Origin of the sequence: Streptomyces sp. NPDC059256 (genome assembly GCF_042753785.1) — a bacterium.
Taxonomy (GTDB): domain Bacteria; phylum Actinomycetota; class Actinomycetes; order Streptomycetales; family Streptomycetaceae; genus Streptomyces.
Window position 1 is genome coordinate 1 of sequence record NZ_JBHYZO010000003.1, and the last position, 57,671, is coordinate 57,671.

Annotated in this window: 43 protein-coding genes, 1 rRNA gene and 1 other RNA gene (1 of these 45 running past the window's edge); 26 read left to right on the forward strand and 19 right to left on the reverse strand. The window is 68.4% G+C overall.

Annotated features, from left to right (window positions below):
- The first annotated feature begins 133 nt into the window (after positions 1–133).
- Positions 134–250, forward strand: a 5S ribosomal RNA gene (gene rrf, locus ACFXJL_RS08070).
- A 153-nt stretch (positions 251–403) separates the two neighbouring features.
- On the opposite strand, the gene ACFXJL_RS08075 is transcribed toward rrf, so the two are convergent.
- From ACFXJL_RS08075 to ACFXJL_RS08095, 5 genes are read right to left on the reverse strand one after another with little or no spacing between them, the layout of a single operon-like run.
- Positions 404–1,714, reverse strand: coding sequence for a DUF58 domain-containing protein (locus ACFXJL_RS08075; protein WP_358877339.1), 1,311 nt, complete (start codon positions 1,712–1,714; stop codon positions 404–406).
- Between the two features lie 11 nt (positions 1,715–1,725).
- Entirely contained in the window at positions 1,726–2,709 is a 984-nt protein-coding gene (locus ACFXJL_RS08080) for an AAA family ATPase (protein ID WP_384690354.1), read from the reverse strand.
- A complete protein-coding gene (locus tag ACFXJL_RS08085) occupies positions 2,706–3,899 on the reverse strand; it encodes a DUF4350 domain-containing protein (protein ID WP_384690357.1) in 1,194 nt (397 codons plus the stop codon). The genes ACFXJL_RS08080 and ACFXJL_RS08085 overlap by 4 nt, the downstream gene beginning before the upstream one ends.
- A complete protein-coding gene (locus ACFXJL_RS08090) occupies positions 3,896–4,561 on the reverse strand; it encodes a DUF4129 domain-containing protein (RefSeq protein ID WP_384690360.1) in 666 nt (221 codons plus the stop codon). Before ACFXJL_RS08090 ends, ACFXJL_RS08085 begins: the two co-directional genes overlap by 4 nt.
- 22 nt (positions 4,562–4,583) lie before the next feature.
- Positions 4,584–5,789 carry a hypothetical protein gene (locus ACFXJL_RS08095; protein WP_384690363.1) on the reverse strand — a complete coding sequence of 402 codons (1,206 nt, stop codon included), beginning with the start codon at positions 5,787–5,789 and terminating at the stop codon, positions 4,584–4,586.
- 182 nt (positions 5,790–5,971) lie between these two features.
- Here ACFXJL_RS08095 and mtnA point away from each other — a divergent pair, with 182 nt between their 5' ends.
- From mtnA to ACFXJL_RS08125, 6 genes are all read left to right on the forward strand, one after another.
- Positions 5,972–7,114 (forward strand): S-methyl-5-thioribose-1-phosphate isomerase, encoded by a 1,143-nt coding sequence (mtnA, locus tag ACFXJL_RS08100; RefSeq protein ID WP_384690366.1) that lies wholly within the window; start codon positions 5,972–5,974, stop codon positions 7,112–7,114.
- A gap of 4 nt (positions 7,115–7,118) precedes the next feature.
- Positions 7,119–7,808, forward strand: a complete 690-nt coding sequence (gene mtrA / locus ACFXJL_RS08105) for a two-component system response regulator MtrA (RefSeq protein WP_329019759.1) — start codon at positions 7,119–7,121, stop codon at positions 7,806–7,808.
- A gap of 1 nt (position 7,809) precedes the next feature.
- Entirely contained in the window at positions 7,810–9,852 is a 2,043-nt protein-coding gene (mtrB, locus tag ACFXJL_RS08110; RefSeq protein WP_384690369.1) for an MtrAB system histidine kinase MtrB, read from the forward strand.
- A gap of 61 nt (positions 9,853–9,913) precedes the next feature.
- On the forward strand, positions 9,914–11,689 hold the full coding sequence (locus ACFXJL_RS08115; RefSeq protein WP_384690372.1) for an LpqB family beta-propeller domain-containing protein: 1,776 nt from the start codon (positions 9,914–9,916) through the stop codon (positions 11,687–11,689).
- A 1,406-nt stretch (positions 11,690–13,095) separates the two neighbouring features.
- Entirely contained in the window at positions 13,096–13,788 is a 693-nt protein-coding gene (gene hpf, locus ACFXJL_RS08120; protein WP_358877559.1) for a ribosome hibernation-promoting factor, HPF/YfiA family, read from the forward strand.
- 205 nt (positions 13,789–13,993) lie between these two features.
- A complete protein-coding gene (locus tag ACFXJL_RS08125; RefSeq protein ID WP_329019754.1) occupies positions 13,994–14,749 on the forward strand; it encodes a response regulator transcription factor in 756 nt (251 codons plus the stop codon).
- 213 nt (positions 14,750–14,962) lie between these two features.
- On the opposite strand, the gene ACFXJL_RS08130 is transcribed toward ACFXJL_RS08125, so the two are convergent.
- Both ACFXJL_RS08130 and ACFXJL_RS08135 read right to left on the reverse strand, forming a co-directional pair.
- A complete protein-coding gene (locus ACFXJL_RS08130; protein ID WP_358877347.1) occupies positions 14,963–16,126 on the reverse strand; it encodes a DNA glycosylase AlkZ-like family protein in 1,164 nt (387 codons plus the stop codon).
- A gap of 143 nt (positions 16,127–16,269) precedes the next feature.
- Positions 16,270–16,845 (reverse strand): GNAT family N-acetyltransferase, encoded by a 576-nt coding sequence (locus tag ACFXJL_RS08135; RefSeq protein WP_384641648.1) that lies wholly within the window; start codon positions 16,843–16,845, stop codon positions 16,270–16,272.
- 237 nt (positions 16,846–17,082) lie between these two features.
- Between ACFXJL_RS08135 and secA the strand changes: the two genes are divergently transcribed.
- Positions 17,083–19,890, forward strand: coding sequence for a preprotein translocase subunit SecA (gene secA / locus ACFXJL_RS08140; RefSeq protein WP_358877349.1), 2,808 nt, complete (start codon positions 17,083–17,085; stop codon positions 19,888–19,890).
- A 197-nt stretch (positions 19,891–20,087) separates the two neighbouring features.
- Here the strand turns inward: secA and ACFXJL_RS08145 are convergent, their stop codons facing one another.
- Positions 20,088–20,510, reverse strand: coding sequence for an Rv3235 family protein (locus ACFXJL_RS08145; protein WP_329019743.1), 423 nt, complete (start codon positions 20,508–20,510; stop codon positions 20,088–20,090).
- Positions 20,511–20,786: 276 nt separating this feature from the next.
- On the opposite strand from ACFXJL_RS08145, the gene ACFXJL_RS08150 reads away from it, so the two are divergent.
- A complete protein-coding gene (locus ACFXJL_RS08150; protein WP_358877350.1) occupies positions 20,787–21,293 on the forward strand; it encodes a DUF6912 family protein in 507 nt (168 codons plus the stop codon).
- A gap of 87 nt (positions 21,294–21,380) precedes the next feature.
- Positions 21,381–22,058, forward strand: coding sequence for an HAD family hydrolase (locus tag ACFXJL_RS08155; RefSeq protein WP_384690378.1), 678 nt, complete (start codon positions 21,381–21,383; stop codon positions 22,056–22,058).
- A gap of 160 nt (positions 22,059–22,218) precedes the next feature.
- Here ACFXJL_RS08155 and ACFXJL_RS08160 read toward each other — a convergent pair whose 3' ends face one another.
- Positions 22,219–23,202, reverse strand: a complete 984-nt coding sequence (locus ACFXJL_RS08160; RefSeq protein ID WP_384690381.1) for an IS481 family transposase — start codon at positions 23,200–23,202, stop codon at positions 22,219–22,221.
- A gap of 238 nt (positions 23,203–23,440) precedes the next feature.
- The gene (locus ACFXJL_RS08165; protein WP_358877352.1) at positions 23,441–24,004 is read right to left on the reverse strand and encodes a DJ-1/PfpI family protein; all 564 of its coding nucleotides are present in this window, start codon (positions 24,002–24,004) and stop codon (positions 23,441–23,443) included.
- Positions 24,005–24,473: 469 nt separating this feature from the next.
- Here ACFXJL_RS08165 and ACFXJL_RS08170 point away from each other — a divergent pair, with 469 nt between their 5' ends.
- Entirely contained in the window at positions 24,474–29,411 is a 4,938-nt protein-coding gene (locus ACFXJL_RS08170; protein ID WP_384690384.1) for an NAD-glutamate dehydrogenase, read from the forward strand.
- A 60-nt stretch (positions 29,412–29,471) separates the two neighbouring features.
- Here ACFXJL_RS08170 and ACFXJL_RS08175 read toward each other — a convergent pair whose 3' ends face one another.
- From ACFXJL_RS08175 to ACFXJL_RS08185, 3 genes are all read right to left on the reverse strand, one after another.
- Positions 29,472–30,698 (reverse strand): glycosyltransferase 87 family protein, encoded by a 1,227-nt coding sequence (locus tag ACFXJL_RS08175; protein WP_384690387.1) that lies wholly within the window; start codon positions 30,696–30,698, stop codon positions 29,472–29,474.
- A 540-nt stretch (positions 30,699–31,238) separates the two neighbouring features.
- Positions 31,239–31,763, reverse strand: coding sequence for a GNAT family N-acetyltransferase (locus tag ACFXJL_RS08180; RefSeq protein ID WP_329019726.1), 525 nt, complete (start codon positions 31,761–31,763; stop codon positions 31,239–31,241).
- The gene (locus tag ACFXJL_RS08185) at positions 31,748–32,986 is read right to left on the reverse strand and encodes an XRE family transcriptional regulator (protein ID WP_384641665.1); all 1,239 of its coding nucleotides are present in this window, start codon (positions 32,984–32,986) and stop codon (positions 31,748–31,750) included. The genes ACFXJL_RS08180 and ACFXJL_RS08185 overlap by 16 nt, the downstream gene beginning before the upstream one ends.
- Before the next feature lie 239 nt (positions 32,987–33,225).
- Between ACFXJL_RS08185 and ACFXJL_RS08190 the strand changes: the two genes are divergently transcribed.
- Positions 33,226–33,636, forward strand: a complete 411-nt coding sequence (locus ACFXJL_RS08190) for an ATP-binding protein (protein WP_329019720.1) — start codon at positions 33,226–33,228, stop codon at positions 33,634–33,636.
- Positions 33,637–33,809: 173 nt separating this feature from the next.
- Here the strand turns inward: ACFXJL_RS08190 and ACFXJL_RS08195 are convergent, their stop codons facing one another.
- The 4 genes from ACFXJL_RS08195 to ACFXJL_RS08210 all read right to left on the reverse strand — a co-directional run bounded on the left by ACFXJL_RS08195 (position 33,810) and on the right by ACFXJL_RS08210 (position 40,804).
- A complete protein-coding gene (locus ACFXJL_RS08195; protein ID WP_384690391.1) occupies positions 33,810–34,718 on the reverse strand; it encodes a carbohydrate ABC transporter permease in 909 nt (302 codons plus the stop codon).
- On the reverse strand, positions 34,715–36,067 hold the full coding sequence (locus tag ACFXJL_RS08200; RefSeq protein ID WP_384690393.1) for a carbohydrate ABC transporter permease: 1,353 nt from the start codon (positions 36,065–36,067) through the stop codon (positions 34,715–34,717). The genes ACFXJL_RS08195 and ACFXJL_RS08200 overlap by 4 nt, the downstream gene beginning before the upstream one ends.
- 3 nt (positions 36,068–36,070) lie before the next feature.
- Positions 36,071–37,438 (reverse strand): carbohydrate ABC transporter substrate-binding protein, encoded by a 1,368-nt coding sequence (locus tag ACFXJL_RS08205; RefSeq protein WP_384690395.1) that lies wholly within the window; start codon positions 37,436–37,438, stop codon positions 36,071–36,073.
- A gap of 147 nt (positions 37,439–37,585) precedes the next feature.
- Positions 37,586–40,804 (reverse strand): FtsK/SpoIIIE domain-containing protein, encoded by a 3,219-nt coding sequence (locus tag ACFXJL_RS08210; protein ID WP_384690398.1) that lies wholly within the window; start codon positions 40,802–40,804, stop codon positions 37,586–37,588.
- Between the two features lie 504 nt (positions 40,805–41,308).
- Here ACFXJL_RS08210 and ACFXJL_RS08215 point away from each other — a divergent pair.
- From ACFXJL_RS08215 to ACFXJL_RS08230, 4 genes are all read left to right on the forward strand, one after another.
- The gene (locus ACFXJL_RS08215) at positions 41,309–43,048 is read left to right on the forward strand and encodes a serine/threonine-protein kinase (protein ID WP_384690400.1); all 1,740 of its coding nucleotides are present in this window, start codon (positions 41,309–41,311) and stop codon (positions 43,046–43,048) included.
- A 152-nt stretch (positions 43,049–43,200) separates the two neighbouring features.
- Positions 43,201–44,457, forward strand: a complete 1,257-nt coding sequence (locus tag ACFXJL_RS08220) for a protein kinase (RefSeq protein ID WP_358877362.1) — start codon at positions 43,201–43,203, stop codon at positions 44,455–44,457.
- Between the two features lie 137 nt (positions 44,458–44,594).
- Complete coding sequence (gene prfB / locus ACFXJL_RS08225; RefSeq protein WP_358877363.1) at positions 44,595–45,701, forward strand: peptide chain release factor 2; 1,107 nt, start codon at positions 44,595–44,597, stop codon at positions 45,699–45,701.
- Between the two features lie 647 nt (positions 45,702–46,348).
- Positions 46,349–47,089: a hypothetical protein gene (locus ACFXJL_RS08230; RefSeq protein WP_358877364.1), complete on the forward strand. Its 741-nt coding sequence runs from the start codon at positions 46,349–46,351 to the stop codon at positions 47,087–47,089.
- A 217-nt stretch (positions 47,090–47,306) separates the two neighbouring features.
- Here the strand turns inward: ACFXJL_RS08230 and ACFXJL_RS08235 are convergent, their stop codons facing one another.
- Positions 47,307–47,498 carry a hypothetical protein gene (locus ACFXJL_RS08235; RefSeq protein WP_329019691.1) on the reverse strand — a complete coding sequence of 64 codons (192 nt, stop codon included), beginning with the start codon at positions 47,496–47,498 and terminating at the stop codon, positions 47,307–47,309.
- 327 nt (positions 47,499–47,825) lie between these two features.
- Between ACFXJL_RS08235 and ftsE the strand changes: the two genes are divergently transcribed.
- From ftsE to ACFXJL_RS08280, 9 genes are all read left to right on the forward strand, one after another.
- The gene (gene ftsE, locus ACFXJL_RS08240) at positions 47,826–48,515 is read left to right on the forward strand and encodes a cell division ATP-binding protein FtsE (RefSeq protein ID WP_329019689.1); all 690 of its coding nucleotides are present in this window, start codon (positions 47,826–47,828) and stop codon (positions 48,513–48,515) included.
- A gap of 67 nt (positions 48,516–48,582) precedes the next feature.
- A complete protein-coding gene (gene ftsX / locus ACFXJL_RS08245; protein ID WP_329019684.1) occupies positions 48,583–49,503 on the forward strand; it encodes a permease-like cell division protein FtsX in 921 nt (306 codons plus the stop codon).
- Positions 49,504–49,571: 68 nt separating this feature from the next.
- Positions 49,572–50,732, forward strand: a complete 1,161-nt coding sequence (locus tag ACFXJL_RS08250; RefSeq protein ID WP_358877365.1) for a S41 family peptidase — start codon at positions 49,572–49,574, stop codon at positions 50,730–50,732.
- A gap of 18 nt (positions 50,733–50,750) precedes the next feature.
- Positions 50,751–51,230 carry an SsrA-binding protein SmpB gene (gene smpB, locus ACFXJL_RS08255; RefSeq protein WP_329019679.1) on the forward strand — a complete coding sequence of 160 codons (480 nt, stop codon included), beginning with the start codon at positions 50,751–50,753 and terminating at the stop codon, positions 51,228–51,230.
- Between the two features lie 111 nt (positions 51,231–51,341).
- Positions 51,342–51,736: a transfer-messenger RNA gene (gene ssrA, locus ACFXJL_RS08260) on the forward strand.
- 285 nt (positions 51,737–52,021) lie between these two features.
- A complete protein-coding gene (locus tag ACFXJL_RS08265; RefSeq protein ID WP_384690409.1) occupies positions 52,022–53,260 on the forward strand; it encodes a serine hydrolase domain-containing protein in 1,239 nt (412 codons plus the stop codon).
- 143 nt (positions 53,261–53,403) lie between these two features.
- Positions 53,404–54,006, forward strand: coding sequence for an ABATE domain-containing protein (locus ACFXJL_RS08270; RefSeq protein WP_358877368.1), 603 nt, complete (start codon positions 53,404–53,406; stop codon positions 54,004–54,006).
- A 227-nt stretch (positions 54,007–54,233) separates the two neighbouring features.
- The gene (locus ACFXJL_RS08275) at positions 54,234–54,821 is read left to right on the forward strand and encodes a sigma-70 family RNA polymerase sigma factor (RefSeq protein WP_329019670.1); all 588 of its coding nucleotides are present in this window, start codon (positions 54,234–54,236) and stop codon (positions 54,819–54,821) included.
- On the forward strand, positions 54,818–55,747 hold the full coding sequence (locus ACFXJL_RS08280) for a zf-HC2 domain-containing protein (protein WP_384690412.1): 930 nt from the start codon (positions 54,818–54,820) through the stop codon (positions 55,745–55,747). The genes ACFXJL_RS08275 and ACFXJL_RS08280 overlap by 4 nt, the downstream gene beginning before the upstream one ends.
- 59 nt (positions 55,748–55,806) lie before the next feature.
- Here ACFXJL_RS08280 and ACFXJL_RS08285 read toward each other — a convergent pair whose 3' ends face one another.
- Positions 55,807–55,989, reverse strand: coding sequence for a hypothetical protein (locus tag ACFXJL_RS08285; protein ID WP_329019664.1), 183 nt, complete (start codon positions 55,987–55,989; stop codon positions 55,807–55,809).
- Positions 55,990–56,004: 15 nt separating this feature from the next.
- On the opposite strand from ACFXJL_RS08285, the gene ACFXJL_RS08290 reads away from it, so the two are divergent.
- Positions 56,005–57,671 carry the 5' portion of a UvrD-helicase domain-containing protein gene (locus tag ACFXJL_RS08290; RefSeq protein ID WP_358877370.1) on the forward strand. It continues 568 nt past the right edge of the window, so the window shows 1,667 of its 2,235 coding nt (coding positions 1–1,667); it begins with the start codon at positions 56,005–56,007; the stop codon falls past the right edge of the window.

The following is a 57,671-nucleotide window of genomic DNA, read 5'->3' on the forward strand; positions in this document are numbered from 1 at the left end:
GCCAGATCTGGAAGGCGGGTAACCGCTGGAGGTGACTGGTACTAATAAGCCGAGGGCTTGTCCATAGAGGCTCGCGTCCACTGTGTTGGTTCTGAAACCACGACCGTGTCATGTCCGGTTGGTTTTATAGTGTTTCGGTGGTTATTGCGTTAGGGAAACGCCCGGTTACATTCCGAACCCGGAAGCTAAGCCTTTCAGCGCCGATGGTACTGCAGGGGGGACCCTGTGGGAGAGTAGGACGCCGCCGAACAATTATTGTGATGAGGGCCCTGTACCGGCTAGGTACAGGGCCCTTTTCGCATTTCCCAAGACATTCCCCAGACACCCTTTTCGTTTCGATGGGTCTTTCCTGGTGGCTTTGCTGGTGCTGGTTGGGACAGACAAGCGGAAACCTCCAGGGCCGCTAGAGCCGGCCAGCTGCCTTCAAGGCGAGATAGGTGTCTGCGAGAGAGGGAGCAAGAAGCTCCGGTGGTGCGTCCACGACGGTTGCGGCGTAGCGCTCAAGCTGTTGTGCCGTTCGACGACGCTGATTCAGTGTCCGAAGTGCGGCAGCCGCCCCGTACACCGCTTGAATGTTGCCCCGCTCCAATGACATCTGCTGCACTTGTGGATCCATGACAGATGCGACGACCACGGTGTGGCGCTGTGCCAGTTGTGGGAGGACTGGGAGTAGTCCCTGCTCGATCGGGGCGGCATCCAGACCCGTGAGAAGCACGATCAGCGATCTCTGTGGCGCGCTTTTGAGGACGGCTGCAGCAAGTCCGCGGGTATCCGTCTCCACCAGTTCTGGTTCCAGCGGCGCCAGCGCGTCGACCATCGCAGGCAGGAGCTCATGTGCTGATCGCCTCAGCACCTGGGCCCGGATTCGACGGTCGTAGGCCAGCAGCCCAACCCGGTCGCCGGCACGGGACGCCAGTGCGGTGAGGAGCAGTGCGGCGTCCATCGCGGCGTCGAGCCGCGGCACGTCGCCGACCCGTCCTGCCGATGTTCGCCCGGTGTCGAGGACGATGAGGATGTGGCGGTCCCGTTCCGGCCGCCACGTCCTGACCGACAGCGTTGCCTGTCGGGCTGTTGCGCGCCAATCGATCGAGCGAGTGTCGTCGCCTGCCACGTACTCCCGCAGGCTGTCGAACTCGGTGCCCTGACCGCGCGACAGGACACTGGTGCGGCCGTCGAGTTCCCTCAGCCGAGCGAGACGTGAAGGCAAGTGCTTGCGGCTGGTGAAGGGCGGAAGGACACGGACCGTCCAAGGAACCCTGTGACTGCCTTGCCGCGCAGCGAGCCCCAGAGGGCCGTACGAGCGGACGGTGACGAGTTCCGCTCGACGGTCGCCACGGCGCGTGGGACGGAGCACAGTGCTCAAGCGACGTCGTTCACCCGCTGGGACGTTCAGCCGGTGCCGGGACGCTGCCTGTTCCGTACCCGGGGTCCAACTGCTCGGTGGCCAGGCGTCCCGCACCTGCCCACGGAGTGGTCTGGCGGACGGGTTGGAGACCGTGAGCTGTACATCCGCCTGCTCATTCAATCGAACAGTTGTGTCACCACTTCGGGTGAATCGAAGGGTTCGCACTGGCGCGGCAAGGAGGTAGTCGCACAAGATTGCTAGTGAGAGGGGGGCGTTGACGGCAAGCATCCCGGTCCAACTGGGCGCGAGGATGCCTACGGGGAGAGAGCCGAGAGCGGCGAGGAGTGCGGTTCGTCCGGTGAGGGTCATCTGCGCTCGTCTCAGCGGGGTACGGGGACATGGCTGAGGATTGCAGTGATGACGGAGTCCGGGGTCGTCCCTTCCATCTCCGCTTCGGGCCGCAGCTGGATCCGGTGTCGAAGTGTCGGCAGGGCCAGTGCCTTCACATCGTCGGGGATCACATAGTCCCGTCCCGTTAGCCACGCCCAAGCGCGTGAGGTGGACAGAAGGGCAGTTGCCCCGCGGGGAGACACTCCGAGGGCGAGTGAGGGGGATTGACGAGTGGCCCGACAAATATCGACGACGTATCCGGTGATCTCTGCCGAGACCGAGGTCTTGGCGACGGCGGCCCGGGCTTCTTCCAGATCCTTTGCACCGGCGACGGTCCGCAGGCCCGCGGCCTGAAGATCGCGTGGGTCGAACCCCTGGGAGTGACGGGTCAGGACCTGGATCTCGTCCTCACGTGAGGGCAGAGGGACCGTCAGTTTGAGCAGGAAGCGGTCGAGTTGGGCCTCGGGCAGGGGATACGTGCCTTCGTACTCGACGGGGTTCTGAGTCGCTGCGACGAGGAACGGATCAGGCAGGGGGCGAGGCGTGCCGTCGATGGTGACCTGGCGTTCTTCCATCGCTTCCAGCAGTGAGGACTGAGTCTTGGGCGGCGTTCGGTTGATCTCGTCCGCGAGGAGGAGGTTGGTGAACACCGGGCCGGGTTGGAAGGAGAAGTCGGCGGTGCGGGCGTCATAGACGAGTGAGCCGGTGACATCGCTGGGCATGAGGTCAGGCGTGAATTGAACGCGTTTGGTGTCGAGGTCCAGGGTTGCCGCCAGGGCGCGGACCAGAAGGGTCTTGGCGACTCCGGGCACGCCCTCTAGCAGGACGTGGCCGCGGCAGAGCAAGGCGACGACGAGCCCGGTGACAGCTGGGTCCTGGCCGACCACTGCCTTCGCGATCTCGGTGCGCAGGGCCTCTAGCGAGGCGCGGGCGCGGTCCGAATTCTCGGCTTCGGCTGGGTTCGGGGCGCTCATGAACGTCGTACCTCTCTTTCGAGGGCGTCGAGTTGGTCTGCCAGGAGGACGAGGCCGGCATCGTCGGGCGGTGCGGGGCCGAAGAGAAGGGGGGTGGGATCCGTCTCGGAGGGGATCCGGGCGGCTACAGCGGGGATTAGCACGGCGACGGAGTCCGCCTCGGCTGAGGGCACTCTGAGGAGCATGGCCAATCGGCTTCGGGCGGCGGCGCGTAGGACGGTTGCCGTGTGGTCGCGGGCGTTCGCCTGGTGGTAGAGCCGGGCGCGACCCTCCGTCGCCTCGGAGGCGCGAACGACGACCGGCAGTCGTTCGGTGATGAGTGGGCCGAGACGACGGCTTCTCCAGATGGCGGCCAGGACCGCGGCAAAGGTGAGTTGGAGCGTCGCCCAGAGCCAGCCCGATGGGATGAGTTCAAAGAATGTGTTCCCGCCGTCATCGCCGGGTGCCGTGGTGGAGCCGTCATGGAGCGAGGGGAGGTACCAAACGAGATGTTCGCGGGCGCCGAGGAGTTGGAGGGCGAGCGAGGCGTTGCCATGCTTCGCCAGTCGGTCGTTGTAGAGGATGTCGGCCGAGCCGAGCAGGATGGTGTCGCCTCGGTTGGGGGCGTCCAGACGGAGCAGGGTGGGGCGGCCGTCGCTGGGATAGCACCCGTCGGAGCCGGCGCCTGCCCCGGTCGTGTAGCTCCTCCCCCCGAGGTCGGCGGTGCCTGCCCTGTTCGCGGACGGGAAGGTGCACTGCGGGGCTCTGGGAGAAACGCGACCCGCAGAGCTGGTGTGGATGCCCGGTGCCAGGGTCGCGATGGACCCGGGTCCGGGGCCGAGCAGAACGGTGCGCCCTCCGGACGGGTCGATGGCGAAGTACAGGGCCTGCTGCTGTGCGTCGGTCAGCATGTCGGGATTCGTGACCAGCAGAGTCGTGTCCCTGCCCACGGAGGCGGTGGCTTCGTCGAGAGTTGTGACGACCCGGGTGGAGACGCCTCGTTCATCGAGGAGTTCGGCGATCGCGCGGCTGCCGAGGCGATCGGCGGAGCGAGGATCGAGGGTGCCGCGTGGTTCGTCAGAACGCAGCGCGGCCAGGGTGATGCCGCCGGCCACGATGATCAGGAGGGCGAGCAGCAGTCCGCGTGTGCGGTTCCACACCTGGCGGGTGGTGGGGGACATGGACGTCGTACCCGGAGCGGTCTCCGTCATCCGGCCTCATGGTGGGCACTGGCCAACTGGGGTCTGGCGCCTTCCAGGGCGGTGTCGAGTTCCAGCAGGCGTAGGTGGGCATCGCGGGTACCCGTACGGCCGCCGTACGTCACCTCGTCGAATGCCGTCGCGGCGGAGTGCAGCTCCGGGGAGTGCGCGGGAAGCGAGAGGCTGGCTTCTGCGGCTGCTTCGTCGGCAGTTCGTCCGGGGCGGGGTTCCAGCAGCGCACGTTCCTCCAGGGAGCGAACGATGGCCCGCATCCGTTCCTGGACAGCGGGAGTCCACTCCTTCTTGGCCGCATGGGAATCGGCTGCCGCGCGGTGCTCGGCGGCGCTGCGCGGGGAGTCGGCGAAGAGAGTGGCCGCCGTGCGACCGGCGCGGCGCGGTGGCCCGAGCCGCTTCCCGAGGGCGAAGAGCAGAGCGAGCACGATGAGGGCGATGACGACCACGCCGACCAGCCCGCCGGGTGTGGTCGTGGCGGCAGTGAACACGTCACCGATCCAGTCCCAGAAGCGGTCGACCGCGCGTTGGAGCAGATGGGGATCGTTCTCGTGGTACTCGGGCCGAGACAGTTCCCGTTCAGCAGCTTCGCGGGCGGGTGCGCGGGGGGTGTCAACCGGTACCTCGTCGCTGGCGCGGACGTGGTCCCGTGCTGTGTTCACACCCCCCGCGATGAGCACTCCATCAGCTCCTGTGTCCGCTGTCGGGGGACGGGGCCCCGTATCCGGGGACGCCTGCGGCCCGGGCGAGGTCGATGTCCAGGGCCTCCCTGCGGATCCGCTGGTCGATGTAGAGCAGCGCCGTCACTCCTGCGGAGATCGGATAGGTGATCGAGGAGGAGATGACGGCCCCGATGCCGGTGATGATCAGGAAGGGCCAGCCGAGGTCCGGGGCATCGTCGGTGAGGAGGCTGCTGAGGCCGTCGCCGTCCACTGCGAAGGCGGCCATGCTGAACGGGATCGCGATGATCATCGAGACGAGGAGCGTCAGCACCACGGTCAGGCTGAGGATGCCGAAGGTCCGCCACCAGGCGCCCTGGACGAGCTTGGCGGACCGGCGCATCGAGGCGATGATCCCTTGACGTTCCAGCATCAGCGCGGGCGATGCCAGAGCGAATCTGATCAGCAGCCAGACCATCGCGGGGAGTGCTAGGAGAGCTCCGAGCACCGCGAGGGCCACCCCCGCCTCACCGCCCACCACCAAGCCGGGGAGCATGGCCACGAAGATGATGGCACCGGCCATGAGCGGAAGCAGAAGGGTCAACCCGAGCAGTCTGGCCAGTCGGGGTCGGGCCTCGTGCCAGGACTCGGCGAGCGTCACCGGACGTCCCAGTACCGAACGGCTGATGACCACGGTGAGCAGGGCCGTCGTGAAGAGGGTGGCGATCAGGGTGATGCCCGCGGTGTAGCTCAGGGTGGCGGTGCTGGCGTCGAGGGCGGCTGCCAGGGTCTCGGTGTCGTCTGCGTTCTTGTCGATCGCGGGCGGCTCCGGGAGCAGATAGCGCTCGCCGAGGACGGTCGCGATCTGCGAGATCACGGAGACGCTGATGGTGATGCCCAGGACCGTGCGCCAGTGGGCGCGCAGGGTGGAGACGGCACCGTCGAGGATCTCACCGACGCCCAGGGGGCGCAGGGGGATGACGCCTGGCTTGGCGACGGACTGCGGTCCCCAGTTGCCGTGCGGTGGGCGGCCACCCCACCCGGGCGGGGGTGTGGCGCCGTGCTGGTTCTTCCCGGACGGGGCGGACCACTGCCCGGCCGGGGGTTGGTTGGTCGACCATTTGGAAGCGGGGCCGTTCTCGTCGGCGGGCCCGGCAGGCCGGGGCACTCCGGCATCCTGTTCACCGGAGTGAGCCGATCCGGGCGAAGCCCAGCCCGGAGTGTCGTTCACGGTCGTCCACCTCATGGCTTGGGTCGGGGACCGGCTCACGGAGCCGGCTTGTGCGCGGGGCCTGTCCGCGTATCAGTTCGGCAGGCAGGCAGCCATCGTGCCACGCGGGGCCGTTCGACGGTTGGGCCCCCGTATCTCCTTCTCTCCTTCAATGTCGGTGGCTCACCAGGCAGACTGGGCGGATGGCTGATCAGTACGCACAAAACCCGGCCCGCGGCGAACCGCCCAGGCTCTCCGTCCTTCGCTGGGACGAGTTGCCGGAAGGACCCGTGGTGGTGCTCCTCGACCAGACGCGGCTGCCCGCCGAGGAGACCGAGCTGGTCTGTACCGATGTACCCGCCTTGGTACAGGCGATCACGACGCTTGCCGTGCGGGGTGCGCCTCTCCTGGGCATCACCGGTGCCTACGGCGTGGCGCTCGCTGCTGCGCGGGGCTATGACGTGGAGGAAGCCGCGGCCCTGCTGGCGCACGCGCGGCCCACCGCGGTGAATCTGGCCCATGGAGTGCGGCGGGCTCTGGCCGCCCATCGTGCGGCGGCCGGAGGAGGCAGTGTCCAGGCGGCTCGGGCAGCGCTTGCGGAAGCCAGGGAGCTACATCGGCAGGACGCGGAGGCAAGTGCGAGCATGGCAGCCCACGGGCTCGCTCTGCTCGATGAGCTGCTGGCGGGAGGAAGTCACCGAATTCTCACTCACTGTAATACCGGGGCTTTGGTCTCGGGTGGCGAGGGCACTGCGTTCGCGGTGGCGCTCGCCGCCCATCGCGAGGGTCGATTGCGCCGGCTGTGGGTGGACGAGACACGACCGTTGCTGCAAGGTTCCCGATTGACCGCCTACGAGGCGGCGCGAAACGGTATGGCATACACCCTGCTCACCGACAACGCGGCGGGTTCGCTCTTCGCGGCGGGTCAGGTCGACGCCGTACTGATAGGCGCCGATCGGATCGCCGCGGACGGGTCGGTGGCCAACAAGGTGGGCAGCTACCCGCTCGCCGTCCTGGCCAGGTACCACCATGTGCCGTTCGTGGTGGTCGCCCCGACGACCACGATCGATCCGGACACACCGGACGGAGCCGGTATCGAGGTGGAACAGAGGTCTGGCCACGAGGTGACGGATGTGGCTGCCCCGCAGCTGCTGTCCGCCGGGCCGGGAGCGGTCGCGAGCACTTCGGTCGCGCCGCTGGGGACGCCGGCGTACAACCCGGCTTTTGATGTCACACCGCCCGAGCTGGTGACGGCGATCGTCACCGAGTCGGGGGTGTTGTCCCCTGTCACGGGGGGCGGAATTGCGGAGCTGTGTGCCAGGTCACGCCAGGTAACGATTAGCTAATGGGATGATGTCGTTTATGAAGGGACGAGTCCTTGTCGTCGATGACGACACCGCACTGGCCGAGATGCTCGGGATTGTGCTGCGTGGTGAAGGTTTCGAGCCGTCTTTTGTAGCGGACGGTGACAAGGCACTTGCCGCTTTCCGTGAAGCCAAGCCGGATCTTGTACTGCTGGACCTCATGCTCCCTGGCCGGGACGGCATCGAGGTCTGCCGTCTGATCAGGGCCGAGTCCGGCGTGCCCATCGTGATGCTCACCGCCAAGAGCGACACGGTGGACGTCGTCGTGGGCCTTGAGTCCGGTGCCGATGACTACATCATCAAACCGTTTAAACCGAAGGAGCTGGTGGCCAGGATCAGGGCGAGGCTGCGCAGGTCGGAGGAGCCCGCACCGGAACAGCTGGCCATCGGTGACCTCGTCATCGACGTGGCCGGCCATTCGGTGAAGCGGGAGGGCCAGTCGATCGCGCTCACCCCGCTTGAGTTCGATCTCCTCGTCGCACTCGCCCGCAAGCCGTGGCAGGTGTTCACCCGAGAGGTCCTGTTGGAACAGGTGTGGGGCTACCGTCACGCGGCTGACACCAGGCTGGTGAACGTCCACGTACAGCGGCTGCGCTCCAAGGTGGAGAAGGATCCCGAGCGCCCGGAGATCGTGGTGACCGTCCGTGGCGTCGGTTACAAGGCCGGGCCGAGCTGATATGCCTCACGGCAGTGTCGCTCCGCCGCCCGGGCAGCCGGGAGTCCGTACGGGGCGGACTGCCGGAAGTGAAACGTGGTCGTCGCGATTCGGTCGGTTGCTGCAAGGCGGCCGGTCGGATCGGGACGGTGAGCCAGGACGTCTTCTGCTGCGCCTCCTGATGCGCTGGGTACGTCGTCCGCTGCTGCCCGCAGTACGGCTCTGGCGTCGGAACATCCAGCTCCGGATCGTGGTCACCACCCTGTTGATGTCACTGGGCGTGGTCGTCGTGCTCGGATTCGTCGTGATCGGGCAGGTGCGCAACGGACTGCTCGACGCGAAGGGCAAGGCCGCCCAGAGTCAAGCCGCCGGCGGATTCGCCGTGGCCCGGGAGCGTGCCAATGCGCTGCTCGGGCCCGGCCCGGGCGGTGCGGACGGCGACGGTCAGGCCGCCACCAGTTCCTGGCGGTCCGATCTGGTGGAACAGCTCGCCAGCGGTGGCCAGGGCGCTTTCAACGTGGTCGCGCTGAGCCCTGAGCCCGTGGGTGAGGGCGGTCCCAACCACGGCCCGCGTACCTCTGGGGGCGTCGATGTCGCCTCCATCCCCGAGAAGCTCCGCACGACCGTGGGCCAGGGCACGGGGACGTACGAGACGTACATCCAGATCCAGTACAAGAACGACGAACGCGAACCGCAGGCCGGGCTGGTCGTCGGAACTCGACTCACCGATATCGAGAACAACCCGTACGAGCTGTACTACCTCTTCCCGCTCGCACAGGAGCAGCAGTCCCTGAAGGTCGTCAGGACGACACTGGCGACCGCAGGACTGTTCGTCGTGGTCCTGCTCGGCGCGATCGCCTGGTTGGTCGTCCGGCAGATCGTCACTCCCGTACGGATGGCCGCCGGAATCGCCGAACGGCTCTCCGCCGGGCGTCTCCAGGAACGGATGAAGGTGACGGGCGAGGACGACATCGCCCGACTCGGCGAAGCGTTCAACAAGATGGCCCAGAACCTTCAGCTCAAGATCCAGCAGCTGGAGGAGTTGTCACGGATGCAGCGTCGCTTCGTCTCCGACGTCTCCCATGAACTGCGCACCCCCTTGACCACGGTCCGTATGGCCGCGGACGTGATCCACGAGGCCCGTAGCGACTTCGATCCGGTGACCGCCCGCTCCGCCGAGCTGCTGGGTGATCAGTTGGACCGGTTCGAGTCGCTGCTCTCCGATCTGCTGGAGATCAGCCGCTTCGACGCGGGAGCGGCAGCGCTGGAGGCGGAAGCCATAGACCTGCGTGAGGTCGTGCGCCGGGTGATCGGCGGGGCGGAGCCTCTGGCCGAGCGCAAGGGCACCCGCATACGCGTGGTCGGTGACGAGCAACCCGTGGTGGCGGAGGCCGATGCCCGCCGGGTGGAGCGGGTGCTGCGGAATCTCGTGGTCAATGCCGTGGAGCACGGCGAAGGCCGTGACGTCGTGGTTCGGATGGCGGTCGCCGGCGGAGCCGTCGCGATCGCGGTGCGCGACTACGGCGTCGGACTCAAGCCGGGCGAGGCCACCCGGGTGTTCAACCGCTTCTGGCGGGCCGACCCGGCGAGGGCACGGACCACCGGGGGGACCGGGCTCGGACTGTCCATCGCCGTGGAGGACGCCCGGTTGCACGGCGGCTGGCTCCAGGCGTGGGGCGAGCCTGGCGGGGGTTCCCAGTTCCGGTTGACCCTGCCCCGTACCGCGGACGAGCCGCTGCGCGGATCACCGATACCGCTGGAACCGGAGGACTCACGCCAGAACCGCGAGCGGGCCGCGACCGCGCGGACCCCGGGTGCCGAGCCCAAGTCGAACGGGCGCTCGTTGACGTCGCTGCCCTCGCAGGCGGCGTCTTCCCACTCGCCGTTGTCCGTACCATCTCGGGTACCTCCACCGCCGAGGGCCGCCCCCGCGGGGGTGGATCCGGCTGCCCTGCCGGGAAGCGGTGCCCGTGTGGTGGCGCGCTCCACCGGCGGGCGCCAGGACGACACCGACACCGCCGTGGAAGCATTCGCGGACCAGGAGGACACGACTCGTGGGCGTTGAGCGTCAAGGTAGGAGTCGTCGCGGTACGTTGCGTCTCGGCGCGGTGCTGGGGGGTGGCGGCATGCTGCTCGCGGGGTGCGCCTCGATGCCCGAGAGCGGGGACGTCCGGGCCGTGAAGGCGTCGCCGCGGGCGGACTCCCAGGTCAGAGTGGATGCCGTACCGCCAAGGCCGGGTGCGACCCCCAGCGAGATAGTCGCCGGCTTCCTCGAAGCGATGACCAGCGACGACGCCAACTTTGCGACGGCTCGGACCTATCTCTCCGCGGAAATGGCCAAGGAGTGGCGGCCGGAGGCGGGGACGGTCGTACTGGCCTCCGCACCCAACCCGGGTGACGCGATCAAGGGTCGCCACGAGAACCCGGGGGTTGACTATCCGCTGCTCGGGCAGCAGATCGCGACGGTGGACGCGCAGCACGCGTACCAGGCGATCACTCCTACCGACTACCGGGCGACGATCCATCTCTCCACGCAGAACGGCCCGGAGGGGCCGGAGTGGCGCATCGACAACCTGCCTCCGGGGCTGGTCCTTGGTGCCTCCGACTTCCAGCGCAACTACCTGCCGGTGAACAAGTACTACTTCGCGGCCGGGCGCAACAACCGTGTCGCCGACCCGATCTTCATTCGCCAGCGGATGGACCCGGTGACGCTGATGGATCCGGTGACCCAGTCGGTTAAGGCCCTGCTCGACGGTCCGACGAACTGGTTGAAGCCCGTGGTCGAATCGTTCTTCCCGGCGGGCACGACGCTGAAGGAAGGCGTCAAGTCGCTGACCATCGACGACCGGAACGCGTTGAAGGTGCCGCTGAACAAGAAGGCGTCCAGCGTCGGCCGTCCGGAGTGCAACAAGATGGCGGCGCAGATCCTCTTCACCCTGAAGGACCTCTCGTCCACCCGGATCGGTCAGGTGGAACTCCAGCGCTCCGACGGCACTCAACTGTGCGTGCTCGACAGCGGTCAGCAGGACGGCTACGCACCGGAGCACTCGGCCGCGCGGGAGGGCAACCAGTACTTCGTCGACCAGAAGGGGCGCCTCGCCCTGTTGCCGCACGGTGCGAAGGAGACCTCCGACCCGGTACCGGGGGCGCTGGGGACCGGGCAGTTGCCGTTGGGGCCGATCGCCGTCGCCCGTGACGAGACCATCGCCGCCGCGGTCGCGCAGGATGGCCGTCAGCTGTTCGTCGCGCCGATCACCTCGACCGAGGCCCCGGCGACGACGCTCGTGCAGAGCAAGGGCAAGAGCCGCGACAACCGGCTGTCGGCGCCCAGTTGGGACGGCCGCGGCGACCTATGGGTGGCGGACCGGGACCCGGCCCAGCCGCGTCTGTTGATGTCGGTGGGCGGCGCCGCCGCTCCCCTCCCCGTCAACATAGCCCCGGAACTCGACGGTGCACGGATCGAATCCTTGAAGGTGTCCGTGGACGGTACGCGGATCGCCCTGCTGCTGGGAGAGCACGGTAAGACGACTCTGAAGATCGGCCGGGTGGAGCGCAAGGGGCCCAAGACCGCACCCGTGGTCACGGTCGCCGACCTCCGCCCCGCAGCCCCGCAGATGGAGACGGTGACCTCGGTCTCCTGGGCCGGCGCCAGCCGTCTGGTGGTGGTCGGCAAGGAGGCCGGTGGGGTGCAGCAGGTGCGCTACATCCAGACGAACGGCTTCAGCTCGCCTTCCGCGGAACTGCCGGGGCTGAACGGTGCGACTGCGGTCACCGCATCGGACGACGAGCAGCGACCCTTGGTGGCGCTCTCCGGGGACGGCATCGTGCGACTTCCGGCCGGCGCGGGCTGGCAGACGGTGGTCGTCAAGGGAGCCGGCTCGCACCCCGTCTATCCCGGCTGACCCCTCCACCGGGGACGTACGGCCCGGCGTGCTGCTCCTGGCGTACGGCCATGGGCACTCATAGCCCTGGGCACTGAGGAACAGAGCAGGTCAGCCCCTCTGTGGCGAGTTATCCACAGGAGTGGCGGGCGGGTCAGGACCTTGGCACAGTGGGTGCATGAGGGGGTGGTGGCAGGAGATCGCGGGCCTGGTGCTGCCAGCCGTCTGCGGTGGCTGTGGTGCTCTCCGCACGCCGCTGTGCGAAGAGTGCGCGCATGAGCTGTACGGCTCCGCTGCGCGTCGTGCGAGGCCGGCTCCAGAGCCCCGGGGCCTGCCTGTGGTGTACGCGGCTGCGCCGTACGCCGATGAGGTGCGTGCGCTCCTCATCGCGCACAAGGAGCGCGGGGTCCTGGGGCTGGCGCGCCCGCTCGGCTTGGCCCTGGCCGGGGCCGTGAGGGCCGTTGTCGCAGCGAGTCAGGAGGCAGCCGGGCCGCTGCTGCTCGTACCCATGCCGTCGGCCCGGCGAGCAGTGCGGGCCAGGGGGCACGATCCGGCCCGGCGGATCGCCTTGGCCGCTGCTTGCGAGCTGCGACGCGGGGGTCTGGAATCACGAGTGCTCCCGGTGTTGCGGCAACAGCGGGAGACCTTGGACCAGGCCGGCCTGACGGCGGCGCAGAGGGTGCAGAACCTCGCGGGGGCACTGGAGGTGGCCCCGGGCTCTCAGCGGCTACTGGAGGGGGGTAGGGCGGTGCTGGTGGACGATCTGATGACGACGGGTGCCTCTCTGACCGAAGCGGCGCGGGCCATCCGTGGGGCGACGGGTGGGGCGGGAGTGTCCGGGCCCCGGTCCCGGGGCGGGGGCTCGGTCGGATTCCCTGCCTCAGGGCCCCCTGCTTCTCCTACTGCACCAGTGGTGGCCCACGACGACTCACGGGCGGTGGGCGGAGCGTGGATCGGAAGAGCCTCGATGTCGAATGACGGGGACAGGATTGAGACGGGTGGTACAGGGGCACTTTCTGGATTCACACAGCTGTGCGCCGCGGTTGTCGCCGCGCCAGCGGTTTCCTTGGAAATAGAGCGGAACTGACTGGGTAGGCGCAACGTTGCAGGTAGTAAGAGATCAAAGTCCTCGGAATGGAGGTACGCGCTGGTAGCGGGTGCCGAGACCCAACCAATCGAGCTATGTTCGGTTGTGAGGACGTGCGAATAAGGAGGCCGTACCCCATCGAATGCACTGCCGGGCTTCTGGCCAGGGATTCGGGGCAACGAGAAACCTCGAAAGTCGATGGGGTGGGGATCTTGTCGACTGGGGAGGAGGAGGTGAAAGTCGCCTAGTCCGAGACTTCGGTACTCACCGAGGTCTGGTGCAAGAGGGAGACGCTCCGCAGCCGATGAGCGAGCGGAGCAATCCGGGAACGGAGTTCTGCGTGGACATCGTCGTCAAGGGCCGCAAGACCGAGGTACCCGAGCGGTTCCGCAAGCACGTGGCCGAGAAGCTGAAGCTGGACAAGATCCAGAAGCTCGACGCCAAGGTGATCAGCCTGGACGTTGAGGTGTCCAAGGAGCCCAACCCGCGGCAGGCCGAGCGGTCTGACCGTGTGGAGATCACCCTTCACTCCCGGGGTCCTGTGATCCGTGCGGAGGCCGCGGCCGGTGACCCGTATGCCGCTCTCGACCTCGCTACAGGCAAGTTGGAGGCGCGGCTGCGCAAGCAGCACGACAAGCGCCACACCCGCCGTGGCAACGGACGACTGTCGGCGGCCGAAGTGGTGGATGTGGTTCCCGGCGTCGCCGAACTGGATGCCCAAGGCCGCCCCCCGGCACCCGAGGTGCCGGAGACCATTCCCACCACCAAGATCGGCTCGCTCGAAGTGCAGGGCGAAGGACCGCTGGTGGTACGCGAGAAGGTCCATACGGCGGCACCCATGACGCTCGACCAGGCGCTCTACGAGATGGAGCTGGTCGGGCACGACTTCTATCTCTTCGTCGACTCGGAGACGAAGCAGCCCAGTGTCGTCTACCGACGACACGCTTACGACTACGGTGTCATCCACCTGGAGACCGACCCCCTGGCGGGCACTGACCAGGGCGGCGGCGGCGGAGGCGCGCTCGGCGGCTGACCCCGCCGTTCCCCTTTTGAACAGGAGTCGTGGTGCCCCTGAAGCGCCCTGTGCGCCGTCAGGGGCACCACTGTGCGACCCAAAGGATCACCGTTTCGCCGTCCGGGCATGAAAGCATGGCGGTGTAGTGCCAACCGGTGCGCCATGCACCGGTGTTGGTCAACCTGACATGCCCTTCAGGCCACTGCCTTCAGGGGGAGGAACGATGGCGCACAGCTTCGGGCCGGTGCACGACCACACGGCCGACGCCGGAGACAGAGTCGCCGGGGCCGACCCGGCTCCAGCGGGCAGCTCCCGCGGCGAGCCGATCCGGGTCCTCGTGGTGGACGACCACGCGCTCTTCCGGAGAGGGCTGGAGATCGTCCTCGCCCAGGAGGAGGACATCCAGGTCGTGGGCGAGGCGGGTGATGGTGCAGAAGCGGTGGACAAGGCCGCTGACCTGCTCCCCGACATCGTGCTGATGGATGTGAGGATGCCGCGTCGCGGTGGTATCGAAGCCTGTACCTCCATCAAGGAGGTGGCCCCCAGCGCGAAGATCATCATGCTGACGATCAGCGATGAGGAGGCGGATCTCTACGACGCCATCAAGGCGGGTGCCACCGGCTACCTCCTCAAGGAGATCTCCACCGACGAGGTGGCGACCGCCATCCGCGCTGTCGCCGACGGACAGTCCCAGATCAGTCCGTCGATGGCGTCCAAGCTCCTGACCGAGTTCAAGTCCATGATCCAGCGAACCGACGAGCGCCGTCTTGTGCCGGCGCCTCGGCTGACCGATCGCGAACTCGAAGTCCTCAAACTGGTCGCCACGGGGATGAACAACCGTGACATCGCCAAAGAGCTGTTCATCTCCGAGAACACGGTGAAGAACCACGTGCGCAACATCCTGGAGAAGCTCCAACTGCATTCACGGATGGAAGCCGTGGTCTATGCGATGCGCGAAAAGATCCTGGAGATTCGCTAGCGGCCGGCGCACCGCCGGCCGTTCTGGTTCGCTGCCGCCATGATCCGCTGTCACGACCAGCGTGTCGACGACGCGCCCGTGATTCCGATCAGGCCGTAGGGGCTCCTCAGACAACTCTGCCCTCCGAGTGGTTGACGGCCGTGGCCGTCAACGACGGTGGTTAGTCCTTTCCACCAGCCCCGCCGCTCAGAAAGCCGCGAGCGGCCGGGGGCGTCAGGCGAGGGCAGAGATGAGGGCGGGGGCGAGCTCCGCGTTGTCCACCCGCTCCACCCTCACGCTGTCGCAGCCCACCCACCCGGCCGCTTCCCGCAATGCCTGCGCCATGGGGGCCACTGCCTTCGGGGTGTCCAGCGACACCTGCCTGGCGACCAAGGTGGTGCCCTCGCGGGCGGGGTCCACCCGCCCCAACAGTCGTCCGCCGGACAGTAGAGGCATCGCGAAGTAGCCGTACACCCGCTTCGGTTTCGGTACGTATGCCTCAAGGCGATGGGTGAAGCCGAAGATGCGTTCCGTACGGGCGCGCTCCCAGATCAGTGAGTCGAACGGTGAGAGCAGAGTGGTGCGGTGGCGTCCTCGCGGCGTCGTGGCGAGGGCCCGGGGATCCGCCCATGCGGGCTTCGTCCAGCCCTCCACAGTGACCGGCACCAGACCGCTCTCGGCGATGACCGCGTCGAACTGCTCGCCCTTCAGACGGTGGTAGTCCGCGATGTCCGCTCTCGTCCCCACTCCCAGCGCTTCCCCGGCGAGCCGGACCAGGCGGCGCAGGCACTCCGAGTCGCTCAGCTCCACGTCGAGGAACTCAGCCGGGATCGCCCGCTCTGCCAGGTCGTACACGCGCTTCCAGCCGCGCCGCTCGGTGCAGACCACCTCACCGAACATCAGCGCCCGTTCCACGGCGACCTTGGAAGCCGACCAGTCCCACCACTCCCCGCCGTTCTTCGCGCCCCCCAACTCGGTCGCGGTCAAGGGGCCCTCCGTCTTCAGCTGCTTGATCACCGTCTCGTACGCGTCGTCCGGAAGGTCGTGGTGCCACTGTGGGCGGGCGCGATAGGCACGACGACGGAACGCGAAGTGAGGCCACTCCTCCACGGGCAGGATGCAGGCGGCGTGGGACCAGTATTCGAAGCTGTGACCGTCCGTCCAGTACGCGTCCTCGACGCTTCGGCGCTCCACCGCGCCCAGTCGTGCGTAGGGGATCAACTCATGCGAGCGCGCGAGCACCGAGATGGTGTCCAGCTGAACGGCGCCCAGGTGTCTCAGCACACCGCGCACCCCTGCCCGGCGGTCAGGCGCGCCGAGGAACCCTTGGGCGCGCAGCGCTATCCGGCGTGCCTCGTCGGCGGAGAGGTCGGCGGCTGGGGGCGGCAGCATGGTCATGCTCCGCACGATAGACGTGGGGACTGACAGTCGAGTACCCCGGTTCTCGTCATGAAGCCGTCAGGGCCGAGGTATCGGTGTTGCTCTGCTCGTCCGGTGTACTCGGTCCCGTTCGTTCGGTGCACCCGATCCCGTGCAGATGGTCACCGCTGAGCCGGCAGATAGGCGTACGGGCTGGTCAGGCCCAGGTCCGAGGGGAGCAGCGAGGCCACCCAGGTGTCCCGCAGCGTGTCCTTGTTCATCAGTGCGGCCCGCAGTGTGCCCTCGACGGTGAATCCGGCCTTCTCGGCGACAGCGCGCGATCCCGTGTTCCCCACCTCGGCCCGCCACTCCAGCCGGGTGGCGCCGAGCCGGGTGAAGGTCCAGTGGGCGAGGGCGGCGACGCTCTCCGCCATGATCCCGCGCCCGCGGTACTCCTTGGCCGTCCAGAAACCGATCTCCCACGTGCCCGAATAGGTGCGGAGCGTGACGGCGATCGACGCCATCAGGGGGCCGCCGGCTCGCGGGAGCACGGCGAAGGTGCACATGGTTCCGTTCGCCCAGCCCTCGGGCACGAGCTGTTCGGTGAATTCGGCGGCGTGTTCTCGGGCGTACGGGGAGGGCACGGTGGTCCAGCGTTGGATCTCAGGGTCCTGGCACGCCTGGTGGACCGCCTCCGTGTCGGCCGCGGTGAAGGTTCGCAGCAGGAGGTGCTCGGTGGTGAGTGTGATGGGGTCCATGGCCGGATTCTGGTGGGGACACCGGACGGATGCGAGCACTTTTCGCGCCTCACCGGCACCTTCCGCGCGTCCCGTGCGTTCTCCATGCGGGTAACGGCGACCCCTGCCGACCGCGGACCTCCCGGCCCGGTCCGTTCCTCGCTTACGATGGCCGTTGCGGTGGGGCCCGCCTGCCGTGCCCGTGCCAGTGTCCAATCACGACCTAGCCAGGCCCGATCGGCAAGGAGACCAGCCTCAGTGTCCGTCTTCAACAAGCTCATGCGTGCAGGCGAAGGCAAGATCCTGCGCAAACTGCACCGCATCGCGGACCAGGTCAACTCCATCGAAGAGGACTTCGTCAGCCTCTCCGACGCCGAGTTGCGGGCGCTTACGGAAGAGTACAAGCAGCGCTATGCCGACGGCGAAAGCCTCGACGACCTGCTTCCCGAGGCGTTCGCCACCGTCCGTGAGGCCGCCAAGCGCGTTCTCGGCCAGCGCCCCTACGACGTACAGCTGATGGGCGGCGCTGCGCTGCACCTCGGGTACGTCGCCGAGATGAAGACCGGTGAGGGCAAGACCCTCGCCGGCGCGCTGCCCACTTATCTGAACGCGCTCTCCGGCAAGGGCGTGCACCTGATCACGGTCAATGACTACCTGGCCGAGCGTGACTCCGAGGTGATGGGCAGGATCCACAAGTTCCTGGGCCTTGAGGTCGGCTGCATCCTCGCGAACATGACGCCCGCGCAGCGTCGCGAGCAGTACGCGTGTGACATCACCTACGGCACGAACAACGAGTTCGGCTTCGACTACCTCCGCGACAACATGGCCTGGTCGCAGGACGAGCTGGTCCAGCGCGGCCACAACTTCGCCGTGGTCGACGAGGTCGACTCGATCCTCGTCGACGAAGCCCGTACGCCGTTGATCATTTCCGGACCCGCGGACCAGGCCACCAAGTGGTACGGGGACTTCGCCAAGCTCGTCAAGCGACTGACCAAGGGCGAGCCGGGCAACCCCCTCAAGGGCATCGAGGAGACCGGCGACTACGAGGTCGACGAGAAGAAGCGGACCGTCGCCATCCATGAGTCCGGTGTCGCCAAGGTCGAGGACTGGCTGGGCATCGACAACCTCTACGAGTCGGTGAACACCCCTCTGGTCGGCTATCTGAACAACGCGATCAAGGCCAAGGAACTCTTCAAGAAGGACAAGGACTACGTCGTCATCGACGGCGAGGTCATGATCGTCGACGAGCACACCGGCCGAATCCTCGCCGGTCGCCGCTACAACGAGGGCATGCACCAGGCGATCGAGGCGAAGGAAGGGGTGGACATCAAGGACGAGAACCAGACCCTTGCCACGATCACCCTCCAGAACTTCTTCCTCCTCTACGGCAAGCTGTCCGGAATGACCGGTACCGCGATGACGGAAGCGGCCGAGTTCCACCAGATCTACAAGCTCGGTGTCGTTCCGATCCCCACGAACCGGCCGATGGTCCGCCAGGACCAGTCCGACCTCATCTACCGCACCGAGGTCGCCAAGTTCGCCGCCGTCGTCGACGACATCGAGGAGAAGCACGAGAAGGGGCAGCCGATCCTCGTCGGCACCACGTCGGTCGAGAAGTCCGAGTACCTCTCCCAGCAGCTCAACAAGCGCGGCATCCAGCACGAGGTGCTCAACGCCAAGCAGCACGACCGGGAAGCGATCATCGTCGCCCAGGCCGGCCGCAAGGGCGCTGTCACCGTCGCCACGAACATGGCCGGCCGTGGTACGGACATCAAGCTCGGTGGCAACCCCGACGACCTCGCCGAGGCGGAGCTGCGTCAGCAGGGCCTGGACCCGGTCGAGCACGTCGAGGAGTGGGCCGCGGCCCTCCCCTCCGCCCTGGAGAAGGCCGAGCAGGCCGTCAAGGCGGAGTTCGAGGAGGTCAAGGACCTCGGTGGGCTCTACGTACTGGGCACCGAGCGGCATGAGTCCCGTCGTATCGACAACCAGCTGCGCGGTCGTAGCGGGCGCCAGGGCGACCCCGGTGAGTCCCGCTTCTACCTCTCGCTCGGCGATGACCTGATGCGCCTGTTCAAGGCCCAGATGGTCGAGCGCGTGATGGCCATGGCCAATGTGCCCGACGACGTGCCGATCGAGAACAAGATGGTCACCCGCGCCATCGCCTCCGCGCAGTCGCAGGTCGAGCAGCAGAACTTCGAGACGCGTAAGAACGTCCTGAAGTACGACGATGTGCTCAACCGCCAGCGCAAGGTGATCTACGGCGAGCGTCGCCGCGTTCTGGAGGGCGAGGACCTGCACGAGCAGATCCGCCACTTCATGGACGACACCATCGACGCCTACATCCAGGCCGAGACCGTCGAAGGGTTCGCCGAGGAGTGGGACCTTGACCGGCTGTGGGGTGCGTTCAAGCAGCTCTACCCGGTGAAGGCCAGCATCGAGGAGTTGGAGGAGGCCGCCGGCGACCGCGTCGGAATCACGGCGGAATTCATCGCGGAGTCCATCAAGGACGACATCCACGAGCAGTACGACGAGCGGGAGAAGCAGCTCGGCTCCGAGATCATGCGCGAGCTGGAGCGGCGCGTGGTGCTGTCGGTCCTCGACCGCAAGTGGCGTGAGCACCTCTATGAGATGGACTACCTCCAGGAGGGCATCGGTCTGCGCGCGATGGCGCAGAAGGACCCCCTGGTGGAGTACCAGCGCGAGGGCTTCGACATGTTCACCGCGATGATGGACGGCATCAAGGAGGAGTCCGTCGGCTATCTGTTCAACCTGGAGGTCCAGGTCGAGCAGCAGGTCGAGGAGGTTCCGGTGGAGGACTCGGCGCAGCGCACCTCGCTCGACAAGACCGTGCCCGCCGCCCGTCCCGAGATCCGGGCGAAGGGCCTGGAGGCTCCGCAGCGCCCGAACCGGCTGCACTTCTCCGCCCCCACGGTGGACGGCGAGGGCGGTGTCGTCGAAGGTGACTTCGCCAACGACGACCAGCCGGCGCGCGGTGATTCGGACGGCATGACGCGGGCGGAGCGCCGTAAGGCGCAGCGCAGCTCGGGGCGTCGGCGCAAGAAGTAGGAGCGCTCCCGGGGGATGCCTCGGGACGGGCAGCCGGGCCGGACATCGCGACGATGTCCGGCCCGGCTTTTTTTCCTGAGCGTGCGTCGGGAGTCTCAGGCGAGCGCGGGCCGGCGCCTGGAGAAAGAACCCCGCCACCGTCTGCGGCGCCGCGGACCCGCTGTTCGGGCGGACGGCGTCGTATCGCCGGGCACGGCTCAGCCGGGAACGCCGATCCTCTCGCCCCCGAGTTCCACGGCGGCGCACCGCCAGCGCTGGTCGGCGCCCTGTTCGAGGCGGAAGGCCATGGCGCTCACCCGGTCTCCCGAACCGATGCGGGCAAAGGCTTCGATCACCCCGGGCCCGGGGTGGTACTCACCGCAGTGGCGTACGACGGGAGTGACCCGGTCCGCGGGGCGCAGGGGCGCCCCTGGTGCCAGCCGTACGAGCTGTTCGTACGCCTCTCCGATGGTGTGGCCCAACATCCAGTGCACGGGCCGTTGGCCGCTGAGCACCGCGAGCAGGCGGTCGGCGAACCAGTAGTGCGGTCGGTCCTGGCGTCGTGCGCGGGCCGTCGCGGATGCTGCGACGGCGGCGGGCCTGCGCTGGTCGCGTCGGCCTGCTGGCCGTGTCCTGTCCATGGTGTCGCCCCCGTTGGCTGGGCCCGGCCAATTCCTACCGGGCGGTAACTTCGTGTTGATCTTTTACGGTGCCCGGCAGGCGGACGCAAGGGCCCGCTCGCCGGGCAGGGCGTCGGCGAAAGATCACCTATCAGGGTGAGGAGAGCGAGTTCGGGCCCTGGTCGCCGTGGCATGGAGAGGCCGGAGGTGGACGGTTCTCGGGCCCCCAAGGGCACTCCGAAGGGGGACCTCGCACGTATCCTGAGGGCGTCTGTCGACTAGGAAAGCGGTCAGCCCATGCGTGTCTACGTCCCCCTGACGCTCTCCGGTCTCGCGGAGGCGCACAAGGTCGGTGAGCTGGGCCCGGGCCCGGTGGTGGCGTACGGCGTCACGCCCGGACTGCGCGAGTGGTACCTCTCCGACGACGTGGAGGAACTGGAGTACGCGGCCCTCAACCGTGCCGCCGCCGCCTCGCTGCGAATGATCGCCGGACGCCCGGACGAGCGCCGACGGCGGGTCGTGGTGGCGGTGGACATCGCTGACCAGGACGCCGTCGCGGACCCCGATCGTGCCCTCGACGCCAGTTCGCTCGGTGAGGTGAGCATCGCCGCCGCGGTGTCGTTGACGAAGGCTGCGGCAGTGCACGTGGACGCGGACGATGCCGTGGACGACGTGACGGCCGCCGCGGCGGCCCTCGGCGCGGCGGATCAGGGCGATGACGACGCCCAGTTCACCGTCGACGGGGCAGAGGACCACGAACTGCTCTGGTACGGCGTGCAGGAGATCCCGGCGCTGGTCGAGTGATCGTCCGGGCCGACACCGGCTGATGGCTGAGTTGCGGATTTCGTCCGGCCCGGGCCGATTGTCAGACCCGGCGGGTACGGTTTTTCCATGGGGAAGCACAGGGGCACTCACGATGCCCATCTCGTCTGGGACTGGAACGGCACACTGCTCGACGACATCACCGCGGTCATCGGGGCGACGAACGCTGCGTTCGCGGAGATAGGTCTCGCGCCGATCACGCTGGAGCGCTACCGCGAGATGTACTGCGTGCCGGTTCCCCGGTTCTACGAGCGGTTGCTGGGGCGGCTGCCGACGGACGAGGAGTGGGACTCCATGGACGGGATCTTCCACCGGTACTACAGCGAGCACCGGATCGGCTGCGGGCTGACCCAAGGGGCGGAAGAACTGCTGGGGGAGTGGCGCCGGGCGGGGCGCAGCCAGTCCCTGCTCAGCATGTTCGGGCACGACGAGCTGATTCCGATCGTCCGTGGATACGGCATCGAGGAACACTTCCTACGGGTGGAGGGGCGCAGGGGGCGTTCCGGTGGCTCCAAGGCGATCCATATGGCGGCCCACCTCGCAGCACTGGCCGATGCCACCGCTCCGGAGCGCACGGTGGTCATCGGCGATGCGGCCGATGACGCGATAGCGGCGGCACACGTGGGGGCGCGGGCCGTGCTGTACACGGGGGGATCGCACAGCAGGGCGAGTCTTGAGTCGGTGGGGGTGCCGGTGGTGGACACTCTGGAAGAGGCGGTCGAGGTCGCGATAGACCTCGTGGCGTAACTGCGCTGGTCCTAAGGGGGCCGATGCGTGCGGCGCCTGGCCTGGGTCGAGGCCCGGGGCAGCCCCAGCCGCTCCCGTACGGCTGGAGCATCGGTCGGATGGCCCGCCCGGGCGAGGGGTCCGGAACGCGCAGGCACGCACCCTGTTCTGTCTGCACGGACTAGTTGTATTGACCCGCAACGTTGTTGACGCGGCTGATGGGCGGCTTGCCGGCCAGTGCGGTGTGGCAGCGGTGGTGGTTGTAGGTGTGGAGGAAGTCTGCCAGGGCTTCGGTCCGCTCGTCGTTTGAGGTGTAGGGCCGCAGGTAGGCCCACTCGTCCAGCAGGGTGCGGTTGAAGCGTTCGACCTTGCCGTTGGTCTGCGGCCGGTAGGGGCGGATCTTCTTGTGGGTGATGCCGGCCGTGGTCAGGGCCTGGGTGAACAGCTTGGACTTGTAGCAGGAGCCGTTGTCGGTCAGGACGCGTTCGACGGTGATGCCGTGGGCCGCGAAGAACGCGTTCGCCCGTTCCCAGAAAGCGATGGCGGTGTGTTGGCGTTCGTCGGGCAGGACTTCGCTGTAGGCCAGGCGGGAGTGGTCGTCGATGGCGGAGTGGATGTGGCTGTAGCCGATCATGGGGGTGCTGCTTTTGCGCTGGTCGGTGGTGGCCTGGCGGTTGCGGTCGCCGGCTGTGCGGCCGACGACGCGCCAGCCGCCGCCGTCGGGGATGTTGCCGAGCTTCTTGATGTCGACGTGGACCAGCTCGCCCGGTCGGGCTCGTTCGTAGCGGCGGATGATCCGGCCGGTGGGCCGGTCCATGAAGGCCAGGCGGTTGATGCCGTGTCGCACGAGGATCCGGTGGACCGTCGAGGTGGGCAGCCCCAGGATCGGACCGATACGGGCCGGCCCCAGCTTGCGGTCGGTCCTCAGGCGGTAGACCTCGGCCTCGGTCGCTGCCGTTGTGCGATGCGGGGTGCTGGCGGGACGGCTGGAGCGGTCGTGCAGTCCGGCGTCGCCCTCGGACCGCCATCGGCGGACCCATTTGTGAGCTGTGGGCCTGGATATGCCCATCTCGGCCGCCACATGCGCGACCGGGCGACCCGCCAGGACGCGTTCGACCAGGATCCGCCTGCCGTGCACGGTCAAGCGGGCATTACGGTGTGACACGAAGACCTCCGTGCGGTGCAGTCCTAGACACCTCCACCACACCGGAGGTCTTCGCCATGATCAAGACCTGATCCGAGTTAACAACGCTCGTGGCCAATACACCTAGTCCGTCTGTTATGCCTGCACGGACTAGTCCCTCCGGGCCGGGCCACCACCCACGGCTTCGAGAGGTTGCCCCAGTGGTGGACCGGGCGGTTTGCTCTCTCCGGCGTTACATGCCCCTACGACGGAGCTCGGTTCACTCCTTGGCGGTCGTCGCCAGCACCCTGATGAACTCCCGCATCCAGGAAGGGTGATCGGGCCATGCACGAGAGGAGACGAGAGTGCCGTCCACCACTGCTTCCGCATCCTGGAAGCTCGCACCCGCAGCCTGCATATCCAGTTCCAGGGCCGGATAGGCGGTGACCCTACGACCCTCCAGACCACCGATCGCCGCCGTCAGTAGCGGACCGTGGCAGATCTGGGCCACCGGCTTGTCGGCGTCGAAGAATGCCTTGAGGATCTTGCGTAGTTCCGGATCGTTGCGCAGGTACTCAGGGGCTCGACCACCCGGAATGACCACGGCCACATAGTCCCCCGGATCCACTTCGGAGAAGGCCAGGTCGGCAGGCCAGGTATAGCCCGGCTTCTCGGTGTACGTGTCGAAACCCGGTTCGAAGTCGTGCACCACGAACTGGAGCTTCTTGCGAGTGGGGGCCGCGATGTGCACCTCGTACCCCTCCTCCAGCAGCCGCTGGTACGGATAGAGCACCTCCAGGGACTCTGCTGCGTCGCCGGTGACGATCAGGACCTTGGCTGTCATGGGCTGCTCCCGGTGTCGGGCTGGCGGGCCTGTCGGGGCCCGGAAAGGGCGTTCCCGGGCGGCGGCAGGGCCGTCCGCGGTGACTGTGTGTCGTCAGCCGCCAACCTGCACCTCCCGGGACTGTTTGCCAAGAGGGCCTGTGTCGCTGTGCAGAGTGTCAAACTTCGCACCCCTCTTTTGTACACATAAGGCTCATGACGCTTCGGGGGTGCGGGGCGATAGCCTGGAGCCGTGATCAGTGCGATACGCCCTGGGGGCAGCGAAGCCCCCAGCCTTCGCCCGGAGCGCCACCGCGCCGGGGCAGTCGCCGATCCCCCAGCCCCTTGCCGATTGTTGATTTTTGTCGATTCCGGCTCGGGCAACTCTCATCGCGGCATAACGTCGACCCCGACCGGACACCCCGTGTCGTGGCGTTGCGTCGCTTCTTTCACCTACGTCACGCAACGGCGCGCGACAGGAGCCAGAGGACATGCAGACCAAGCTGGACGAAGCCAAGGCCGAGCTGCTCGCACGGGCTGCCCGGGTAGCTGAGAACAGCCCTGGCGGGGTGCATCATCCCGCCGGGGAGGAGCAGGGTGAGAGTCCAGATCGGGACACCTTGCTCAGTTACCTCCAGCGCTACTACCTGCACACCGCCCCCGAGGACCTTGCGGACCGCGATCCGGTCGATGTCTATGGAGCGGCGCTTTCCCACTACCGACTGGCTGAGGACCGTCCCCAGGGAACGGCCAATGTGCGGGTCCACACCCCGACGGTCGAGGAGAACGGCTGGACCTGTAGCCACTCCGTCGTCGAGGTGGTCACGGATGACATGCCCTTCCTCGTGGACTCGGTGACCAACGAGCTCTCGCGCCAGGGCCGCGGCATCCATGTGGTGATCCACCCACAGGTCACGGTGCGTCGCGACATCACGGGCAAGCTGATCGAGGTCCTGCCCACGGTCAAGCGGCCGAGGGACCCCAAGGACCTCCCGCACGATGCGCTGATCGAGTCCTGGATCCATGTGGAGATCGACCGCGAGACGGACCGCGCCGATCTCAAGCAGATCACCAATGACCTCCTGAGGGTCCTCTCCGATGTGCGCGAAGCCGTCGAGGACTGGGAGAAGATGCGCGAAGCCGCGCTGCGCATCGCCGATGAACTCCCCTCCGAGCCGACCGCCGACGACCTTGCCGACCAGGAGGTCGACGAGGCCCGCGAGCTGCTGCGGTGGCTGGCGGCCGACCACTTCACCTTTCTGGGGTTCCGGGAGTACACACTCACGGAAGGTGATGCCCTGGCCGCAGTTCCCGGTACCGGACTCGGCATCCTGCGCTCCGACCCGCACCACAGCGAGGACGAGGACCACCCGGTCAGCCCCTCGTTCAGCAGGCTTCCCGCGGACGCCCGCGCCAAGGCCCGCGAGCACAAGCTGCTCGTCCTGACCAAGGCCAACAGCCGCGCCACCGTCCACCGGCCCAGCTACCTCGACTACGTCGGCGTCAAGAAGTTCGACGCGGACGGCAACGTCATCGGCGAACGACGCTTCCTCGGCCTGTTCTCGTCCGCCGCGTACACCGAGTCGGTCCGTCGCATCCCCGTCATCCGCCGCCGAGTGGCCGAAGTCCTCGACGGCGCCGGTTTCTCGCCCAACAGCCACGACGGCCGCGACCTGCTCCAGATCCTGGAAACCTACCCGCGCGACGAGCTGTTCCAGACCCCCGTCGACCAGCTGCGCACCATCGCCACCAGCGTGCTCTATCTCCAGGAGCGCCGTCGTCTCAGGCTCTACCTCCGCCAGGACGAGTACGGCCGCTACTACTCCGCCCTCGTCTACTTGCCGCGCGACCGCTACACAACGGGTGTACGGCTGCGCCTGATCGACATCCTCAAGGAGGAGCTCGGCGGCACCAGCGTCGACTTCACCGCGTGGAACACGGAGTCGATCCTCTCCCGCATCCACTTCGTGGTCCGGGTCGCCCCCGGCACCGAACTGCCCCACCTCACCGACGCCGACACCGAGCGCATCGAAGCCAGGCTGGTCGAAGCCGCCCGTTCCTGGGCGGACGGCTTCTCCGACGCCCTCAACGCCGAGCTGGGCGAGGAGCGCGCCGCCGAACTGCTGCGCCGCTACGGCAACGCCCTCCCCGAGGGGTACAAGGCCGACCACTCGCCGCGCTCCGCCGTCGCCGACCTGGTACACCTGGAAGCCCTCACCGACTCGGGCCGCAACTTCGCGCTCTCCCTGTACGAGCCGGTCGGCGCCGGTCCCGGAGAGCGTCGCTTCAAGATCTACCGAACCGGTGAGCAGGTCTCCCTCTCCGCGGTGCTGCCGATCCTCCAGCGACTCGGCTGCGAGGTCGTCGACGAGCGTCCCTACGAGCTGCGCTGCTCCGACCGCTCCCTGGTGTGGATCTACGACTTCGGTCTGCGGATGCCGCGCACCAACGGCGACCACCTCGCCGATGACGCCCGCGAGCGCTTCCAGGACGCCTTCGCCGCCGTGTGGACCGGAGAGGCGGAGAACGACGGCTTCAACTCCCTCGTCCTGGGAGCCGCGCTGAACTGGCGTCAGGCGATGGTGCTGCGCACCTACGCCAAGTATCTGCGTCAGGCCGGTGCCACCTTCAGCCAGGACTACATGGAGGACACCCTCCGCAACAACGTCCACACCACCCGGCTGCTGGTCTCGCTCTTCGAAGCCCGGATGTCGCCCGGCCGGCAGAGCGCAGGAACCGAGCTGACCGACGGCCTGATGGAGGAGCTCGACGGTGCGCTCGACCAGGTGGCGAGCCTGGACGAGGACCGCATCCTGCGCTCCTTCCTCACCGTGATCAAGGCGACGCTGCGCACCAACTTCTTCCAGAAGGCGGACAGCGGCGCGTACCACGGCTATGTGTCGATGAAGTTCGACCCGACGGCGATCCCCGATCTGCCCGCGCCCCGCCCGGCGTTCGAGATCTGGGTGTACTCCCCGCGCGTCGAGGGCGTCCATCTGCGCTTCGGCAAGGTCGCCCGCGGCGGTCTGCGCTGGTCCGACCGGCGTGAGGACTTCCGTACGGAGATCCTGGGCCTGGTCAAGGCGCAGATGGTGAAGAACACCGTGATCGTCCCGGTCGGCGCCAAGGGCGGCTTCGTCGCCAAGCAGCTCCCCGACCCTGCCGTGGACCGGGACGCCTGGCTCGCCGAGGGCGTCGCCTGCTACAAGACGTTCATCTCGGCACTGCTCGACATCACCGACAACCTGGTCGCGGGTGAGGTCGTTCCGCCGGCCGACGTCGTGCGACACGACGAGGACGACACCTATCTCGTCGTCGCGGCCGACAAGGGCACCGCCTCGTTCTCGGACATCGCCAACGAGGTCGCCGTCGCCTACAACTTCTGGCTCGGTGACGCCTTCGCATCCGGTGGCTCCGCCGGCTACGACCACAAGGGCATGGGCATCACGGCCCGGGGTGCCTGGGAGTCCGTCAAGCGCCACTTCCGCGAACTCGGCCACGACACCCAGACCGAGGACTTCACGGTCGTCGGCGTCGGTGACATGTCCGGCGACGTCTTCGGCAACGGCATGCTGCTCAGCGAGCACATCCGTCTGGTGGCCGCCTTCGACCACCGGCACATCTTCATCGATCCGAACCCGGACGCCGCCACCTCCTACGCCGAGCGCCGTCGCCTCTTCGAACTGCCCCGCTCCAGCTGGGCCGACTACAACAAGGAACTGCTGTCGGCGGGCGGCGGCATCCACCCCCGTACCGCCAAGTCGATCCCCGTCAACACCCATATGCGCACGGCGCTCGGCATCGAAGCCGGGGTCTCCAAGATCACCCCCGCCGAGCTGATGCGCGCCGTGCTCCACGCCCCGGTGGACCTGCTCTGGAACGGCGGAATCGGGACGTACGTCAAGGCGTCCAGCGAGTCCAACGCGGATGTGGGCGACAAGGCCAATGACGCCATCCGCGTCAATGGCGAGGACCTGCGGGTCAAGGTCGTCGGCGAGGGCGGCAACCTGGGGCTCACCCAGCTCGGCCGTATCGAGTTCGACCGCATCGGCGGTCGGGTCAACACGGATGCCATCGACAACAGCGCCGGTGTGGACACCTCCGACCACGAGGTGAACATCAAGATCCTGCTCAACGGACTGGTCGCGGACGGTGACCTCACGGTCAAGCAGCGCAACCAACTGCTGGCGAAGATGACGGACGAAGTCGGCGCGCTCGTGCTGCGCAACAACTACGCCCAGAACACCGCACTCTCCAACGCGGTCGCCCAGGCATCCTCCCTGCTCCACGCCCACCAGCGGTACATGCGCAGGCTCGGTCGGGACGGCGCGCTCAACCGTGAGCTGGAGTTCTTGCCGACCGACCGGCAGATCCGGGAGCTGCTCAACGGCGGCAAGGGTCTCAGCCAGCCCGAGCTGGCCGTTCTGATGGCGTACACCAAGATCACCACCGCTGATGAGTTGATCGGCACCTCGCTCCCGGACGATCCCTATCTGCGTCGGTTGCTGCACGCCTACTTCCCCAAGCCGCTGCGCGAGAAGTACCCCGAGGCCGTCGACAGCCATGCGCTGCGTCGGGAGATCATCACCACCGTGCTGGTCAACGACACCGTCAACACCGGCGGCTCGACCTTCCTGCACCGACTGCGCGAAGAGACCGGAGCCTCGATCGAGGAGGTCGTACGGGCACAGACGGCCGCCCGTGCGATCTTCGGCCTCAGCGCGGTCTGGGACGCGGTCGAGGGCCTCGACAACAAGGTCGCGGCCGATGTCCTGACCCGTATCCGGCTGCACTCGCGGCGGCTGGTCGAGCGCGGCACCCGCTGGCTGCTGGGCAACCGTCCGCAGCCGCTGGAGTTGGCCGAGACGGTCGAGTTCTTCTCCGAGCGCGTGGAGCAGGTCTGGGGGCAGCTGGCGAAAATGCTGCGGGGCGAGGACCTGGACTGGTACCACGGCATCCTCAAGGAGCTGACCGAGGCGGGCGTGCCCGAGGAGTTGGCCGCCCGGGTCGCCGGGTTCTCCTCGGCCTTCCCCACCCTGGACATCGTGGCCATCGCCGATCGGACGCAGAAGGAGCCGATGGCGGTCGCCGAGGTGTACTACGACCTCGCTGACCGGCTGCGGATCACCCAGCTGATGGACCGGATCATCGAACTGCCGCGTGAGGACCGCTGGCAGTCCATGGCCCGTGCGTCCATCCGTGAGGACCTGTACGCGGCCCATGCGATGCTCACCGCCGATGTGCTCTCGGTGGGCAACGGCAGCTCCAGCCCGGAGGAGCGTTTCGGCCAGTGGCAGGAGCAGAACGCATCGATCCTGGCCCGGGCGCGCGGCACCCTGGAGGAGATCCAAGGGTCCGACACCTTCGACCTGGCGAATCTGTCGGTCGCGATGCGGACCATGCGCCAACTGCTGCGGACGCACAGCTGAGCTGACGGCCGCTTCTGGCCGACCGCAGGGGCGCCCCGGGCCCACGGGGTGCCCCTGCGGTCATGCGCTCGCCCGCCACAACCGGTGACAGGACAGCACGGCGGCGGTGAGGAGCAGACCGTTCCGGAGCACCATCAACAGACAGCCGAGCGGGGTACCGGCCACCACGTCCTCGTACATCAGGGGAAAGGCCAGGGCGGTCAGACAGGCTGCGGGCAACATCAGCAGGGCGACGGAACGCTGTGTGGTGTGCCGTGAGGTGAGACAGACCGCGGCGAGGCCGAGCAGCCAGATCATGTACTGCGGGCTGATGACCCGGCTCGTGATGGTGAACAGCAGGACGGCGGCGAACGCGGCGTCCAGCGGAGTGGCCGTGTCCCAGTGACGTGCCCGGACGCGCCAGAGCACCAGCCATCCCAGCGCCAACACGCTCAGCAGCAGGGAGAGCCGTGCCACCTCGGCGGTGTACGGGCCGACCAGTTCGAATGCCCCGTACTGGAAGCGGACCTCGCCACTCCAGCCGCTGAGCCGTGCCAGTTGCAGCGCGGTTCCACCGAGGGACTCGATCTGCACCCCCCGCTCGCCCTGCTGCTGGAGGAAGCTGAGGGGATGGCTGAATCCCAGCATCAGAACGAGGAGGAGCACGGCCGCGGATACGGCGGCGGATGACCAGACGGCCCGGGTGGTACGGCCCCGGGGCGTGCCCAGGATGGTGAGCAGGGGCCACACCTTGATCATGGCCCCGATCCCGGCGAGCGCTCCACCGGTACGCGGGTTCCGGCGCAGGGCGAGGAGCCCCAGCACGGCGACCGCGGTGACGGGAACGTCGTAGCGGGCGAGCGGCAGGTGGAGCAGCAGCGGCAGTCCGCCCACCCACAGCCAGGCGCCCTGACCGCCGGCGCGGGCGAGGGCCCAGGTGATGACGGCGTCCGCGAGGAGGATCAGTGCGACGAACGCTTGGAAGTACGTCAGCCACGGCACCAGGGCGGGAGCGAGGAAGACCAGTGCGGCGCCGGGCGGGTACTGCCAGGTGGGGTCGTCGAGGGGGAAGGAGCCCTGGCTCAGCTGCTCGTACCAGTGGCGGTAGAGGGTGTGCACCTCGCCCGCCACTCCCGAGTCGCCGACCTGGTCGACGAGCAGCAGGACGACCAGACCGATCCGGGTGATCGTCCAGGCACCTGCGAGCAGGACGGCGTTCCGGCGTGCGGTTCGGTCCGGTGGAGGCCGCCTCGGTCCGAGGGACAGGGGGTGGCCGACCGGGAGCGGGGCGATCCGAGGGGACGTCATCAGCCCGCACCTTAGCCCGCTTTGGGGTATTTCCTCGCTATTTCTTAGGCCGTGCGAAGACAGCGGCTCTCCGAGGGGAGGCGCTTCGTGGGGTCGCTTGGTGTGCCGGGCTCCAATGGAGCGGCGAGGGTTCCCGGTACGGGCCGCATGGCTCCGGGGCCGGCAGGTAGGGGGCCGGAGGTACGAGGGCGGCAGATGCGTGGACGGGCAGGTACGAGGGCGAGGGATGGCAGGCGCGTGGGGGCGGCAGGCGGGAGGGTGAGGGGTAACAGGCGCGGGGGCCGGGGCACGCGGACCCTCCCAAGGCATCCAGGGGCCGAGGGCACCCTCAAGGGGGTCGGGCGGAAGGCACAAAAGGCGTAGAAAGCGCCGGCAGCTTCGCCCCTGCGAAGCGGGGCGCCGGACGTGCGACCCATGTCCGGACGTGCGACCCATGTCCGGACGTGTGGCTCATCTCCGGACGTCTGGCCCACAAGGACCGGCCGACCACAGGAGCGTGCCGACCACAGGAAGGGGCCGTCCACAAGATCAGAACAGGGCTCAGCGCAGCGCTCGGAGCATCACCGCGTACAGCGGCGCATCGGGGAACGGTCGCCGCTCGCCGATCTTGCGGTACTGCCAGGACTCGTAGAGCGCCTGCACCCGCGGATGCGTGGTGTCGACGAGGAGCACGGCCATGTGTTCCCCGCGCTGCCTCAGCAGGGACTCGTGCAGACGGGCCGACACCCCGGTCTTGCGCCACCGCGGCCGGACCATCAACTCCGAGACCGCGAAGGTCGACGGATTGTCGGGAGTGGCGGGCAGGTGCTCGCGCCACCACTCCCGGCCGTTCCCCGAAGGCGCGCCGTAGACGAAGCCCACCGGCTCCCGGCCCTCGTAGCCGATGACACAGGCGAAGTCCGGATTGCCGCCCCAGTGGTCGACGAACCAGGGGAAGCGCTGGACGAAGGGGTCGCCCGCCTGTTCGGCGTACGCATCGGCGTGGACGTCCAGCAGCACCTGTCGGATGCCCGGAAGATCGCCGTGTCCGTACCGTCGCAGCTCGACGTTCACGATCGACTCCATTGGTCGCGGTAGCGGTCGCCCCAGGAGCGCGCCACCGCACTGGTCGGTGCCTGTTCCATGAGGTCGCGGTAGAAGTCGCCCATCAGCGAGCGCATCCGTCCCGGCAGTTGTCCGCCGGCCATCAGCTCGAAGACGGACGACGCCGTGTCGCACGCCTGCTCGGTGTCTCCCTGGTGGAGCTGGGCGAGTCCGAGGCGCGCGGTCGTCAGCGCTCGATTGCGGCGGAACTGGTCCGGCAGCACCGCCAGGGCCCTGTGCGATGCGGCCTCCGCCTCGGCGGCATCACCGAGCCGGTCCTGCACGATCGCGCTGAGGGCGTGTAACTCGGCGGGACCGTAGAAGGCTATCCAGGACGGTCGCACCGTATGGGCATCCGCCTTGCCCAACAGGTCCTGGGCGAATCCGAGCGAGCGCAGGGCGGGTTGTCGATCGCCCTTGTTCGCATGGCCGATCGCGGTACGGGCGTGGGCCAGGGAGGCGAACAGCGGATCGCGTCGGGTGATGCCCGTTGCCTGTGCCGCGTGCGCGGCATCCACGGCGGCTCCGTGCTCCTTGCGCTGGTGCGCCAGCATGGCCACGGAGTTCCACACCCGCATCTCGGCGGTGGGGTCATCGGCCATCCGCGCCAGGTAGAGCGCTTCCTTGAGCTGGCTCTGTGCCCGACCGAGGTGACGCGCGTCGATGTTGGACCAGGCCGCTGTCGCCGTGAAGTCGGCGGCGAGTCCCAGGAGTCTTTGCCGTACGCGCTGGGAGCTGGCCCGGCTCTGGTTGCCCAGACACTCGGACGCCCCGGCGAGGGCGGTTCTCTCCAGGGCGGCGTGGCCTCCGCGCGCGTCGTCCAGTGCCATCAGACCGTCCAGACTGGCTCGCAGTCTGGCCACGTCCGATGTGCCCACCCGGCCGGTTGCGCCCGGGGTGGCGGGCAGTGCGGACCCGGCCGCTGTGGCCGTGGTGGAGGCGAGGAAGGTGCGGCGGAGCAATGGGCCCTCCGGTGGAACGAAGCCGAGTTCGACGGTCGGACGCCCGAATACTGCCTCTAACGCGGCCCGTTGGCGCGGGTGCGGCCAGCGGGATTTTCCGGTCAGCCAATAGCGGACGGTCCTGTCGCTCACTGTGCCCCGATGGCCTGCGGTCCTCAGCTGCTCGTTCAGCTTCTCGACCAGTTCGGCCTGGGTGAACCCTGCTTCCTCCACCGCTGTTTTCAAGCGGACGTTGGCAGTCACGAGGTTCACGGTAGCGGTTCTCCCTGTGACTGTTGAGGCTTCCGTTCCGCTACTCGGCCTGGAAATTTCCGGTCGCACGCGACCAGCCCCGCCCGGTTTTTCCTGCCCTGACCGGATGCCGAAGCGGTTGTATGAGCCCCTGGCTGCCCCTGCCAGGCGGCCGTCCCCGCTTCCGCCCTCAGCCCCCGCCCAGGCGGAAGCGGGTTCCCCCCGCGCCCCCCACCTGTCATGAGGCTCCCATGATGACGAAAGCAGAATCCGTACCCATCGGATGTCCGAGCTACAGCGAAGTGCTCGACGGCGTACCACAGTCGGTGCGCAGAGCCAGAGTCCTGGTGATGGACGCGCTGGAGAAATGGGATCTGGCGGAGCTGACGGATTCGGCCGTACTGGTGGCGAGCGAACTGGTCGCCAACAGCGTGGAGCACTCCGGGTGCCGGGTGATCCACGTCGTCGTCTCACGGCCCACGCGGTCGGCGGTGCGGGTGGCGGTGCTCGACGCCTCCCCCCGGCTGCCGGTGATGCGGGAGGCCGATTTACACGCGGAACGCGGGCGCGGATTGGCAGTGATCTCCGCGCTGTCGTGCCGCTGGGGCACCGAGCAGTTGGACTGGGGCAAACGGGTGTGGGCCGAGCTCACCCTGTCCTGAGGTCCGTCGTCCGGATGTCATCGACGGATCGCCTCCGTCCAGGGGTCCGAGGCCGCTGGACCCTTCCCCGAGAGGTGGCGCGCATCGAACGCCGATACGATGCGCGCCGCCTGTGGGACGAGCGCACCGACGGGCGGTGGGACCTTCCGCCACGGGACGCCGGGGACCGATCCCTACTTCACGGCCCCCGCCATCACCCCGGAGACGAACTGCCGTTGGAACGCGAAGAACACGGCGAGCGGAATCACCATCGACAAGAACGCCCCGGACGCCAGTACATCGATGTTGTTCCCGAACTGGCGCACCTGCCGCTGGAGCGCCACCGTGATCGGCGCGCTCTCCGAATCGGCGAAGATCAGCGCCACCAGCATGTCGTTCCACACCCAGAGGAACTGGAAGATCCCGAGCGAGGCGATGGCGGGTGCTCCGAGCGGCATCACCACCTGTGCGAACAGCCGCAGTTCGCCGGCGCCGTCCAACCGGGCCGCCTCCAACAGCTCCCGCGGGATCTCCGCGAAGAAGTTGCGCAGCAGGAAGATCGCGAACGGTAGGCCGAAGGCGACGTGGAAGAGGATGACGCCGAGCGTGGTTTCGAAGATCCCGATGTCGCCGAAGAGCTTGGACACCGGTACGAGGGCCACCTGCACCGGGACCACCAGCAGGGCCACCACCGCCATGAACCACCAGTCGCGGCCGGGGAAGTCCATCCAGGCGAACGCGTATCCGGCGAGCGCGCCGATCACCACCACCAGGACGGTCGCCGGCACGGTGATCGCCACGCTCGCCCAGAGCGAGTCGGTGATCGCCTCGTTCGAAAGGAGCCGTTCGTAGTTCTCCGCCGTGAGTTGGGCCGGCTGGCTGAACACCTGCCACCAGCCGCTCGCGGCGATGTCAGAGGGGTCGCGCAGCGAGGAGACCAGCAGTCCGAAGGTGGGCATCAGCCAGAACAGCCCGACCAGGACGAGGAAGATCCGCATCGCACCGCCGCCGGTTATGGCGGCTATCCGTGCCGGGAGCGACTGTCGGGCCTTCACCCCACCGCCGGCTGAGGTCGTCGGGGCCTTTGGGGCCTTCGAGGTCATCGGCGGCTCTCCCTTCGCATCCGACGGATGTTCACGAACATCACGGGGAGCACCAGCAACAGCAGAAGCACTGCGATGGCGCTGCCGAGGCCGAGGTGCGAGTCCGTGCCGAACGATGAGCGGTAGAGCTGGAGCGCCAGCACATTGGCGTCGTCCTGGGACGAACCCGGCGCGATGATGTACACCAGATCGAAGATCTTCAACACATTGATCATCAGCGTCACCAGCACCACCCCCAGGACGGGGGCCAGCAGGGGCACGGTGATGCGGCGGAAGACCTGCCACTCGTTGGCGCCGTCCATCCGTGCCGCCTCCAGCAGTTCCCGCGGCACGCTCGCCAGCCCCGCGGCGATGAGCACCATCGCGAAGCCGGCCCACATCCAGACGTAGCTGCCGATGATCGCGGGGGTCACCAGCGAGGGGCCGAGCCAATCGACCCCGTTGTACGGCTCCCGGAAGTTCTCCGCGGGCAAGCGGAGCTGTGCTCCTTCGGCCGCGGCCGGTAGGGCGAACGTGCCGTCCGCGCCGGCCCGCGCCGAGGCGACGACCTCTCCGTCCTTGACGGCCTCCACCTTGAGGCCCTTGAGACCCAACTCCGTGCCGTCGACGACGTTCGGCTTACCGCCGCCGCCCCGGGTGAAGTCCAGCCAGGCCGTGCCCTCGATCTTCCCGTCAGACGCCGATGTGGGCGCCTTCGCCGGCCGGGCGTCCTCCGGCATCACGGCAGGGGCCACCCCCACCAGGGGCAGCAGCACCGGCGTACCCGCGGACACCGGCTCCTTGGTGACGAAGGAACCGCCGCCGCCGGCCGTGAGCGGATGCACCGGGAGGGGGCGGGCCCGGGGAAAGACCGACGACTCGGCGAACGTGTCGTGCACGCCCACCCAGACCGCATTGGCGACCCCGCGGTCCGGGTCCTGTTCGTACACCAGTCGGAAGATGATGCCCGAGGCGAGCATGGAGATCGCCATGGGCATAAAGATGATCAATTTGAACGCGGTGCCCCACCGAACGCGTTCCGTCAGTACGGCGAAGATCAATCCGAGTACGGTGGCGACGGCCGGAGCCACCACCACCCAGATCGCATTGTTCTTCACCGCGGTGAAGATGCTCTCGTCGGTGAAGATCTCCACATAGTTGTCGAATCCCGCGAATGCCTCGCCGGACCGGTCGAAGAACGAACGGTGAACCGAGTACCCGATGGGGTAGACCACGAGCGCGCCCAACAGCACCAGTGCGGGCAGCAGAAAGCCGGCCGCCATCAATGCACGGGTCCCGAGCACGCTCTTACGCTGCGGAGCGGGGGAGTCCGGTCGCGCCGGACCCCCCGCCGGAGCCGTGGTGGACATCCCCTAGCCCTGGTACGCCTTGGCCGCTTCGGACTCCAGCTGCTGCTGAATACCCGTGATGTCCTTCGGATTCTTGAGGAAGTCCTGAAGGGCCTTCCAGAATCCCTTGCCCGGAGTACCGCCGAAGGACTGCGGCATCTGGTCCGACATGTCGAATCGGAAATCGTCGCCCGATGCGATCAGTGCCTTTGCGATGTCGCGCAGTACGTCATTGGGATACGCGGCCGGATCCAGTGCCTTGTTGGGAGAGAGGAATCCCCCCGCCGCGGCCGAGATCGCCGCCGCGTCGGGTGAGGCCAGGAAGGTCAGCAGCGCCTGGGCGCCCTTGCTGTCCTTCAGTGCCACCGCCGCGTCCCCGCCCGTGACGACCGGTGGTTCCGCTCCGACCGCGGGGAAGGGGAAGACCTTGGCATCCGTTCCGATCTTGGCGTCCGTCTGGGCGATGTTGACCGAGACGAAGTCACCCTCGAAGACCATGGCCCCCTTGGGCTGGTCACCACCGGTGAACGTCTGGGTGACGGACGCCGGGAACTCGGTTTGGAGCGCGCCGCTGGCCCCGCCCGCGATCAGGCTCGGCTTGCCGAAGAGTTGCGCCAGGGCCCTCAGCGCCGCCTTCACGGAAGGATCGGTCCACTTGATCTGGTGCTTGGCGAGTTGGTCGTACTTCTCGGGGCCGGCCTGCGAGAGGTAGATGTTCTCGAACCAGTCGGTCAGCGTCCAACCGTCCGCGCCCGCCACCGAGACGGGTGTGACCCCCGATGCCGAGATGGTTTCGGCGGTGGTCAGGAATTCCTTCCACGTCTTCGGTTCCTTGGCGCCCGCATTGTCGAACGCGGCGCTGTTGTACCAGACGAGCGACTTGTTGGCGGCCTTGTAATAGACGCCGTACTGCTCGCCCTTCACCTGGCCGATCTTCTGCCAGCCGGCCGAGTAGTTCTTCGCCAGTTCCGCCTTGGCCGCCGCGCCGACGGGTTTGGCCCAGCCGCGCTGTACCGCCTGTTGGATGGCGCCCGGTTGGGGCAGCAGCGCCACATCGGGCGGGCTGCCGCCGGCGATCTTGGTACCGAGGAAATTGACGATCGGGTCCTGTGCCGGGACGAAGGTGACTTCGGCCCCCGTGCGTTTCTCGAACTCGTCCAGGACCTTGACGAAGTTCTCCTGCTCGGGCCCGCTCCAGACGGCCGCGACTTCGACCTTCTCCCCCTTCAGTTGGGGAAGCTGAACCGTCGAGGTGGGCGCGGTGCCCTTGGCTTCGCCAGATTTCTTTGGAGTTCCCCCGCCATCGCCATCGCCACCGCATCCGGCCACCGTGAGCGCGACGACCGCGGTTATTACCGCCGTGGCCCTGCCCGTACGAAGAGTTGTGTGCATTGCTGCCCCGTCTCTTGCGTGCGTTCCCATTGAGCGACAGGTCTACGCCGGGTCCAGCAGCGTCGCAATACCGCCGTCGGGCCGCGGCGGGCTTTTGTGATCCCCCTGTGACGTCATGCCCCCTCGAAGGGCTTTAATACGTGCCCGTCAAGGATGAACAGGAGTCAGCGGCGGCAGGGCCCGTGCGTCCACCAGGCTGGCGGCCCGCTCCAACGCACTCGCCAGCAGGGCGAGATCGGTCGGCCCGTTGCCCAACTCGCGCACGGGTCGGCGGGTCGGCGGGTCTCCCATCCGCTCCCACTCCAGCGGGACGACAGTGGGGCGCAAGGTGGCCGTACGAGGGATGCGCCCGGTGACCCGGCCGCTGTGGAACGGCGTCTCCCGCCCGTCACGGTGTCTCAGTCGACCCCGCCCCGGGGTGGGCTCCTGCGGGCCCGGTGCGGCCGGCGGCGCATCCAGGACGGCCCGCAGCCGCGTCCCGCGGGCCAACTCGGTGTCGGCGGTGTACTCGGGACGGGCCGAGGTGGCGACCAGATGGACACCGAGCCGCTCGCCGTCACGGGCCACGGCTTCCAGCGCCCGCACCACCGAACCGGCCGCCGGACGTCCGGTACTGCCCAGCGCGGGGGCCACCAGCGCGTCGTAGTCGTCGACCAGCACCACCAGTTTGGGCAGCGGTCGTTCGGCAGTGGGAGCGGTCGGGGTCCGACCACCGGGGCGCAGCCGCAGGGTGCCGCTCGGAGGGGATTCGAGGTCTCCACGGGCGGAGGTTCCGGGGGCCGCCGCGGGCGGATAGGCGGGGGCGAACTGTCCCGGGGTGCCCGACGGGCGCTGGCCGGCCGTACGCCCGCTCGACCGTTCATCGGCGAAGTTCGTGGACCCGAGGATCTCCGCCCGTCGTTTCAGCTCTGCGCCGAGCGCCTGGGCGAAGGCGCGCATCCGCACCGGATCGTTGGCGATCAGGTGCTCGCAGGCGTGCGGCAGCTCGGTGCAGACGCCGAGGCCGTCGCCGCGCTCACCGCCCGCGCCGTCCACGAGCAGCAGACCGAGGCGGTCGGGGCGGGCGCTGGCGGCGAGGGAGGCGGCGATGGACCGCAGCAGTTCCGTACGCCCGCTGCCCGGAGGCCCCTCGATCAGCAGGTGGGGGCCGTCCTTGACGAGGTCCACGGCGAGGGGCCCCCGAGGACCCGCACCCAGTACCGCGGTCCCGTCCGACCACCGGTCCGCCGGTTGATCGGACGCGGACTTGCCGTTCTGCGCGGGTACGTCGGCGGCCGAGGCCCAACGTGCCATCAGCGAGGCGGGCGTGGCACGGGCGAGTCCCAACTCGTCCAGCAGACGGGCCGAGCGGGGCAGGGCCGCTGCCGCTCGTCCGGTGCCCGGGGCCGCTCCCGCGGGCCCTTCGGTGCGCAGCGGCGCCAGCGCCCGGGCGAAGCGCTCCGCCCAGGCCGCCGACACGGCGTCCACCGTGGCCAGCGTGCCCTGGCCCGCCGGTAGCCCACCGGCCGTCCGCAACAGCCGCAGTGCCGTCGCCACATCTCCGCTGAGCATGGCGACCGCTCCGCACTCACGGAAGGCGAGCGAGGCCGCGCACGCCGTCTCGTAGGTCGCCGCGATCGGTGAGTTCGGCGACGCGGCGGGCGTCTCCGCCAGCACGATCAGATGGATTCCGGTAGCCCTGCCGACGCTTGCGAGCCGCGCCGTCGCTTCCCGCAGTGCTGCGGAACCCGGGTCCCCGTCGACGATGACGACGGTGTGGCCGCCGACGTGGTGCGCGGCGGCCTCCGCCACGGCCTGGGGGTCGGCACTGGGCCAACCCGGTCCCCACGGGCCGTCGTCGAGCCGGCGCGTCAACTCGGCCGTACGTGCGGCGGCCTGCTCGCGGTCGTAGGCCAACAGGAGCCGGCAGTCCTGGCCGCGGGCCGGGCGCAGATGTGGCAACCAGCCAAGCCAGGCCCATTCCGCACGGCGTTCCTCCAGGCTGCGCGAGCGATCCGCGCTGATCAGCACGATCTCCAGCTCTGCGGGGCAGTGGGCTGCGGTGAGCTGCGCCAGGGCCCAGCGAGCGAGCCCCGCCAGCCGGGTGCGGGGTCCGGCGAGCCCGAGGGAGCCGGCCTCCCTGAGTCCCACGGTGACCGGTACGGAGGGCAGCCCGTCGCGATCGTCGGTCCCGAGTCGCAGCACCAGGGACTCCGGGTGCCCCGGGCCGCGCTCCCAGAGCCGGGGGCCGGGTCCGAGCGCGGTGAGCAGGACGGCAGCGGGATCGGGCCAGCGTTCGGCCGCGGCCGGGCCCCGCCGCTCCGAGCGGGCCGCGGGCACGGATCCCGCCGGCGGCCAGGGTGGGGGAGAGTCGGCAGTTGCGGCGCCCTCCGTACCCTCCTTGCCGCCCGTCAGTCGCCGTGCCCACGCCCCTATCCCGCGCTTGCGCCCGCCGCGCACCTCGTGGTGGCCGTTCCCCCGCGGTCCTTCGGGGTGGTCGGACGGTTCGAGGTCCAGAGGGTGGGGAGGAGGCGAGCCGGCTGTCGCGGGGTGCTCGGGAGTGAACTGCGCCGGTACCCGTCCTGTGGGCGCGGACACTCCGGCCGGCCCGGGCTCGCCGTGCTGCCCGCCGCCTTCCGTCGCCTCGGGGTGCTCGGGGTGCTTGGCCCGGCTCGGGTCGTCGTCGGTGAGGTGTGCGCAACCGGGGTCGGGGACGCGCAGATGTCCCTCGCCGTCCGGGTCGGTCGGCAGCGCGGGCGCCGGGGTGCCCGGCGCCAGCCGCAGGGCGGACTCGCCGAGCCGCAGCAGTGCGCCCGCGCTGAGCCGGGTGGGGCGGGGGCCGACCGGCCTGCCGTCCAGGGTGGTGCCGTTGGTCGAGCCGAGGTCGGCGACGGTGACCCGGCCGTCCTCCTCGACCGTCACCGAACAGTGCAGCCGGGAGACGTCGGGGTCGTCCAGCGGTACGTCGGCGTCGGCGGAGCGCCCCACGCTGATCTGTCCGCCGTGCAGGAGGTGGACCCCGCCGGCGTCCGGACCCGCGACGACGTGGAGCTGTGCGGATGCGTCGGTTCCGGGGGGCTCTGCCTCACCCGGGAACTGGAGGGACAGCACGGCGCCGTCCACCAGCGGTGGTTCGCCGAGGATGCGGCGCTGCGCGTCGAGCCGTTCCTGTCCGGCGTACAGCACGACGGCGGCACCGGATATGTCGGAGCCCGCTGCGGCGGTCGCCAGACCGGACGCCACGGCGGCGAGGGCCGTCCCGGCGGGTGCGGTGACGAGCACGTCGCAAGCGCGGGCACGGGCCGGTCCGGCCTGTCCTGCGACGGCTCCTGCCACCGTCGCGGACTGCCCGCCGCGTGGCGCGAGAACGGTCAGCCGGATCTGCATCGCCGTCTGCAATCCCTTCAGCACGGGGTGCCCGGCAGGGGAGCCGCCTCCGATGGCCCCCACCCGGCAGGTCGGCACGGAACACGAGGGCTCCCGTCCCACGGCTCCGTGCTGGGGGCATCCTCGCACCTGGATCTGACAACGCGCCCGGCAACCGGCGATAAGTGATCTTGAATGATCCTATCCGGGCGGAAAAGTGCCTGGTTGGGTCCAGGACGGACACTGTGGTGTTGTCTGCCGGTGCCTGCGTTTGGGTGCGACAAGCACCTTCGGCAACCTTCCGTGCGGCTCCGGCGTCTTTGCTGCGGACGACCCCGGTGCAGCGACCACACGGCGCGACCGGCGTGAACCCGCCGGTGCGCCGCAGGACGGGTCCTGCGAAGGAACACCTGTGGACAACCGACCGGCGACTTGTTGGCCGGCATTAAAGTGGGTCGGACACCCGGGCGGCGCCACCGTGGGCCCGGACCACGCAAGGACCACGATCAGCAGGGAGCGCATGACGTGCGGCCTGTAGGCAGCAAGTACCTCCTGGAGCAGCCACTCGGCCGCGGAGCCACCGGCACCGTTTGGCGTGCCCGGCAGCGCGAGACCGCGGGCGCCGAAGCGGCGGTGCCGGGCCAGCCCGGCGAGACGGTCGCGATCAAGGTCCTCAAGGAGGAGCTGGCGAACGACCCGGACGTCGTGATGCGCTTCCTGCGCGAGCGCTCCGTCCTGCTCCGGCTGACGCACCCCAACATCGTGCGCACCCGTGACCTGGTCGTCGAGGGTGACCTCCTGGCCCTCGTCATGGACCTCATCGACGGCCCGGACCTGCACCGCCACCTCCGGGACAACGGGCCCTTCACCCCGGTCGCGGCCTCCCTGCTGACCGCGCAGGTCGCCGACGCCCTCGCGGCCAGTCACGCCGACGGAGTCGTCCACCGCGACCTCAAGCCGGCGAACGTCCTGCTCAAGACGGACGCAGACGGTCAGATGCACCCGATGCTCACCGACTTCGGCATCGCCCGCCTCGCCGACTCCCCGGGTCTGACCCGGGCCCATGAGTTCGTGGGCACCCCGGCGTACGTCGCGCCCGAGTCGGCCGAAGGCCGTCCCCAGACCTCCGCCGTCGATATCTACGGCGCCGGCATCCTGATGTACGAGCTGGTCACCGGCCGGCCGCCGTTCGCCGGTGGCAGTGCGCTCGAAGTGCTCCACCGACACCTCAGCGAGGAGCCGCGCCGTCCCACCACCGTGCCGGAGCCGCTGTGGACGGTGATGGAGCGGTGTCTGCGCAAGGAGCCCGACGAGCGCCCCAGCGCGGTCAACCTGGCCCGTGCGCTGCGTACCGTGGCCGCAGGTGTCGGGGTCCACTCCACCGGCGCCCAGGTCGACGCGGCCCTCGGGGTTGCCGCCCTGCTGGCTCCCGATCCCTCACCCACCCGGGTTCCGGAGACGCCGGGCGCAGCCGACCCGACGCAGGTACTGCCCAGCGGTGGCCCGAGCGGCCCCCGGGCGGGCTACGACCCGAACGCCGCGACGAGCGTCATGCAGCAGACCGGCTCCCCCTCCGGCGCCGCCGACCCCACGAGCGTGCTCCCGCGCGGTGGCGCGCCCGATCCGACCTCGGTGATGCCGCCGGTGCCCCCGCGTCCCGAAGGCACCCCGGGCGCTCAGGACCCGCACCCCTGGCAGTCGCAGCTCCAGGCCGCCCGCGATCGCAATGACCAGACTCAGGTCCAGTACCTGGACCCGAGTCAGGACCCGCTGCGCCGCCGCCCCCAGCGCCAGCCGCAGCCGCCCCAGCAACCGCCACAGCAGCCCCGCCAGCAGTACGCGCCTCCGTCGCCCCAGCCGCAGCCGCGTCAGCAGCCGCGCCCTCAGCGTCAGCAGCCGCGTCCCCAGCCCCCGCAGCGCCAGCAGTACGCGCCCCAGCCCTACGCGCCTCAGCCGGTGCAGCCGCAACCCCAGCAGCCCCAGCCGCCCGCTCCGCGCCCGCCCCGGCAGCGCAGCGCCAACCCGATGCGGATCCCCGGGCTCGGCTGCCTCAAGGGGTGTCTGTTCTCGGTGTTCATGCTGGTGGTCGTCTGCTGGATGATCTGGGAGCTCACTCCGGTTCAGGGCTGGATCGCGGAGGGCAAGAGCTTCTGGACCGCGATCGGTGACGGCATCACCAGTGTCAAGGACTGGGTGAACGAACTCGGCGCGTCCGACCCGGCCGCGAACGAGCCGAGCACCTCCGACCCGGGCAACGGCCAGTAGCCAGTAGCCACAGCCTCCGGCTGACGAGTGGATTTGTCGACTTCCGCGGGTAAAAACCACCCGCGGAAGTGAAGGTTGGTGCCATCCGGGGCGCGCGGGTGCCCTCACCACGCGTACGTTTATGGACAACGCCAGCCGCTGAGGGAGCAGTCTTGGCACGGAACATCGGCAGCCGGTACACGGCTCACCAGATCCTCGGTCGCGGCAGCGCAGGCACGGTCTGGGCAGGTGAAGGGCCTGACGGCCCCGTCGCCATCAAGCTGTTGCGGGAGGACCTCGCATCCGACCAAGAACTGGTCGGACGCTTCGTCCAGGAGCGCACGGCCCTGCTCGGCCTCGATCACCCCAGCGTGGTCGCCGTCCACGACCTCGTCGTCGACGGCAATGACCTCGCCCTGGTGATGGACCTGGTCCGGGGCACCGATCTGCGCACCCGTCTCGACCGGGAACGCAGACTCGCCCCCGAAGCCGCCGTCGCGATCATCGCGGACGTCGCAGACGGGCTCGCGGCGGCCCATGCCGCCCACGTCGTCCACCGGGACGTCAAACCCGAGAACATCCTGCTCAACATGGAAGGGGCGCTCGGCCCCGGCGGCGCCCACCCCGCACTCCTCACCGACTTCGGCGTCGCCAAGCTGATCGACACCCCGGGCCGCACCAAGTCGACCCGCATCATCGGCACCCCCGACTACCTCGCCCCCGAGATAGTCGAGGGACTGCCACCACGGGCCGCGGTCGACATCTACGCCCTCGCCACCGTCCTGTACGAACTGCTCGCGGGCTTCACGCCCTTCGGCGGAGGCCACCCCGGGGCGGTGCTGCGCCGCCATGTCACCGAGACGGTCGTGCCGCTGCCCGGCATCCCCGACGAGTTGTGGCAACTGATCGTCCAGTGCCTGGCCAAAGCGCCCGCCTCCAGGCTGCGCGCGTCCGAGCTGGGGACCCTGCTGCGCGATCTGCTCCCGCTCCTCGCCGGCCTGCCGCCGCTCGACGTCGATGAACCGGACTCCGAACAGCCCTCGGACTCCTACGAGGAGCCGGTGCCCGAGGCCCCGGGCGAGGTCCGCCGACGCGGTGCCGTGCCGCTGGTCCCCGGTGCCGCACCCGCCGACTCCAACCGGGACACCCACACCTCGATGCGCGTCCCCGCCCCCGACGAGCTCGCGGGCGGAGCGCACGGCACCGCTCGTGCGCCGCGCAGCCCGGGCCAGCGCCGCCCCGGCTCGGCCCGCAACAAGCCGGGCAAGGCGGGCGCCCGTTCCAGCGCGGTCCGTAAGAGGCGGATCACCCTCGGTGTGGCCTCGCTCGCGGTCATCGCCGCGGTGAGCATCGGCGGCTGGTTGGCGACCGCCGACGGCGAGCCCGCATCGCCCCCGAAGGACTCCAAGTCCTCCACCGCAGAGCCCTAGATCGCAGTCCACACCGGGACCGACACCTTCTGTTCTGTGCCGGGCCCGCCCCGACGCGGGCGGCCCGGCGAGCCCCTGGGAGCGTCTGCGGAGCCCTCGCGGGCCGGTATGTCGCGGCCAGCCGTTACGCTGGACCCGTGGCAGTCGTCGATGTATCCGAAGAGCTGAAGTCCCTCTCCTCGACCATGGGGTCGATCGAGGCCGTCCTGGACCTTGAGAAGATGAGGGCCGACATCGCCGTGCTTGAGGAGCAGGCAGCGGCCCCGTCGCTGTGGGACGACCCCGAAGCGGCACAGAAGATCACCAGCAAGCTCTCGCACCTCCAGGCCGAGCTGCGCAAGACCGAGGCGCTCCGGAGCCGGATCGACGACGTGGCCGTGCTCTTCGAGCTGGCCGAGGCAGAGGACGACGCGGACACCCTCGCCGAGGCCGAGTCCGAGTTGACCGATGTCCGCAAGGCCCTGGACGAGATGGAAGTGCGCACGCTTCTGTCCGGCGAGTACGACGAGCGCGAGGCCCTGGTCAACATTCGTGCCGAAGCCGGTGGCGTCGATGCCTCGGACTTCGCCGAGCGGCTCCAGCGGATGTACCTGCGGTGGGCCGAGCGACACGGATACTCCACGGAGATCTACGAGACCTCGTTCGCGGAGGAGGCCGGCATCAAGTCGACCACCTTCGTGGTGAAGGCGCCCTACGCCTACGGCACGCTCTCGGTCGAGCAGGGCACCCACCGTCTGGTCCGTATCTCGCCCTTCGACAACCAGGGTCGCCGTCAGACGTCCTTCGCCGGCGTCGAGGTGCTGCCCGTGGTCGAGTCGAGCGACCACGTCGAGATCGACGAGTCCGAGCTGCGCGTGGATGTGTACCGCGCTTCGGGCCCGGGCGGCCAGGGTGTCAACACCACCGACTCCGCCGTCCGCATCACGCACATCCCCACGAACATCGTCGTCTCCTGCCAGAACGAGCGCTCCCAGATCCAGAACAAGGCGAGCGCGATGAACGTCCTCCAGGCGAAGCTGCTTGAGCGCCGCCGCCAGGAGGAGCAGGCGAAGATGGACGCGCTCAAGGGCGACGGCGGCAATTCCTGGGGCAACCAGATGCGGTCGTACGTCCTGCACCCCTACCAGATGGTCAAGGACCTCCGGACGGAGTTCGAGGTCGGCAATCCGCAGGCCGTTCTGGATGGCGAGATCGACGGATTCCTGGAGGCGGGCATCCGCTGGCGGAAGCGTCAGGAGCGCTAGGAAGTGTCCGTAAAGTAGCGCCGTCCGCGGAGCGAGCCTTCGCGGGGCACTCGTAGAACATGATGCCGATCCCTTCAGTTCAGGGGGGTCGGCATCATTGCGTGATATCCGGTTTCGAAGGGACGACCGACGCGTGTACGAGGTGTACCTCCGCCGGGGGGCGCCGGGGCGACCGTACGCAGTTCGTGGTGTTGGTGCATCGTTTCCGCTTGTCGGTTTCTACGGCTTCTACGGTTTCTACGGTGCGTAGTGGGAATGGTGGTGTTACGCCACAGGTCCATTCAACGGTGTGTGAGTGCAGCTCACGAGGGTGCAGGGTCGCTGGGGTTACCCGGTGCTGATGTTGAATTCGCGCTCGCAAGTGGTGCATTGAGCCTTCACTCGCTTTGTCGATAAGGCAATCCCGAGCTCATAGGTCGTCAGTTTGCTTGTGTGTCACAGTTGTATCCCCCCTGGTCAGGCAAGCCGCCTTATACCGGACATCGCACGCGCAACCGCCTTGACGGGTCCTCGAAAACTGGGAAAGCTGACGCGCGGCAGACGCATTTCCGGGGTTCGTGTGTGACGGGGGAAGAGTCCAACTCCCTGTAGCCGACGCCCTGGCGCGCTGCACTATTTGACGAATAGCTACTGGGGGTAGCAGCTACATGACGAAGAAGACGCGCATCCGTGTGGCGCGGATCGTCGCCGGCGCGGTGATCGCTGCCGGTGCGTCGCTGACCGCCGCGGGTGTCGCTTCGGCCGTTGGCGCCGACGCCGACGCTGGAATCGGTATTGACGCACGGCTCGACGGTGACCCCACCGGGGACCCGACGACCATCCCGACCGATCCGGGTCCGACCGACCCCGGTCCCACTGACCCCGGCCCGACTGACCCTGGTCCCACGGATCCGGGTCCGACCGACCCCGGCCCGACTGACCCTGGTCCCACGGATCCGGGTCCGACCGACCCCGGCCCGACTGACCCCGGTCCCACGGATCCGGGCCCCACTGACCCCGGCCCGACCGACCCCGGCCCGACGGATCCGGGTCCGACCGACCCCGGTCCGACCGACCCGGGCCCCACGGACCCGACCTCCAACCCCACGAAGCCCGGCGGGACCACGAACCCGGGCGGGACGACGGGCGGCGGCACGGGAGGTGGCGGTGACGACGGCGACGCCGGCACCTGCACCGTCGACCTCGACGGCGCCGAGTGCACCGACAACACCGACACCAACAACGCGGGCTCGCAGCCGGTCGAGCAGGGCAAGGCTCAGGAGGAGCTGGCCGAGACCGGCGCCCTGGAGACCACCTACCTGGTCATCGGTGCCGCAACCATGATCGCCGGCGGCATCGGCTTCCGTTTCCTGCCCCGCCTCGTCGGCGGCGGGCGTGCGGCAGTCTGATCCGGATGATGCTGGACGCGCCTTCTGACCCGAAGGCGCGTCCGATCTCGGTCATCGTCAGTTGATCGACATTCGTGACATCAGGTGCTGACGTCACACAGGGCACCTGTCCTGGCGCGCCACGCGGTGCACCTGGACGATTTCGCTCAGTGAGAAGGGCCCGGGGTGTGGCACAGCACCCCGGGCCCTTTCGCGCACTGTGGAGGCTTCGGCGACCTCAAGCCGTTTGGGACGCCAGTAGAGCCAGTGCCGCCACGAGCAGCACCAGCAACGTCAACAGGGTCGCCGGATTCACTCCGCCGAACGGGCCCTCTTGCTGGAGCCGCTCGCGGTTCGCCCGGCAGACCGGGCAGCGACCCTCGGTGACGGGGGCCGCGCAGTTGGCGCACACCAGTCGGTCATAGGTCATGCGCTCTCCTCCTCCCGCGCGCCGGCGCCGCAGACGCGGACCGTGAGCACAGATCTTTTGGGACAACGCTTCAGGAAACGCGACTGTTCCCCTACCACTGTGCCAGCTCGCGCGCCTTTCGGCGCGCCCCGTCCGCTCGCATAAAGTCCGCATAAGGGCGCACGCGTTTCCTGTTTCGTCGAAGTGTGTTCGGATCGATGGGTTCGGTGAGGCAAAGTAATGGCTGAAGTACGGGACAAACTGCACATCCCCGGCTGCTGGCTGCCTCTGCTACCCGCGTTCGCGTAGTGTCACGCACACCTACTCCCGGCCGACCGTGGTGCACCCGTGATCCGATTCGACAGAGTCTCCAAGAGCTATCCCAAGCAGAACCGCCCGGCCCTGCGCGATGTCACGCTCGACATCCAGAAGGGGGAGTTCGTCTTCCTCGTGGGCTCGTCCGGTTCCGGAAAGTCGACGTTCCTGCGCCTGATCCTGCGCGAGGAGCGCGCCAGCGAAGGGCTGGTGCACGTCCTCGGGAAGGACCTCGCCCGGCTCTCCAACTGGAAGGTGCCCCATATGCGGCGCCAGTTGGGCACCGTGTTCCAGGACTTCCGGCTGTTGCCCAACAAGACCGTCGCGGAGAACGTGGCGTTCGCGCAGGAGGTCATCGGCAAGCCGCGCGGTGAGATCCGCAAGGCGGTCCCCCAGGTCCTCGATCTGGTCGGCCTCGGCGGCAAGGAAGGCCGGATGCCGGGTGAGCTCTCCGGCGGTGAGCAACAGCGCGTCGCGATCGCCCGGGCCTTCGTCAACCGCCCGATGCTGCTGATCGCGGACGAGCCCACGGGCAACCTCGACCCGCAGACCTCGGTCGGCATCATGAAGCTGCTCGACCGGATCAACCGCACCGGTACCACCGTGGTCATGGCGACCCACGACCAGAACATCGTCGACCAGATGCGCAAGCGTGTGATCGAGTTGGAGCAGGGACGTCTCGTACGTGACCAGGCGCGCGGCGTCTACGGCTACCAGCACTGAGCCGCCCGCGGTCGTGGCCGCGGGCTGTGAGTCAGTAAGAGCAGCAAGGAAAGGCTGAACGCACGCGATGCGCGCCCAGTTCGTACTGTCGGAGATCGGCGTCGGTCTCCGTCGCAATCTCACCATGACCTTCGCCGTCATCGTCTCCGTGGCCCTCTCGCTCGCGCTCTTCGGCGGTGCGTTGCTGATGAGTCAGCAGGTCAACACGATGAAGGACTTCTGGTACGACAAGGTCAACGTCTCGATCTTCCTCTGCAACAAGAACGACGCGAAGACCTCGCCCCGCCAGTGCTCCAAGGGCGCCGTCACCACGCAGCAGAAGCAGCAGATCAAAGCCGATCTCAAGAAGATGGACATCGTGGAGACCATCCACGAGGAGACCGCGGAGGACGCTTACAAGCTCTACAAGGAGGAGTACGGGGACACGCCGATCGCCGCCACGATCACCCCGGACCAGATGCAGCACTCCTTCCGGGTCAAGTTGAAGGACCCGGAGAAGTACAAGGTCGTCGCCTCCGCCTTCGACGGCCGGGCGGGCGTCCATTCCGTACGGGATCAGCGCGACATCGTGGAGAACCTCTTCGCCCTGATGAACGGGATGCGGGTCGCGGCCCTGTGCGTCATGGCCCTGATGTTGGTCGTGGCGACGATGCTGATCGTCAACACCGTCCGCGTTTCAGCGTTCAGCCGTAGGCGTGAGACCGGCATCATGCGACTGGTCGGCGCGTCCAGTTTCTACATCCAGATGCCGTTCATCATGGAAGCGGCCTTCGCCGGACTCCTCGGTGGTGCGGTCGCCTGCGCCTTCCTCCTCCTGGGCCGTTACTTCCTGGTCGACAACGGCCTCGCGCTCTCCGAGAAGATGCAACTCGTGGAATTCATCGGCTGGGACGCCGTATTCACCAAGTTGCCGCTCGTTCTCGCCATCAGTCTGGTGATGCCCGCGCTTGCGGCCTTCGTTGCTCTGCGCAAGTACCTCAAGGTGTGACGAGCGCCCCGTGCGTCGTGCGGGGCAACCTCCGTACGACGCCGTTCGCTTGTCCTAGACTCAGCGCCATGTCGGGCCCGGAATTCTGTCCATCGCCCCGCCGCATTCGCCGCGGGGCGGCTCTGACATTGGTTTTCGCGACCGTTCTCGCGACCGCTGCGGCCACCAACGCGCTTCCCCGGGAGGGCGAGGGGGGACATTCCGCCTCCCTCGCGGTCCATCCCGCAGGTGCGACCGTCGTACAGGAGGCCGTTGCCCGTGCTGCCGCCGAGGCGGTGGCCGAGGGCAAGTCCGGTGCGAAGGCGGCCGAAGAGGTCGTCAGCCGTAGCGGCGACCGCTGGGGCGCGGTCTACGACCAACAGGAGTACGAGAAGTTCCAGCAGGCCCTGGACGGTGAGTACACCGGCGTCGGATTGTGGGCGCGTCGCTCCGGGGACGGCCGGGTGGAGGTCTACAAGGTCCAACCCGGTGGACCTGCGGACCGTGCGGGCATCAGAGCCGGCGACCGTCTCCACGCCATTGACGGGCGGGTCGTCGATGACCGGCCCGTCACCGATGTCGTGGCCCTCCTGCGCGGCAAGGACCGCACCACCGTCGCCCTCGGTCTGGAGCGTGCAGGTCGCGACTGGACGAGGACGCTGACCCGCACCACCTTGTCCACCGAGTCCGTCACCGTGCAGAAGCTCAAGGGCGGTGCGGTGATGATCAAGGTCGCGGCCTTCACCCGGGGCTCGGGAGCCCGGGTGCGGGAGGCCGTGCGGGCGGCGCCCGACGGGGCGGGGGTGCTGCTCGACCTCCGCGGCAACGCCGGCGGCCTGGTCACGGAGGCCGTCGCCGCGGCCTCCGCCTTCCTCGACGGCGGTCTGGTGGCCACCTACGACATGCGGGGCAAGCAGCGGGCCCTCCACGCGGACCCCGGGGGCGATACGGAACGCCCCGTGGTCGCCCTGGTCGACGGGGGCACGATGAGCGCCGCCGAACTGGTCACCGGGGCGCTGAAGGACCGGGGCCGGGCCGTGACGGTCGGTTCCCGCACCTTCGGCAAGGGTTCGGTCCAGATGCCGAGCACCCTCCCCGACGGTTCGGTCGCCGAATTGACCGTCGGCCACTACCGCACCCCCTCGGGCCAGAGCGTCGACGGACAGGGCATCACCCCGGACCTCGCCGCCGACGAGGGGGCCGAGGAACAGGCGCAGTCAGTATTGAGTGGCCTCGGTACGGGGTCGTAGTGCGAAAATGGCCGCACTATGGCTAAGGAAAAAGGGCGCAAGCTGATCGCGCAGAACAAGAAGGCGCGGCACGATTACCACATCATCGACACCTACGAGTGCGGTCTCGTGCTGACCGGTACCGAGGTGAAGTCCCTGCGCCAGGGACGGGCGTCCCTGGCGGACGGCTTCGTTCAGATCGACTCCCACGAGGCGTGGCTGCACCATGTCCACATCCCGGAGTACAGCCAGGGCACCTGGACCAACCACTCCGCGCGCCGTCGCCGGAAACTGCTGATGCACCGCGCGGAGATCGACAAACTGGAGTCCAAGTCCCAGGAGACCGGTCATACGATCGTTCCCCTGGCGCTGTACTTCAAGGACGGCCGGGCCAAGGTCGAGATCGCACTGGCGCGTGGCAAGAAGGAGTACGACAAGCGCCAGACGATGCGTGAGCGCCAGGACCGGCGCGAGGCGGACAAGGTCATGTCGGCGGTGCGCCGCCAGCAGCGGGCCTGATCTGCGCCCTTCGGGCGAGGCCGCACGGAATACGCTGGCACCCGCCCGCGTTGGTCACGTACGATGGGCAGCAGTCCTCCACAGCGGGGACGTGCATTGAAAAATCAACATGGGGATGATCGGTTTCGACAGCGGATGTCGAAGCAGGAGAAGCGAGCCGAGGAAGCGGCAATGATCTCGTAAACCATATGTCGCAACCAATAATCGCCGATTCTAAGCGCGATAACTCCGAAGCCTTCGCCCTCGCTGCCTAATAAGCAGTAAGAGCGAACCTTCACTCATGGAGCGTTAGCCCGGGGCTGTTCCCGACCCGGTTCCTAACGTCATCAAGGGAACTAAACCTCTAGGCCCGGTCACGGGGTCCTGAGGGAAATCAAACAGTGACTGAGCCCGTCGGAGACTTGTCCGCGTGATCTCCGGGGCCGAGAAAATCGCAGCGGACTGCGCTCGGAGAAGTCCTGATTCTGCACCGTTGGACGCGGGTTCGATTCCCGCCATCTCCACCACCCCATGTGTATAAAGACCCTCTGACCTGCGAGAACTTCGCCAGGCCAGGGGGTCTTTTGCATGCCGGGGTGGGCCTCGTGGACGTTCTGGGCCAGGTGCTCAGCCTGCGGGGCACTTCACCGCCCGGAGCCCTGATCGCCGCGGGGCCCGCAAATGAACCTCCGTATCCGGAGCAGATCCCCCTGGGCCCGGTGCAACCTTCCTGGTGCCCCCGTGCGTAGAGCCGGTGGCTGCGCCCGCATTCCGCGGCGCGGCTCGCTCTGATGCACGGGAGAAGAACTCACATGGTCTCAGGAATGGTGGGCAAGGGCACGGCGCTGGGTGCTGCTCTGCTGGCTCCGCTGGTCGCCCTCGTCCCCGCGCAGACGGTGTCCGCCGCGCCCTCGACGGCTTCGACCACCGTCACCCGGGCCGCATCCGCCACCCCCGACCTCACGGCCCTGCGCGAAGCCCTGCGGAGCGCGCTCGCCCTCGGGGCTCCGGGCGCGATGGCCCGGGTCGACGACAACGGCACCGTCCACAAGGTCACCGAAGGCATCGGCGACCGGGGCACCGGACGGGCGATGAGCGCGGACGACCGCTTCCGCGTCGGCAGCGTGAGCAAGTCCTTCACCTCGGTGGTGCTCCTCCAACTCGTCGACGAAGGCAAGCTGGACCTCGACGCCCCCGTGAACACCTATCTGCCGGGCCTGCTGCCGGACGACCGGATCACCGTGCGGCACCTGCTGAGCCACCGCAGCGGCCTGTACGACTACACGAACGACATGTTCGCCGCGACCGTCCCGGGCTTCGAAGCCGTACGGAATCGAGTCTTCAGCAATCAGGAACTGCTCGACCTCTCCCTCGCGAAGCCCAGGACCGTCCAGCCGGGAGCCGCGTACTCGTACTCCAACACCAACTTCGTGGTCGGCGGCATGCTGATCGAGAAGCTCACCGGTCGGTCCGTGGCCACCAACTTCAAGAAGCGGATCATCAAGCCGCTGAAGCTCTCCAGCACCTTCTACGTCCACCCCCGGACGACCATCCCCGGCCGTCACATCAAGGGCTATCTGCGCCCCGACGAGGCCGGCGCCCCGCTGGTCGACTCCACCGAGCAGACCGTGTCCTGGGGGCAGAGCGCGGGCGCCGTGATCTCCAGCGCCAAGGACCTGAACACCTTCTTCTCCGCTCTGAACCGCGGCAAGGTGATCTCCGAAGCCCAGCTGTCGCAGATGCAGCAGTGGACGACGGTCAACAGCACCCAGGGCTACGGGCTGGGGCTGCGCCGACGGGACCTCTCCTGCGGGGTGTCGGTGTACGGCCACACGGGCACGGTCCAGGGGTTCTACACCTTCTCGTTCACCTCTGCGGACGGCAAGCGCTCGGTGACCTCGGTCGCCAACACCTCGAACAACGGTTCCGTCCTCAACACCCTGCCGCGCACGCTGGAGGCCGTCTTCTGCGGTGCTCCGGTCGCCAAGTCGGCGCGCAGCACGGCCCCCGCCGAGCGGGAGGACATCGCTCCTGACGTCGTGCGGGACTGAGGTCCCTCGGGCGAGCGGTCGGATCAGCTCCGGGAGGAGGGGTTCCGACCGCCCGTCCGGGCAGGCACTCTGGAGGGCGAAGAGCGGGTAGTGGCTCCCCGGACAGTGACCTGAGGCAGTGACCTTGAGGCGGTGACAGGCGGATGACGACCGATGCGACCGGTACGGCTGACTACGACTGGCGGTTCGACTCCGGACGCACCTGCCTGGACCTCATGGCGACATCGGCGCCGGGCGCCGGCCCCGAACTCCTGCTGAACCGGGGGTTCCTGGGCCGCTGGCTGCTCGACGCGGGTCTCCTCCCGGCCGGCACCCCGGTGAGCGTCGTGGACGGGCCGTGGGCCGACCGCTTCGTCGAACTGCGGCTGTGGATCGATCAACTGGTCCGAGCCGAGCTCGGCGGGCGCTTCGCGGACTCGGCCCTGGAGCGGGTCAACGCCCTGGCCACTGCTTCACCACCTTCGATCAGGGCGGTGCGCGACGGGAACGGCTCGCTCGTACGGACCCTCGGCGGCACTCCCGAATGCACGGCGCTGCTCGCCGCGGTGGCCCGGGACGCGCTGGATCTGCTGACGGACCCGCAGGCGCTCTCCAGGCTCCGGCAGTGCGAGGGGGAGAGCTGTCGACGTATCTATCTGGACACGTCCCGGGGGCGCAGAAGGCGCTGGTGCTCCAGCGAGGTCTGTGGAAACCGGGAGCGGGTCGCCCGGCATCGACGCCGGGCAGCGGCCGTAGCCCGGGCCTGACGGAGCCTCAGCACCCCGACAGCACCGCGACAAAGCGGCACCAAGTCGTTCATCCTCATCATATGAAAGGCCGTCAACTGCCGCTATCCACAACAGAATAGGACCAGTCGGCCCCCGGAAAGAACATGAAACATTTTTGGCCCGGCATTGAATGACTCGACGCCCACCCCCGTAGAGGAGGGGGACAAGAGTCAGCCGAAGTCAGGGTCTCGACCGGGAGGTTGCAGGTGCGCAAAGATGCGGCCGTGGCCGATGACCGTCCGCACAGGGCCCGCCATCGAAGCGAGAAGCCACGCTCGAATTCCTCCGTCCCCGACGAGGAACTCATGCGTGCGCTGTATCGCGAACATGCGGGTCCTCTGCTCGCCTATGTACTGCGCCTCGTGGCGGGAGACCGTCAGCGTGCCGAGGACGTGGTGCAGGAGACGCTCATCCGTGCCTGGAAGAACGCCGGTCAGCTCAACCGAGCAACTGGCTCTGTCCGACCCTGGCTGGTGACGGTGGCTCGCCGCATCGTCATCGACGGTCACCGCAGCCGGCAGGCCCGGCCGCAGGAGGTTGACCCGTCGCCGCTGGAGGTCATGCCCGCGGAGGACGAGATCGACAAGGCGTTGTGGCTGATGACGCTCGCAGATGCGCTCGATGATTTGACACCCGCCCACCGGGAAGTACTTGTCGAGACGTACTTCAAGGGGCGTACGGTCAATGAGGCGGCCGAGACACTCGGCATACCCAGCGGGACGGTGCGGTCCCGTGTGTTCTACGCACTTCGTTCCATGAAACTCGCACTGGAGGAAAGGGGGGTCACGGCATGACCACGCCTGAGCCGGAATCCGTGCACGACGCCGTCGGCGCATATGTGCTCGGCGTACTCGACGACGCGGACGCTTCGGCGTTCGAGATGCACCTCGCGGGGTGCGACATCTGCGCGACCCACCTCGAAGAGTTCGCGGGCATGGAACCGATGCTCGCGATGCTCGCTGAGGTCCCTTCGGTGCCGTTCCAGGCGTCAGGGCCCAATGTGGTGAACCTGCCGGGGCCTCGATCCGCCGGATGGAGCGAGCCATTCCCGCCACCTTCGCCCGGTGGCTACCAGCAGTCGGCCAACGGGTTCCAGCAACCTCCTCCCGCGCACCGGTCGACCTCGGCCGGGCACGAGCAGGCCAAGCCCATTCCGGTGGTGCCCGTCCCGCCCGGCCCCAAGGTGCTGAACGGCCTCCTCGACGAGGTCGCGACCAAGCGGGCCGCCAAACGCCGGCGCGGGATGTACATGATCGCCGCTGCCGCCGCCCTGATCATCACAGGCCCCACGGTCGCCGTACTGGCCACCGCGGACGACCCCCAGCACGGTCCCAAGGTCGAGGCCCATCCCACGTCCCCCGCCGAGGACGCCTTCTTCAACCACATGGAGGAGAAGATCGAGGCGACGGACATGACGACGAGCGTCACCGCCACCGTCGGGCTGGAGAAGAAGGGCTGGGGCACCCACACGGTCTTGGAACTCAAGAACGTCAAGGGGCCGCAGAAGTGCTCCCTGATCGCCATCTCGAAGACCGGCGAGGAGGAGGTCGTGACCTCCTGGGCGGTTCCGAAGTGGGGATACGGCATTGTCGACAGTCCGCACAAGGCCGCAAAGAATCCGCTCTATGTGCACGGCGGAGCCGCCATGGAGCGCAATGAGATCGACCGTTTCGAGGTCCGTACCTTCGACAACAAGAAATTGGTAGAAATCGACGCCTGACAGAACCGCCCCCTTCGCGTACGGTTGACGGCTGCCCAGTGCACGTCAGAAGGGGGCCCTCAGTGGCCGCGCAGGAAGCCGCTGTCGACGCTGTTGATGCTGTCGACCAACACCCGAGCGATAGATCCGCCCGGGGCGGTTCGCTCCAGGACGACCCGCTCCAGTCGCTCCGGGATCGCGAAATCGACACCGAACAACAGCATCTGGACCAGGTCTACCGCCGACTGGAAGAGAACATCCACGAGGCGGAGTTCCTGATGCGTGACGCCGCAAAACTGGGCCAGGTCGGAACCCCCGGCGCCCTCGCCGAGCGCGACGCGCAGGTATTTCGCGCCGGAGTCCATCTCAATCGGCTCAACAACGAGTTCGAGGACTTTCTTTTCGGCCGAATCGACCTCCTCCTCGGCAAGGACGGCAAGAAGGGTCCCGATGGTGCCTACACCTCCATCGAACCCGCCGACGACGCCATCGGACCCCAGAACACCGCGAAGATCGCCGAGACCCTCCACATCGGTCGCATCGGTGTCCTCGAAGCCGACTACACACCGCTGGTGATCGACTGGCGAGCCCCGGCCGCCGCGCCCTTCTACCGCTCCACCCCGGTCGACCCGGGTCGGGTCGTACGCAGACGGGTCATCCGGTCCAAGGGGCGCCGGGTCCTCGGGGTCGAGGACGACCTGATGCGCCCCGAACTGACGGCCACCCTCGACGACGCACCCCTGGCCGTGGTCGGCGACGGGGCGCTGATGGCCGCACTCGGCCAGGCCCGCAGCCACACCATGCGCGACATCGTCGCCTCCATCCAGGCCGAACAGGACCTGGTGATCAGGGCCCCCGCCGCCTCCGTCACCCATGTGGAGGGCGGCCCCGGCACCGGAAAGACCGCAGTGGCCCTGCACCGGGCCGCCTACCTCCTCTATCAGGACCGCAGGAGGTACTCGGGCGGCATCCTGATCGTGTCCCCGACCCCGCTGCTCGTCGCCTACACCGAAGGCGTGCTGCCGTCACTGGGCGAGGAGGGACAGGTCGCGATCCGAGCACTCGGCCACCTCGTCGACGGTGCCGAGGCCACCGCCTACGACCCGCCCGAGACCGCCCGGATCAAGGGCTCGGCCCGGATGCTCGCGGTGCTCCGCAAGGTCGCCCGCGGGGCGCTGGAGCGATCGGGCCCCACCGTGTCCGTACGCAACGGACAACTCGCCCTCGACGAGTCAGCCGACGCCGGCACCCCCGACCGGCTCCGCGTGGTCGCCTTCGGCCGCCGCATCGAGCTGGAGGCCGAGGAACTGCGCCGCATCCGACACTCCGTCCTCAGCGGCACGGCACCGGTCAACCTGCTCCGCCCCCGGGCCCGTCGGCTGCTCCTGGACGCGCTGTGGGCGAAGTCGGGCGCCTCCGGTCGGCACACCGATCCGGAGCTCGCCGCCGAACTGCGCTCCTCCTTCGACGAGGACATCACCAGCGAGGACGCCTTCATCGCCTTCCTGGGCGCCTGGTGGCCCGAGCTCACCCCGCGCGGCGTACTGGCGGCCATGGCGGACGAACGACGGCTCGGACGCTGGGCCCGTCGCATCCTCACCCCCGGCGAAGTGCGCCGCCTCGCCCGGTCGCTACGGCGTGCCGGTACGGAAGGCAAGGGACCGCTGTCCGTCCATGACGTGGCGATCCTCGATGAACTCCACACCCTGCTGGGCACGCCGCACCGCCCCCGCAGGAAGCGGGAGCTCGACCCGTTGGACCAGCTCACCGGCCTGGAAGAGCTGATGCCCCAGCGGGAGGAGACCCAGCGGGAGCGCGCCGAACGGCTGGCCGCGGAGCGGACCGAGTACGCCCACGTCATCGTCGACGAGGCACAGGACCTCACCCCCATGCAGTGGCGGATGGTCGGACGGCGCGGACGCCACGCCACCTGGACCGTGGTCGG

Excerpts from the sequence above, each read along its gene's own strand:
- ACFXJL_RS08205 (WP_384690395.1), bottom strand. The coding sequence starts at position 37,438 with ATGCACACAACTCTTCGTACGGGCAGGGCCACGGCGGTAATAACCGCG.
- mtrB (WP_384690369.1), top strand. The coding sequence starts at position 7,810 with ATGCCTCACGGCAGTGTCGCTCCGCCGCCCGGGCAGCCGGGAGTCCGT.
- ACFXJL_RS08125 (WP_329019754.1), top strand. The coding sequence starts at position 13,994 with ATGGCGCACAGCTTCGGGCCGGTGCACGACCACACGGCCGACGCCGGA.
- ACFXJL_RS08280 (WP_384690412.1), top strand. The coding sequence starts at position 54,818 with ATGACCACGCCTGAGCCGGAATCCGTGCACGACGCCGTCGGCGCATAT.
- ACFXJL_RS08145 (WP_329019743.1), bottom strand. The coding sequence starts at position 20,510 with ATGGACAGGACACGGCCAGCAGGCCGACGCGACCAGCGCAGGCCCGCC.
- ACFXJL_RS08195 (WP_384690391.1), bottom strand. The coding sequence starts at position 34,718 with ATGACCTCGAAGGCCCCAAAGGCCCCGACGACCTCAGCCGGCGGTGGG.
- mtrA (WP_329019759.1), top strand. The coding sequence starts at position 7,119 with ATGATGTCGTTTATGAAGGGACGAGTCCTTGTCGTCGATGACGACACC.
- ACFXJL_RS08115 (WP_384690372.1), top strand. The coding sequence starts at position 9,914 with ATGCTGCTCGCGGGGTGCGCCTCGATGCCCGAGAGCGGGGACGTCCGG.
- ACFXJL_RS08235 (WP_329019691.1), bottom strand. The coding sequence starts at position 47,498 with ATGACCTATGACCGACTGGTGTGCGCCAACTGCGCGGCCCCCGTCACC.
- ACFXJL_RS08080 (WP_384690354.1), bottom strand. The coding sequence starts at position 2,709 with ATGAGCGCCCCGAACCCAGCCGAAGCCGAGAATTCGGACCGCGCCCGC.
- ACFXJL_RS08230 (WP_358877364.1), top strand. The coding sequence starts at position 46,349 with ATGACGAAGAAGACGCGCATCCGTGTGGCGCGGATCGTCGCCGGCGCG.
- ACFXJL_RS08190 (WP_329019720.1), top strand. The coding sequence starts at position 33,226 with ATGATGACGAAAGCAGAATCCGTACCCATCGGATGTCCGAGCTACAGC.
- ACFXJL_RS08150 (WP_358877350.1), top strand. The coding sequence starts at position 20,787 with ATGCGTGTCTACGTCCCCCTGACGCTCTCCGGTCTCGCGGAGGCGCAC.
- ACFXJL_RS08165 (WP_358877352.1), bottom strand. The coding sequence starts at position 24,004 with ATGACAGCCAAGGTCCTGATCGTCACCGGCGACGCAGCAGAGTCCCTG.
- mtnA (WP_384690366.1), top strand. The coding sequence starts at position 5,972 with ATGGCTGATCAGTACGCACAAAACCCGGCCCGCGGCGAACCGCCCAGG.
- ACFXJL_RS08180 (WP_329019726.1), bottom strand. The coding sequence starts at position 31,763 with ATGGAGTCGATCGTGAACGTCGAGCTGCGACGGTACGGACACGGCGAT.
- ACFXJL_RS08155 (WP_384690378.1), top strand. The coding sequence starts at position 21,381 with ATGGGGAAGCACAGGGGCACTCACGATGCCCATCTCGTCTGGGACTGG.
- ACFXJL_RS08270 (WP_358877368.1), top strand. The coding sequence starts at position 53,404 with ATGACGACCGATGCGACCGGTACGGCTGACTACGACTGGCGGTTCGAC.
- ACFXJL_RS08200 (WP_384690393.1), bottom strand. The coding sequence starts at position 36,067 with ATGTCCACCACGGCTCCGGCGGGGGGTCCGGCGCGACCGGACTCCCCC.
- ACFXJL_RS08130 (WP_358877347.1), bottom strand. The coding sequence starts at position 16,126 with ATGACCATGCTGCCGCCCCCAGCCGCCGACCTCTCCGCCGACGAGGCA.
- ACFXJL_RS08250 (WP_358877365.1), top strand. The coding sequence starts at position 49,572 with ATGTCGGGCCCGGAATTCTGTCCATCGCCCCGCCGCATTCGCCGCGGG.
- ACFXJL_RS08085 (WP_384690357.1), bottom strand. The coding sequence starts at position 3,899 with ATGACGGAGACCGCTCCGGGTACGACGTCCATGTCCCCCACCACCCGC.
- ACFXJL_RS08175 (WP_384690387.1), bottom strand. The coding sequence starts at position 30,698 with ATGACGTCCCCTCGGATCGCCCCGCTCCCGGTCGGCCACCCCCTGTCC.
- ftsX (WP_329019684.1), top strand. The coding sequence starts at position 48,583 with ATGCGCGCCCAGTTCGTACTGTCGGAGATCGGCGTCGGTCTCCGTCGC.
- ACFXJL_RS08170 (WP_384690384.1), top strand. The coding sequence starts at position 24,474 with ATGCAGACCAAGCTGGACGAAGCCAAGGCCGAGCTGCTCGCACGGGCT.
- ACFXJL_RS08135 (WP_384641648.1), bottom strand. The coding sequence starts at position 16,845 with ATGGACCCCATCACACTCACCACCGAGCACCTCCTGCTGCGAACCTTC.
- ACFXJL_RS08075 (WP_358877339.1), bottom strand. The coding sequence starts at position 1,714 with ATGACCCTCACCGGACGAACCGCACTCCTCGCCGCTCTCGGCTCTCTC.
- smpB (WP_329019679.1), top strand. The coding sequence starts at position 50,751 with ATGGCTAAGGAAAAAGGGCGCAAGCTGATCGCGCAGAACAAGAAGGCG.
- ACFXJL_RS08265 (WP_384690409.1), top strand. The coding sequence starts at position 52,022 with ATGGTCTCAGGAATGGTGGGCAAGGGCACGGCGCTGGGTGCTGCTCTG.
- ACFXJL_RS08210 (WP_384690398.1), bottom strand. The coding sequence starts at position 40,804 with ATGCAGATCCGGCTGACCGTTCTCGCGCCACGCGGCGGGCAGTCCGCG.